Source organism: Pseudomonas sp. GW821-FHT01D09 (genome assembly GCF_059422465.1).
The window spans coordinates 1-57671 of record NZ_JBWKWY010000009.1; the positions used below are offsets into that span (position 1 = coordinate 1).

Annotated in this window: 43 protein-coding genes (1 of these 43 running past the window's edge); 33 read left to right on the plus strand and 10 right to left on the minus strand. The window is 60.5% G+C overall.

Annotated features, from left to right (window positions below; all coding sequences use genetic code 11):
* Positions 1-205 precede the first annotated feature (205 nt).
* Entirely contained in the window at positions 206-1021 is an 816-nt protein-coding gene (suhB, locus tag AC07W7_RS11310; RefSeq protein ID WP_003175971.1) for a type III secretion system regulator SuhB, read from the minus strand.
* Positions 1022-1166: 145 nt separating this feature from the next.
* Here suhB and trmJ point away from each other — a divergent pair, with 145 nt between their 5' ends.
* The 21 genes from trmJ (at position 1167) to AC07W7_RS11415 (ending at position 20080) form a co-directional block, all read left to right on the plus strand.
* A complete protein-coding gene (gene trmJ, locus AC07W7_RS11315) occupies positions 1167-1937 on the plus strand; it encodes a tRNA (cytosine(32)/uridine(32)-2'-O)-methyltransferase TrmJ (RefSeq protein ID WP_076964509.1) in 771 nt (256 codons plus the stop codon).
* A 2-nt stretch (positions 1938-1939) separates the two neighbouring features.
* The gene (gene cysE, locus AC07W7_RS11320; protein ID WP_076964508.1) at positions 1940-2725 is read left to right on the plus strand and encodes a serine O-acetyltransferase; all 786 of its coding nucleotides are present in this window, start codon (positions 1940-1942) and stop codon (positions 2723-2725) included.
* A gap of 299 nt (positions 2726-3024) precedes the next feature.
* Positions 3025-3516 (plus strand): Fe-S cluster assembly transcriptional regulator IscR, encoded by a 492-nt coding sequence (gene iscR, locus AC07W7_RS11325; RefSeq protein ID WP_038446306.1) that lies wholly within the window; start codon positions 3025-3027, stop codon positions 3514-3516.
* Positions 3517-3566: 50 nt separating this feature from the next.
* Positions 3567-4781: an IscS subfamily cysteine desulfurase gene (locus AC07W7_RS11330; protein WP_076964506.1), complete on the plus strand. Its 1215-nt coding sequence runs from the start codon at positions 3567-3569 to the stop codon at positions 4779-4781.
* 99 nt (positions 4782-4880) lie between these two features.
* Positions 4881-5267: a Fe-S cluster assembly scaffold IscU gene (iscU, locus tag AC07W7_RS11335; RefSeq protein WP_034100437.1), complete on the plus strand. Its 387-nt coding sequence runs from the start codon at positions 4881-4883 to the stop codon at positions 5265-5267.
* Positions 5268-5295: 28 nt separating this feature from the next.
* Complete coding sequence (gene iscA / locus AC07W7_RS11340; RefSeq protein ID WP_010565230.1) at positions 5296-5619, plus strand: iron-sulfur cluster assembly protein IscA; 324 nt, start codon at positions 5296-5298, stop codon at positions 5617-5619.
* An 8-nt stretch (positions 5620-5627) separates the two neighbouring features.
* Complete coding sequence (gene hscB, locus AC07W7_RS11345; RefSeq protein WP_076964505.1) at positions 5628-6149, plus strand: co-chaperone HscB; 522 nt, start codon at positions 5628-5630, stop codon at positions 6147-6149.
* A 51-nt stretch (positions 6150-6200) separates the two neighbouring features.
* Positions 6201-8063: a Fe-S protein assembly chaperone HscA gene (hscA, locus tag AC07W7_RS11350; RefSeq protein WP_076964504.1), complete on the plus strand. Its 1863-nt coding sequence runs from the start codon at positions 6201-6203 to the stop codon at positions 8061-8063.
* A gap of 3 nt (positions 8064-8066) precedes the next feature.
* On the plus strand, positions 8067-8408 hold the full coding sequence (gene fdx / locus AC07W7_RS11355) for an ISC system 2Fe-2S type ferredoxin (RefSeq protein WP_076964503.1): 342 nt from the start codon (positions 8067-8069) through the stop codon (positions 8406-8408).
* Between the two features lie 14 nt (positions 8409-8422).
* A complete protein-coding gene (iscX, locus tag AC07W7_RS11360) occupies positions 8423-8623 on the plus strand; it encodes a Fe-S cluster assembly protein IscX (RefSeq protein WP_076964502.1) in 201 nt (66 codons plus the stop codon).
* A 90-nt stretch (positions 8624-8713) separates the two neighbouring features.
* Positions 8714-9139, plus strand: a complete 426-nt coding sequence (gene ndk / locus AC07W7_RS11365) for a nucleoside-diphosphate kinase (protein ID WP_017846179.1) — start codon at positions 8714-8716, stop codon at positions 9137-9139.
* A 29-nt stretch (positions 9140-9168) separates the two neighbouring features.
* Positions 9169-10317 (plus strand): dual-specificity RNA methyltransferase RlmN, encoded by a 1149-nt coding sequence (gene rlmN / locus AC07W7_RS11370; protein WP_057437941.1) that lies wholly within the window; start codon positions 9169-9171, stop codon positions 10315-10317.
* Between the two features lie 12 nt (positions 10318-10329).
* Positions 10330-11088: a type IV pilus biogenesis/stability protein PilW gene (gene pilW / locus AC07W7_RS11375; RefSeq protein ID WP_076964501.1), complete on the plus strand. Its 759-nt coding sequence runs from the start codon at positions 10330-10332 to the stop codon at positions 11086-11088.
* Positions 11088-12077, plus strand: a complete 990-nt coding sequence (locus AC07W7_RS11380) for a RodZ domain-containing protein (protein ID WP_169867000.1) — start codon at positions 11088-11090, stop codon at positions 12075-12077. The genes pilW and AC07W7_RS11380 overlap by 1 nt, the downstream gene beginning before the upstream one ends.
* Before the next feature lie 2 nt (positions 12078-12079).
* A complete protein-coding gene (ispG, locus tag AC07W7_RS11385) occupies positions 12080-13189 on the plus strand; it encodes a flavodoxin-dependent (E)-4-hydroxy-3-methylbut-2-enyl-diphosphate synthase (RefSeq protein WP_057437947.1) in 1110 nt (369 codons plus the stop codon).
* Between the two features lie 23 nt (positions 13190-13212).
* Entirely contained in the window at positions 13213-14502 is a 1290-nt protein-coding gene (hisS, locus tag AC07W7_RS11390; RefSeq protein ID WP_099169878.1) for a histidine--tRNA ligase, read from the plus strand.
* 41 nt (positions 14503-14543) lie between these two features.
* Positions 14544-15185, plus strand: a complete 642-nt coding sequence (locus AC07W7_RS11395) for a YfgM family protein (protein ID WP_057437951.1) — start codon at positions 14544-14546, stop codon at positions 15183-15185.
* Positions 15178-16329 carry an outer membrane protein assembly factor BamB gene (gene bamB, locus AC07W7_RS11400; protein ID WP_038446317.1) on the plus strand — a complete coding sequence of 384 codons (1152 nt, stop codon included), beginning with the start codon at positions 15178-15180 and terminating at the stop codon, positions 16327-16329. The genes AC07W7_RS11395 and bamB overlap by 8 nt, the downstream gene beginning before the upstream one ends.
* Positions 16330-16463: 134 nt before the next feature.
* The gene (der, locus tag AC07W7_RS11405; protein ID WP_057437955.1) at positions 16464-17933 is read left to right on the plus strand and encodes a ribosome biogenesis GTPase Der; all 1470 of its coding nucleotides are present in this window, start codon (positions 16464-16466) and stop codon (positions 17931-17933) included.
* A 219-nt stretch (positions 17934-18152) separates the two neighbouring features.
* Complete coding sequence (locus AC07W7_RS11410) at positions 18153-19301, plus strand: pyridoxal phosphate-dependent aminotransferase (protein ID WP_495039333.1); 1149 nt, start codon at positions 18153-18155, stop codon at positions 19299-19301.
* Positions 19289-20080: an amidohydrolase gene (locus AC07W7_RS11415; RefSeq protein WP_099169887.1), complete on the plus strand. Its 792-nt coding sequence runs from the start codon at positions 19289-19291 to the stop codon at positions 20078-20080. The genes AC07W7_RS11410 and AC07W7_RS11415 overlap by 13 nt, the downstream gene beginning before the upstream one ends.
* Positions 20081-20204: 124 nt before the next feature.
* On the opposite strand, the gene leuA is transcribed toward AC07W7_RS11415, so the two are convergent.
* From leuA to AC07W7_RS11435, 4 genes are all read right to left on the minus strand, one after another.
* Positions 20205-21884 carry a 2-isopropylmalate synthase gene (leuA, locus tag AC07W7_RS11420; RefSeq protein ID WP_495039334.1) on the minus strand — a complete coding sequence of 560 codons (1680 nt, stop codon included), beginning with the start codon at positions 21882-21884 and terminating at the stop codon, positions 20205-20207.
* 380 nt (positions 21885-22264) lie between these two features.
* Positions 22265-23086 carry a peptidoglycan DD-metalloendopeptidase family protein gene (locus AC07W7_RS11425; RefSeq protein WP_495039335.1) on the minus strand — a complete coding sequence of 274 codons (822 nt, stop codon included), beginning with the start codon at positions 23084-23086 and terminating at the stop codon, positions 22265-22267.
* 3 nt (positions 23087-23089) lie between these two features.
* Complete coding sequence (gene xseA, locus AC07W7_RS11430) at positions 23090-24469, minus strand: exodeoxyribonuclease VII large subunit (protein WP_169867002.1); 1380 nt, start codon at positions 24467-24469, stop codon at positions 23090-23092.
* Between the two features lie 30 nt (positions 24470-24499).
* Positions 24500-25390: a LysR family transcriptional regulator gene (locus AC07W7_RS11435; RefSeq protein ID WP_495039336.1), complete on the minus strand. Its 891-nt coding sequence runs from the start codon at positions 25388-25390 to the stop codon at positions 24500-24502.
* Between the two features lie 99 nt (positions 25391-25489).
* Between AC07W7_RS11435 and AC07W7_RS11440 the strand changes: the two genes are divergently transcribed.
* The 4 genes from AC07W7_RS11440 to guaA all read left to right on the plus strand — a co-directional run bounded on the left by AC07W7_RS11440 (position 25490) and on the right by guaA (position 30332).
* Positions 25490-26257 carry a sulfite exporter TauE/SafE family protein gene (locus tag AC07W7_RS11440; RefSeq protein WP_495039337.1) on the plus strand — a complete coding sequence of 256 codons (768 nt, stop codon included), beginning with the start codon at positions 25490-25492 and terminating at the stop codon, positions 26255-26257.
* A gap of 135 nt (positions 26258-26392) precedes the next feature.
* Positions 26393-26941, plus strand: coding sequence for a sugar ABC transporter ATPase (locus AC07W7_RS11445; protein ID WP_076964490.1), 549 nt, complete (start codon positions 26393-26395; stop codon positions 26939-26941).
* Between the two features lie 263 nt (positions 26942-27204).
* Positions 27205-28674 carry an IMP dehydrogenase gene (gene guaB, locus AC07W7_RS11450; RefSeq protein WP_076964489.1) on the plus strand — a complete coding sequence of 490 codons (1470 nt, stop codon included), beginning with the start codon at positions 27205-27207 and terminating at the stop codon, positions 28672-28674.
* 80 nt (positions 28675-28754) lie between these two features.
* Positions 28755-30332 carry a glutamine-hydrolyzing GMP synthase gene (gene guaA, locus AC07W7_RS11455; RefSeq protein WP_076964488.1) on the plus strand — a complete coding sequence of 526 codons (1578 nt, stop codon included), beginning with the start codon at positions 28755-28757 and terminating at the stop codon, positions 30330-30332.
* A gap of 140 nt (positions 30333-30472) precedes the next feature.
* Here guaA and AC07W7_RS11460 read toward each other — a convergent pair whose 3' ends face one another.
* On the minus strand, positions 30473-34042 hold the full coding sequence (locus tag AC07W7_RS11460; RefSeq protein ID WP_495039338.1) for an autotransporter domain-containing protein: 3570 nt from the start codon (positions 34040-34042) through the stop codon (positions 30473-30475).
* Between the two features lie 359 nt (positions 34043-34401).
* Between AC07W7_RS11460 and AC07W7_RS11465 the strand changes: the two genes are divergently transcribed.
* Positions 34402-35691 carry an OprD family outer membrane porin gene (locus AC07W7_RS11465; RefSeq protein WP_197880956.1) on the plus strand — a complete coding sequence of 430 codons (1290 nt, stop codon included), beginning with the start codon at positions 34402-34404 and terminating at the stop codon, positions 35689-35691.
* Between the two features lie 135 nt (positions 35692-35826).
* Here AC07W7_RS11465 and AC07W7_RS11470 read toward each other — a convergent pair whose 3' ends face one another.
* Together AC07W7_RS11470 and treR are read right to left on the minus strand one after the other, a co-directional pair.
* Entirely contained in the window at positions 35827-38859 is a 3033-nt protein-coding gene (locus AC07W7_RS11470) for a membrane-targeted effector domain-containing toxin (RefSeq protein ID WP_495039339.1), read from the minus strand.
* A 65-nt stretch (positions 38860-38924) separates the two neighbouring features.
* The gene (gene treR / locus AC07W7_RS11475) at positions 38925-39629 is read right to left on the minus strand and encodes a trehalose operon repressor (RefSeq protein ID WP_197880960.1); all 705 of its coding nucleotides are present in this window, start codon (positions 39627-39629) and stop codon (positions 38925-38927) included.
* 198 nt (positions 39630-39827) lie between these two features.
* Here treR and treP point away from each other — a divergent pair, with 198 nt between their 5' ends.
* From treP to AC07W7_RS11500, 5 genes are all read left to right on the plus strand, one after another.
* Positions 39828-41270: a PTS system trehalose-specific EIIBC component gene (treP, locus tag AC07W7_RS11480; protein ID WP_099170570.1), complete on the plus strand. Its 1443-nt coding sequence runs from the start codon at positions 39828-39830 to the stop codon at positions 41268-41270.
* Positions 41271-41389: 119 nt separating this feature from the next.
* Complete coding sequence (gene treC / locus AC07W7_RS11485) at positions 41390-43036, plus strand: alpha,alpha-phosphotrehalase (protein WP_495039340.1); 1647 nt, start codon at positions 41390-41392, stop codon at positions 43034-43036.
* Positions 43037-43109: 73 nt separating this feature from the next.
* Positions 43110-44330, plus strand: a complete 1221-nt coding sequence (locus AC07W7_RS11490) for a maltoporin (protein WP_495039341.1) — start codon at positions 43110-43112, stop codon at positions 44328-44330.
* 168 nt (positions 44331-44498) lie between these two features.
* Entirely contained in the window at positions 44499-47027 is a 2529-nt protein-coding gene (gene ptsP, locus AC07W7_RS11495) for a phosphoenolpyruvate--protein phosphotransferase (protein ID WP_495039342.1), read from the plus strand.
* A 2-nt stretch (positions 47028-47029) separates the two neighbouring features.
* Positions 47030-47314: a PTS sugar transporter subunit IIB gene (locus AC07W7_RS11500; protein WP_495039343.1), complete on the plus strand. Its 285-nt coding sequence runs from the start codon at positions 47030-47032 to the stop codon at positions 47312-47314.
* Positions 47315-47420: 106 nt separating this feature from the next.
* Here the strand turns inward: AC07W7_RS11500 and mltF are convergent, their stop codons facing one another.
* Positions 47421-48878, minus strand: coding sequence for a membrane-bound lytic murein transglycosylase MltF (gene mltF / locus AC07W7_RS11505; protein WP_495039344.1), 1458 nt, complete (start codon positions 48876-48878; stop codon positions 47421-47423).
* A gap of 276 nt (positions 48879-49154) precedes the next feature.
* Here mltF and purL point away from each other — a divergent pair, with 276 nt between their 5' ends.
* Both purL and AC07W7_RS11515 read left to right on the plus strand, forming a co-directional pair.
* Complete coding sequence (gene purL, locus AC07W7_RS11510; protein ID WP_495039361.1) at positions 49155-53051, plus strand: phosphoribosylformylglycinamidine synthase; 3897 nt, start codon at positions 49155-49157, stop codon at positions 53049-53051.
* A 4-nt stretch (positions 53052-53055) separates the two neighbouring features.
* Positions 53056-53367: a YqfO family protein gene (locus tag AC07W7_RS11515; protein ID WP_076962095.1), complete on the plus strand. Its 312-nt coding sequence runs from the start codon at positions 53056-53058 to the stop codon at positions 53365-53367.
* Positions 53368-53461: 94 nt separating this feature from the next.
* Here AC07W7_RS11515 and AC07W7_RS11520 read toward each other — a convergent pair whose 3' ends face one another.
* A protein-coding gene (locus AC07W7_RS11520) for a membrane-targeted effector domain-containing toxin (protein WP_495039345.1) crosses the window boundary here: on the minus strand, positions 53462-57671 show its 3' portion. The gene runs 1514 nt beyond the window's last position; 4210 of the gene's 5724 nt are visible here — the last part of the coding sequence; its start codon lies beyond the right edge, outside the window; it ends in the stop codon at positions 53462-53464.

The following is a 57671-nucleotide window of genomic DNA, read 5'->3' on the forward strand; positions in this document are numbered from 1 at the left end:
GATCGTTTTGGAGGGGCATGAAACGAACTCATAAAAACAGAGCCCGTTTCTATTATTGCTTGGCGGAGAAGTCAATTTCTTAACTGACTGGCATTAGGGCAAGCCCGCTCCCACAGTTGATTTGTGTTGTCGCTGGAATCGAGGCATGCCCAAATCCCGGGCATAAAAAAAGCACCCCTCGGGGTGCTTTTTTGTGCTCGCTCGCTTAACGCTTCAGCGAAGCCGGCAGGTGCGGCTGGATCGCCGTCAGGACTGCCTTGAAGCATTTGGTGTTGCCTGCAACCACGTGACCCTTCTCCAGGAAGTCGTGACCGCCGGTGAAGTCGCTCACCAGGCCGCCGGCTTCTTGAATCAGCAGGGCGCCTGCGGCCATGTCCCACTCGGACAGGCCCGACTCCCAGAACGCATCAAAACGACCAGCGGCCACATACGCCAGGTCCAGGCTGGCGGCACCGGCGCGGCGGATGCCGGCGGTCTGGCCAACCAGGGCGCGGAACATGCCCAGGTAGTTTTCCAGGTTATCCATCTGGTCGTCACGGAACGGGAAGCCGGTGCCCAGCAGGGCGCCGTCCAGGCTGGTGCGGCCGCTGACGCGCAGGCGGCGACCGTTCAGCTGGGCGCCACGGCCACGGCTGGCGGTGAATTCTTCCTGGCGAACCGGGTCCAGGACCACGGCGTGTTCCAGGCGACCACGGTATTTGCAGGCAATGCTCACGGCAAAGTGCGGGATGCCGCGCAGGAAGTTGGTGGTGCCATCCAGTGGGTCGATGATCCACAGGTAGTCTTCGCCTTCGCCGCTGCCTTTGTGCAGGCCGGTTTCTTCGCCGAGGATGCCGTGGGTAGGGTAGGCCTTGCGCAGAGCGTCGATGATTTTCTGTTCGGCGGCGCGATCCACCTCGGATACATAATCCTTGGCGTCTTTTTCGTCGACCTTGATGGTATCCAGGCGCTCGATGGAGCGGAAGATCAATTCACTGGCGCTGCGGGCGGCGCGCAGCGCGATATTCAGCATGGGCTGCATGGATGTGTCACCTAAGGTTGTTAAAGAAAGCCGAGCATTCTAGCAGAAACTTTCTTCAGGTGAAGGATGGCGTTCGCTTTCATGGCATAACCTTAGGCTGTTCTGTAAGATTTGCTCCCCTTTCCCGTGTCCGCGAGCGCCTCCCTTGCTGCAAAACATTCGTGTCGTCCTCGTTAATACCAGTCACCCCGGCAATATCGGCGGGGTGGCGCGGGCCATGAAAAACATGGGGCTGACGCGCCTGGTGCTGGTGGAACCGCGGGTGTTCCCGCACCACGAAGCCGATGCGCGCGCCTCTGGCGCCAATGACATCCTGGAAAAAGCCCAGGTCGTCGCCACTCTGGAAGACGCTCTGGTGGGCTGCAACCTGGTGCTCGGCACCAGCGCCCGCGACCGGCGCATCCCCTGGCCGCTGCTCGATCCCCGTGAATGTGGAGCCAAAGTGGTCGAAGAGGCGGCCGGCGGCGCTGAAATCGCCTTGGTATTTGGCCGTGAAGACTCCGGCCTGACCAATGACGAGTTGCAGCGCTGTCATTTTCACGTGCACATCCCATCCGACCCCGAATTCAGCTCGCTGAACCTCGGGGCGGCGGTGCAGGTGCTGAGCTATGAAGTGCGCATGGCCTGGCTGGCAGCGCAAGGCCAGCCGAGCAAGATGGAGAAGGACGAGGTCGCGTCCACCAAAAGTGGCGAGTTGGCCACGATGGATGAGCTGGAGCGGTTCTATGAGCACCTGGAGCAAACCCTGGTCGCCATCGAGTTCCTTGACCCGGAAAAACCACGGCACTTGATGGCGCGCCTGCGAAGGCTTTACGGGCGCAGCTCGGTCAGCCGGGCAGAGATGAATATATTGCGTGGCATCCTCACGGAAACCCAGAAAGCGGCCCGTGGCGAGCTTCTTGAGCGGAAGGATTAAAAATGTTCGAGCGTTTGCGAGAAGATATCCAAAGCGTTTTCCACCGTGACCCGGCGGCGCGCAACGCCTTTGAAGTGCTGACCTGCTACCCGGGCATGCACGCGATCTGGATTCACCGCCTGTCCGGCGCCTTGTGGGGCATGGGCTGGAAATGGCTGGCGCGCCTGGTGTCGAACTTTGGTCGCTGGCTGACCGGGATCGAGATTCATCCGGGGGCCAAGGTCGGTCGTCGCTTCTTTATCGATCACGGCATGGGCATCGTGATTGGCGAAACCGCCGAAATTGGCGATGACGTGACCCTCTATCAGGGGGTGACGCTGGGCGGCACCACCTGGAACAAGGGCAAGCGCCATCCGACCCTTGAAGATGGCGTGGTAGTCGGCGCCGGCGCCAAGGTTTTGGGGCCGTTCACCGTCGGTGCGGGGGCCAAGGTCGGCTCCAATGCTGTAGTCACCAAGGCGGTGCCGCCGGGTGCAACTGTAGTGGGTATTCCTGGGCGCATCATCGTCAAGCCGCAAGTCAGCGATGAGCAGGAGGCCAAGCGCAAGGCCATGGCCGAGAAAATCGGCTTTGATGCCTATGGCGTCAGCGAAGACATGCCGGACCCGGTGGCCCGCGCCATCGGCCAGTTGCTCGACCACCTGCAGGCGGTGGATGGCAAGCTGGATGGCATGTGTGGCGCGCTGAAGGATCTGGGTAGCCCTTATTGTGCGACGGATCTGCCTGAGTTGCGCGAAGAAGACTTTGCCGAGATCAAGGACGAAAGCGCCACCACCAAGGCTGGCTAGATTTTAAGGCCGATAAAATCCCCTGTGGGAGCTGGCTTGCCTGCGATAGCGGTCTGCCAGTCACCCTTTGGGCTGCTGATCCGCCGCCATCGCAGGCAAGCCAGCTCCCACATTTGACCTCCATTGGTCTTGAGGTTGAGCCCCGACCCTGTTCTTGCTGTTCGATCCCACCCCATCCTGCTATGATTCGCGCGCCCTTTTTACGGGTATTCCTGACTAAAGTACTAGGTCTTATAGTTGACTTAAATACTCGGGAATCGCATACTTGCTCCCATTCTGAAACACCTTGGTACTTGTCCATGAGACTGACTACAAAAGGCCGATATGCGGTGACCGCCATGCTCGACCTGGCCTTGCACGCGCAAAACGGGCCGGTGTCCCTGGCCGATATCTCCGAGCGCCAAGGCATTTCCCTGTCTTACCTTGAGCAACTGTTCGCCAAATTACGCCGCAGCAACCTGGTTTCCAGTGTGCGTGGCCCAGGCGGTGGTTATCAGTTGTCCCGTGACATGCAGGGCATCCAGGTCGCCCAGGTGATCGACGCGGTCAATGAATCCGTCGATGCCACCAAGTGCCAGGGCCTGGGTGATTGCCATGCCGGCGACACCTGCCTGACGCACCACTTGTGGTGTGACCTGAGCCTGCAGATCCATGAGTTTTTGAGTGGTATCAGCTTGGCTGATCTTGTGACTCGCCGTGAGGTGCAGGAAGTAGCCCAGCGTCAGGACCAGCGCCGATGCAATACCAAGGTGCCGCGTCTGGACAAGATTGAAGCGTCCGCCGTCGAGTGACAGCCGAAGAGCTAACGGCACGCCAGCCAGCCTGATTTAGGAGAAAGTCCATGAAATTGCCGATTTACCTTGATTACTCAGCGACCACCCCGGTTGATCCGCGTGTCGCGCAAAAGATGAGCGAATGCCTGCTGGTTGACGGAAACTTCGGCAACCCGGCCTCCCGTTCCCACGTTTTCGGCTGGAAAGCCGAGGAGTCGGTGGAGAATGCTCGTCGCCAGGTCGCCGACCTGGTCAATGCCGACCCGCGTGAAATCGTCTGGACCTCCGGTGCCACCGAGTCCGACAACCTGGCAATCAAGGGTGCCGCGCATTTCTACGCGACCAAGGGCAAGCACCTGATCACCACCAAGATCGAGCACAAGGCTGTCCTCGACACCATGCGCCAACTGGAGCGTGAAGGTTTTGAGGTCACTTACCTTGAGCCCACCACCGACGGTATCGTCACCCCGGCCATGATCGAAGCGGCGATGCGTGAAGACACCATCCTGGTTTCCGTGATCCACGTGAACAACGAAATCGGCACCATCAACGACATCGCCGCCATCGGCGAGCTGACCCGCTCCAAAGGCGTGTTGCTGCATGTCGATGCTGCCCAGTCCACCGGCAAGGTCGAGATCGACCTGTCCAAGCTGAAAGTCGACCTGATGTCGTTCTCGGCCCACAAGACCTACGGCCCCAAAGGCATTGGCGCGCTGTACGTCAGCCGCAAGCCGCGCGTGCGCATCGAAGCCACCATGCACGGCGGCGGTCACGAGCGCGGCATGCGTTCGGGCACCCTGGCGACCCACCAGATCGTTGGCATGGGCGAAGCCTTCCGCGTAGCCAAGGAAGACATGGCTGCCGAAAACGTGCGCATCAAGGCCCTCAGCGATCGTTTCTACAAGCAGGTCGAGAACCTTGAAGAGCTGTACATCAACGGCAGCATGACCGCCCGTGTACCGCACAACCTGAATTTGAGCTTCAACTACGTCGAAGGCGAGTCGCTGATCATGGCGCTCAAGGACCTGGCGGTTTCGTCCGGTTCGGCCTGCACCTCGGCCTCCCTTGAGCCGTCCTACGTCCTGCGCGCCCTGGGCCGCAACGACGAGTTGGCGCACAGCTCGATCCGCTTTACGTTCGGCCGTTTCACCACCGAAGAAGAAGTCGACTACGCAGCGCAGAAAGTCTGCGAAGCGGTCACCAAGCTGCGCACCTTGTCGCCGCTGTGGGATATGTACAAAGACGGTGTCGATATTTCCAAGATCGAGTGGGCGGCACACTAACTATAGAAGCCGCCACCCAAGCTCTGTAGGAACGTGGCGGAAAACGCAGGCGTTTCTACAGGGTTCCAGAGCGGCCCTGATGAGTGAGGATTCAGTACCATGGCTTACAGCGAAAAGGTCATCGACCACTACGAAAACCCGCGCAACGTCGGCAAGATGGATGCGCAAGATCCTGATGTGGGCACCGGCATGGTCGGCGCCCCGGCGTGCGGCGACGTTATGCGCCTGCAGATCAAGGTCAACGACGCTGGCGTTATCGAAGATGCCAAGTTCAAGACCTACGGCTGCGGTTCAGCCATCGCCTCCAGTTCCCTGGCGACCGAATGGATGAAAGGCAAGACCCTGGATGAGGCTGTCACTATCAGCAACACCCAGTTGGCCGAAGAACTGGCCCTGCCGCCGGTGAAAATTCACTGCTCGGTACTCGCAGAAGACGCCATCAAGGCGGCCGTTCGCGACTACAAGCAGAAGAAAGGCTTGATCTAAGCATTTGGCGACGAGTAAGGAGTCAACGATGGCTATCAGCATGACAGAAGCGGCTGCGCGGCACGTGCGACGCTCCCTGGATGGGCGCGGTAAAGGTGAGGGGATTCGTCTGGGTGTGCGCACCACGGGCTGTTCCGGCCTTGCCTATGTGCTGGAGTTCGTCGACGAGGTGGTTGCGGAAGATCAGGTGTTTGAAAGTCACGGCGAGAAAGTGATCATCGACCCGAAAAGCCTGACCTACCTGGACGGCACCGAGCTCGATTTCGTCAAGGAAGGGTTGAACGAAGGCTTCAAGTTCAACAACCCCAACGTACGCGGTGAATGTGGCTGCGGCGAAAGCTTCAACATCTGAGGCTATTTGTGGGTACTCCTTGTCATTTCGCTTTATTCGAGCTGCAGCCGAGCTTTCGCCTGGACCTCGATCAGCTTGCCACGCGCTACCGTGAACTGGCGCGTGGGGTGCATCCAGATCGCTTTGCCGACGCTTCCGAGCGTGAGCAACGCCTGGCGCTGGAGCAGTCAGCCAGCCTCAACGAAGCCTATCAGACGCTCAAAAGCCCTCCCAAGCGCGCGCGTTACCTGCTCGCCATGGGCGGTCGCGAGTTGCCGATGGAAGTCACGGTCCATGACCCTGATTTCCTGATGCAGCAGATGCAGTGGCGCGAAGAGCTCGAAGACTTGCAGGACGAGGCCGATCTGGCTGGCGTCGCGGTCTTCAAGCGGCGTCTGAAAGTGGCCCAGGATGAACTCAACGAAAGCTTCGCGGCCTGTTGGGACGATGCAGCGCAACGCGAGCAGGCCGAACGCCTGATGCGGCGCATGCAGTTCCTCGACAAGCTCACTTACGAAGTGCGCCAGTTAGAAGAGCGCCTCGACGATTAACCCAGTGCTGCACAGATTGCACGCCTGATAGACAGATAAGACCTGATTACCATGGCTCTACTGCAGATCGCCGAACCCGGCCAAAGTCCACAACCGCACCAGCGTCGCCTGGCGGTTGGCATCGACTTGGGTACTACCAATTCACTGGTCGCCGCACTGCGCAGCGGTCTCTCCGAGCCGTTGCCTGATGCTGATGGCCAGGTCATCCTGCCGTCCGCCGTGCGTTATCACGCCGATCGTACCGAAGTGGGCGAGTCCGCCCGCCTGGCGGCGTCTGCCGATCCGCTCAATACCGTGCTGTCGGTCAAGCGCTTGATGGGTCGTGGGTTGTCCGACGTCAAGCAATTGGGCGACCAGCTGCCGTACCGCTTTGTCGGCGGCGAATCCCATATGCCGTTCATCGATACCGTGCAGGGGCCGAAAAGCCCGGTGGAGGTGTCGGCCGATATCCTCAAGGTGCTGCGCCAGCGTGCAGAAACCACCTTGGGCGGTGAATTGGTTGGCGCGGTAATCACTGTTCCTGCCTATTTCGACGATGCTCAGCGCCAAGCCACCAAGGATGCAGCGAAACTCGCTGGCCTCAATGTGTTGCGCCTGCTCAACGAGCCGACTGCGGCCGCCGTGGCATACGGCCTGGACCAGCACGCTGAAGGCCTGGTTGCGATTTACGACCTGGGCGGCGGCACCTTTGATATTTCGATCCTGCGCCTGACCGGCGGTGTGTTTGAAGTGCTGGCCACCGGTGGCGACAGTGCCCTGGGCGGTGATGACTTCGACCATGCCATTGCTGGCTGGATGATCACCCGTGCCGGTTTGTCTGCCGACCTCGACCCGGGCGCGCAGCGTAAGCTGCTGCAAACCGCCTGCGCCGCCAAGGAAGCGCTGACTGACGCTGCATCTGTTGAAGTTTCCTACGGCTCCTGGTCGGCCCAACTGACCCGGGAAGCCTTCGATGCCCTGATCGAGCCGATGGTGGCCCGCAGCCTGAAAGCGTGCCGTCGCGCCGTGCGTGATTCCGGCATCGAGCTTGAAGATGTCGGCGCGGTGGTCATGGTTGGCGGTTCGACCCGTGTGCCACGGGTGCGCGAAGCTGTGGCCGAGGCCTTTGGTCGCCAGCCCTTGACCGAAATCGATCCAGATCAAGTGGTGGCCATCGGGGCTGCGATCCAGGCCGATACCCTGGCTGGCAACAAGCGCGACGGCGGCGAGCTGTTGCTGCTCGACGTGATTCCGTTGTCTCTGGGCCTGGAAACCATGGGTGGCCTGATGGAGAAGGTGATTCCGCGCAACACCACCATTCCCGTCGCCCGCGCCCAGGACTTCACCACGTATAAAGATGGCCAGACGGCCATGATGATTCATGTGCTGCAGGGCGAGCGTGAGCTGATCAGCGACTGCCGTTCCCTGGCACGCTTTGAATTGCGCGGTATCCCGGCCATGGTCGCGGGTGCGGCGAAGATCCGCGTGACCTTCCAGGTCGATGCCGACGGCCTGCTCAGCGTGGCAGCACGCGAGCTGGGCTCGGGCGTTGAGGCGAGCATTCAGGTCAAGCCGTCCTACGGCCTGACTGACGGTGAAATCGCCAAGATGCTCAAGGATTCGTTCCAGTATGCCAGTGACGACAAGGTCGCCCGCGTGTTGCGTGAGCAGCAAGTCGATGCCCAGCGCCTGCTTGAGGCGGTGCAGGGCGCCCTTGAGGCCGACGGCGAGCGCCTGCTGGACGCTGAAGAACGCCTGGTCATCGACCTGCAGATGCAGGAGCTGGCCCAATTGATGAAAGGCACCGATGGCTATGCCATCGAACAACAGACCAAGCGCCTTTCACACGTAACCGATGCCTTTGCCGCCCGTCGTATGAACCAGACGGTAAAAGCCGCCCTGGCGGGACGCAACCTGAATGAAATTGAGGAATAACTGATGCCACGGGTCATTTTTCTGCCACACGCCGAGCATTGCCCGGACGGTATGGTCGTGGAGGCTGAGACCGGCAAGTCCCTTCTCGACGTCGCCCATGACAACCACATCGAGATCGAAAGTGCCTGTGGTGGCGTCAATGCCTGTACCACCTGTCACTGCATTATCCGCGAAGGTTTCAACAGTCTCAAAGAGGCCGATGAACTGGAAGAGGACTATCTTGATCGGGCGTGGGGCCTGGAGCCCACATCGCGCCTGAGCTGTCAGGCCAAAGTTGGAACCGAAGACCTCACCGTCGAAATTCCGAAGTATTCGCTCAACCATGCGGCCGAAGCGCCGCACTGATTCAAGGAAGTGTCATGAGTCTTAAATGGGTTGATGTGTTGGAAATTGCGATCCAATTGGCTGAAACCAAGCCAGATGTGGATCCGCGCTATGTGCGCTTTGTCGATCTCCATAACTGGGTTGTAGCGTTGCCGGAATTTGATGACGATCATAGTCGTGGTGGCGAGAAGGTGCTTGAGGCCATTCAGGCCGCCTGGATCGAAGAAGCAGACTGAGTCCTTTTTACGCAGTTAGGCAATACCCAAGAACCCGCGTATAATTCGCGGGTTTAATTTTTCGCAAATTACCGTTTCTGGAGTTACACCATGGCTGTTCAACGTACTTTCTCCATCATCAAGCCTGACGCTGTTGCAAAAAACGTCATCGGCGAGATCACCACTCGTTTCGAAAAAGCCGGCCTGAAGGTTGTAGCTTCGAAACTCAAGCAACTGTCCAAGGCTGAAGCTGAAGGCTTCTACGCTGAGCACAGCGCTCGTGGCTTCTTCGGCGACCTGGTTGCCTTCATGATCTCCGGTCCTGTTGTTGTACAGGTTCTGGAAGGCGAAAACGCTATCGCTCTGAACCGTGAGCTGATGGGCGCTACCAACCCTAAAGAAGCAGCTGCCGGCACCATCCGTGCTGACTTCGCTGACTCCATCGACGCCAACGCTGTACACGGTTCGGACTCCGAAGCCGCTGCTGCTCGCGAAATCTCGTACTTCTTCGCAGCTACTGAAGTAACCACTCGCTAAGCATTGGCTTAAAGAGTGAAGGTGAATCCATGACTACATCGACTGTAAAAACCAACCTGCTGGGTCTGACTCAACAGGAAATGGAAAAATTCTTCGACTCAATCGGGGAGAAGCGTTTCCGTGCCGGTCAGGTAATGAAGTGGATTCACCACTTTGGCGTCGACGATTTCGACGCCATGACGAACGTCAGCAAGGCCCTGCGCGACAAGCTCAAGGCGATTGCCGAGGTTCGTGGTCCCGAGGTTGTCAGCGAGGACATCTCCAGCGACGGCACCCGTAAGTGGGTGGTGCGCGTGGCGTCCGGCAGTTGCGTCGAGACCGTCTACATTCCCCAGGGCAAACGCGGCACCTTGTGCGTTTCGTCCCAGGCAGGCTGTGCCCTGGACTGCAGTTTCTGCTCCACCGGCAAGCAAGGCTTCAATAGCAACCTCACCGCCGCCGAAGTCATCGGCCAGGTGTGGATTGCCAACAAATCCTTTGGCAGCGTACCGGCGACCGTCGACCGTGCCATCACCAACGTGGTGATGATGGGCATGGGTGAGCCGCTGCTGAACTTCGACAACGTGGTTGCGGCCATGCACCTGATGATGGACGACCTGGGCTACGGCATCTCCAAGCGCCGTGTGACCCTGTCGACCTCCGGCGTGGTGCCGATGATCGACGAGCTGTCCAAGCACATCGATGTCTCCCTGGCGTTGTCGCTGCACGCACCCAATGACGCATTGCGTAACCAATTGGTGCCGATCAACAAGAAGTATCCGCTTAAGATGCTCCTCGAATCTTGCCAGCGCTATATGTCGTCCCTGGGCGAAAAACGCGTGCTGACCATCGAGTACACCTTGCTCAAAGACATCAACGACAAGGTTGAGCACGCAGTCGAGATGATCGAGTTGCTCAAGAACACCCCGTGCAAGATCAACCTGATTCCGTTCAACCCGTTTCCCCATTCTGGCTACGAGCGGCCGAGCAACAACGCCATCCGTCGTTTCCAGGATCAACTGCACCAGGCAGGTTTCAATGTCACGGTCCGCACCACCCGTGGTGAAGACATCGACGCCGCTTGTGGCCAATTGGTAGGACAGGTGCTGGATCGCACCCGTCGTAGCGAGCGTTATATCGCCGTGCGCGAATTGAGCGCCGACAGCGATCTGGCGCAGAACGCCGCGACACGAACCTGAGAGAGGAACTCTATGCCCCTGCGCCTTGCGCTGCTGTTGCTTGTTGCCAGCCTGTCGGTTGGCTGTGTTTCATCGGGCTCTGATAGCCCGTTGCAAACCGGCAAGGGCCGTGACGAAGCGCGTGCTGCCTATGTGCAGCTGGGGCTGGGTTATCTGCGCCAGGGCTTGAGCGAGCAGGCCAAGGTGCCGCTGCAAAAGGCCCTGGCCCTCGACGGCCAGGATGCCGACGCCAATGCGGGGCTGGCCCTGGTGTTCCAGGCCCAGGCCGAGCCCGAGCTGGCCGACCAGTATTACCAGAAGGCCCTGGCGGTTCGCCCCCATGACCCGCGCCTGCTCAACAACTACGGCAGCTTCTTGTTCCAGCAGGAGCGTTATAAGCAAGCGTCCGCTTATTTCCAGCAAGCAGCCACTGATACCCTATATCCTGAACGTTCGCGGGTTTTCGAGAACCTGGGAGTGACGTCCGTGCGCCTCGGCCAGCGTGAAGACGCCCGTCGGCAGCTGGAAAAGGCCCTGCACCTGAACCAGCGCCAGCCACGGGCCTTGCTCGAAATGGCCCAGTTGTCGTTTGAAGACAGGCATTATGTGCCGGCACGTGACTATTACGAGCGTTTTAGCCTGCTCAGTGGGCAAAATGCACGTAGTCTATTGCTGGGTGTGCGCCTGGCCACGGTTCATGAAGAACGCGACAAGGCCGCACGTTTTGGCCAGCAATTAGAACGACTCTATCCCGGTACGCCGGAATATCAGCAATACCTGTCGGAGCAATGATGAAAGCCGCGCACCCGGAAGTTGTAGCCGCTAATCGCGTAAACCCAGGCGAGACCTTGCGTCAGGCCCGCGAAAGCAATGGTTGGTCGCTGGAAGACGTGGCCCTCAAGCTCAATTTGACCACCTCTTCCCTGGGCAACCTGGAAAACGGCGCGTTCGACAAACTGCCAGGGCATACCTTCGCCCGTGGCTATATCCGTGCCTATGCCAAGCTGCTGGGCATCGACCAGGCCATCCTGGTCCAGCAATTCGACCAGTTCACCGGCACCGACTCCCAGGGCAGCAACGTACACGGTCTTGGCCGTATTGAAGAACCTGTGCGGGTTTCCCACACTATTTTGCGAATTGTCAGCCTGCTGCTGCTGATTGCAGTGATCGGTGGTGGTTTTATCTGGTGGCAGGACCAGACCTCGCTGCGCAGCAAGGACCTGATCAGCAACGCCCTGGAGCACGTCGAAGTCGAAAGCGCCGACGGCACCACCCAGATTCATCCCCTGGACGAGCCGGAAGACCAGGCCGTCGCCCAGGGCCAGGCCGCTCCCGAAACCCCTCTTGACCTGCAGGCGGGCCAGCCACCGGCCGAGGCCGGCAGTGAAGCGGCGCCTGCCGCCGTAGCGCCGGCGCCAGCCGCACCCGTAACCCAGGCGCCGGTCACTGCGGCCCAGGTGCCTGTCATACCGGCTCCGGTCGCGCCAGCCGCGCCAACGGTTGCCGCCCCTGCCGCCCAGGCGCCTGCTGGTGTGGCGGGCGATGGCCGCCTCCTGATTACCTATGTCGCTGACTGCTGGACACAAGTCACCGACGGCAATGGCAAGGTCCTGTTCAGTGCTTTGAAGCGTAAGGGAGATACGCTTGAGCAGGTCGGCAAGCCTCCTTTGACGCTGCGTCTGGGCTTTGCCCGTGGCGCGCAAGTGGCCTACAACGGCCAGCCTGTAGACGTGGCGCCCTTCACCAGTGGCGAGACTGCTCGCCTGAAATTGGGACAATAGTCATGCACGGCGAATCTCCAATCAAACGTCGCGTATCGCGCAAAATCTGGGTCGGCTCCGTACCGGTGGGTGGCGATGCCCCCATCGCAGTGCAGAGCATGACCAACAGCGACACCAATGACGTAGCGGCCACCGTGGCCCAGATCAACCGCCTGGAAGCCGCAGGCGTCGATATCGTGCGGGTTTCCGTGCCGGATATGGACGCTGCCGAGGCCTTCGGTCGCATCAAGCAACTGGTCAAGGTGCCACTGGTCGCCGATATTCACTTCGACTACAAGATCGCGTTGCGCGTGGCCGAACTGGGTGTCGACTGCCTGCGGATCAACCCGGGCAACATCGGTCGCGAAGACCGGGTGCGTGCCGTGGTCGACGCTGCCCGTGATCGCGGGATCCCGATCCGCATCGGGGTCAACGCCGGTTCCCTGGAAAAAGACCTGCAAAAGAAATACGGCGAGCCCACCCCGGCCGCCCTGGTCGAGTCGGCACTGCGCCATGTCGAGCACCTTGAACGCCTGAATTTCCAGGACTTCAAGGTCAGCGTAAAGGCCTCCGACGTGTTCATGGCGGTAGAAGCCTACCGCCTGCTGGCCAAGGAAATCGTGCAGCCGTTGCACCTGGGCATCACCGAAGCCGGTGGTTTGCGCTCAGGCACAGTGAAATCTGCGGTGGGTCTCGGTATGCTGCTGGCCGACGGGATTGGCGATACCATTCGCATCTCCCTGGCGGCGGACCCGGTAGAGGAAGTGAAAGTCGGCTACGACATTCTCAAATCCCTGCATCTACGTTCCCGTGGTATCAATTTTATTGCCTGCCCGAGTTGCTCGCGGCAGAACTTCGACGTGGTGAAAACCATGAACGAGTTGGAAGTACGCCTGGAAGACCTGCTGGTGCCGCTGGATGTCGCGGTGATCGGTTGCGTGGTCAACGGGCCGGGTGAGGCCAAGGAGGCCCATGTGGGCCTGACCGGCGGTACCCCGAACCTGATTTACATCGACGGCAAGCCGTCGCAAAAATTGACGAATGATAATCTGGTGGATCAGTTGGAACGGCTGATCCGCGAGAAAGCGGCCGAGAAGGTCGCCTCTGACGCAGCGCTGATCGCTCGCGGCTGATCGAATGAATTTAAGGATTTGATGTGAGCAAGTCTCTGCAAGCCATTCGTGGCATGAACGACATCCTGCCCGAACAGACGCCCCTGTGGCGCTATTTCGAGAGCACGGTCGCGCGCCTGTTGGATAACTACGGTTACAAGCAGATCCGCATGCCAATCGTCGAGTTCACCGAGCTGTTCAAGCGCTCCATTGGTGAAGTGACCGACATCGTCGAAAAAGAGATGTACACCTTTGAAGACCGCAACGGCGACTCCCTGACCCTGCGCCCCGAAGGTACCGCTGCGTGCGTGCGCGCCGTGCTCGAACATGGCATCACCGGTGGTGGCCAGACCCAGAAGCTGTGGTACATCGGCCCGATGTTCCGCCACGAGCGTCCGCAAAAAGGCCGTTATCGCCAGTTCCACCAGATCGGTTGCGAAGTCTTCAACCTCGATGGCCCGGACATCGATGCCGAGCTGATCGTGCTGACCTGGCGCCTGTGGGGCCAATTGGGCATCCGCGACGCGGTCAAGCTCGAGCTCAACAGCCTGGGCACCAGTGAATCCCGTGGTCGCTACCGTGAAGCGCTGGTCGAGTACCTGTCCGCCCACCTGGACAAGCTTGATGAAGACAGCCAGCGTCGCCTGAAGACCAACCCGTTGCGCGTCCTCGATACCAAGAACGCCGACACCCAGGCGGTGCTGGTCGATGCGCCGAAAATGGCCGACTACCTGGACGACGAATCCCGCACGCACTTCGAGGGTCTCAAGGCTCGCCTGGATGCGGCCGGGATTCCCTATGTGATCAACCCCAAGTTGGTGCGCGGCCTCGATTACTACAGCAAGACCGTGTTCGAGTGGGTCACCGACAAGCTCGGCGCCCAGGGCACCGTGTGTGCCGGTGGCCGTTACGACGGCCTGGTCGAGCAGATGGGCGGCAAGCCGACCACCGGCGTGGGTTTTGCCATGGGCATCGAGCGCCTGATCCTGCTGCTGGAAACCCTGGAGCAGATCCCTGAAGAAATTTCCCGTCAGGTGGATGTGTACCTGTGCGCCTTTGGCGAGGCGGCCGAACTGGCAGGCCTGGCCTTGAGCGAACAGTTGCGCGACCAACTGCCGAGCCTGCGCCTGCTGGTCAATGCCGGCGCGGGCAGCTTCAAGAGCCAATTCAAGAAAGCCGACAAGAGCGGTGCGTTGTACGCGCTGATCCTGGGCGACGATGAACTGGCCCAGCAAGTGGTAAGTGTCAAACCCCTGCGTGGCCAGGGCGAACAACAAAGCATTGCCTTTGATGCGCTTGCTGCGCACTTGGCCACCTGCATCGTGCAGGGTTGAAGCTGTCAAACAGCCGAATTTAGCGATTAAGGAGTATTGGGGTGTCGAGTACTGAAGATGATCAACTGGCCGAGTTCAAAGACTGGTGGCAGCGTAACGGCAAACCCCTGGTAACTGGCGGCCTGCTGGCGCTGGTGGTGGTGTTCGGTTGGCAGGCGTTCCAGAAGTATCAGGGCAATCAGTCGCAAGGCGCCTCGATGCTCTATCAGCAACTGCTGGAAACCACGCTGACGCCCACTGGCAAGCCTGACCCTGCCCAAGTGGCGGACCTGGCCGGCAAGCTGAAAAACGAATTTGGCGGTAGCACCTACGCCCAATACGGCAGCCTGTTCGTCGCGAAAGTCGCGGTCGATACCGGCAAGCTGGATGACGCAGCCTCCGAGCTCAAAGCCATCGCCGACAAGCCGAGCAACCCGACCCTGGGTGAAATCGCGCGTCAGCGCCTGGCCCAGGTCCTGGCCGCACAGAACAAGGCCGACGAAGCACTGAAACTGCTCGACGGCGATGCTGACAAGGCATTTGTAGCCACTCGCGAAGAGCTCAAGGGTGACCTGCTGGTCCAATTGGGTCGTACCGACGAAGCCAATGCTGCGTACCAAAAAGCCAAGGCTGCGCTGTCTGATGAAGCAGCGGTCGGTGGCTTACAAATCAAGCTGGACGACTTGGCCAAAGGGGATGCGTGACGTGATCCGTTGGAAACATGCAGCATTGCTGGCTCTGGCCGTTTTGGCCGCGGGTTGCAGCAGCAACAGCAAAAAAGAACTGCCTCCGGCCGAGCTGACCAGCTTCAAGGAAGAAGTGGTCCTGCAAAAGCAGTGGAGCCGCTCCATCGGTGACGGCCAGGGCGACACCTACAACATGTTGGTACCGGCAATCGACGGTGACAACATTGTGGCCGCTGACGTGACGGGCGTGGTGATCTCCATGGATCGCATGAACGGCGACGTCAAGTGGAAGAAAGACCTCGAACTCCCGGTTTCCGGCGCCGTCGGCGTGGGTTACGGCATGGTGATGATCGGCACGCTCAAAGGCGAAGTCGTGGCCCTGGATTCGAGCAGCGGTGAAGAGAAATGGCGCGCTCGCGTGACCAGTGAAGTTCTCGCACCGCCTGCCACCAACGGCGATATCGTCGTGGTACAGACCCAGGATGACCGTGTCATCGGCCTCGACGCCAGCACCGGTGAGCAGCGCTGGCTGTACGACAGCACCCCTGCGGTGCTGACGTTGCGCGGTACCAGTGGTCCGGTTGTGACCAATAACCTGGCACTGGCAGGTCTGTCGACCGGTAAAGTGGTCGCCCTGGATACCCAGAACGGCGTGCCGGCCTGGGAATCGCGGGTCGCCATTCCACAAGGTCGTTCCGAGCTGGACCGGGTCGTGGACATCGATGGCGGCTTGCTGCTGTCGGGTGAAACCCTGTACGTCGCTACTTACCAGGGCCGTGTCGCGGCGCTGGACCTGCAAAGCGGTCGCGTCCTCTGGCAGCGTGATGCTTCCAGCTACGCCGGTGTTGCCCAGGGTTTTGGCAGCGTCTACGTGAGCCTGGCATCCGGCACCGTTGAAAGTGTCGACGAGCGTTCCACCACCGCCCTGTGGAGCAACGACTCGCTGGCTCGCCGTCAACTGTCGGCGCCGGAAGTGTTCTCCAGCTATGTAGCGGTAGGCGACCTGGAAGGTTACCTGCACCTGCTGAGCCAGGTGGATGGTCGCTTTGTCGGCCGTGAGCGTATCGACAGCGACGGCCTGCGCGCGCGTCCGCTGGTAGTAGGCAACATGCTTTATGTGTTTGGTAACAGCGGCAAGCTGGAAGCCCTGACCATCAAGTAAGAACTATGCTTGGGGTAACCCCCAGGCGGCCCTGCTTCGGCAGGGCATGCGGCACCTTCGGGTGTTGCCCCGAGCACCAGCCGCTGCCTTGCAGCGGCTTTTGTATTTTCTGAAATAACGCAGTGGAGAGCCGCATGGTTCCCGTAATCGCCCTGGTGGGCCGACCTAACGTCGGCAAGTCCACCTTGTTCAACCGCCTGACCAGGACTCGCGACGCCATCGTCGGCGACTTGTCCGGTCTGACCCGTGATCGCCAATACGGTGAGGCAAAGTGGCAAGGGCGCTCCTACATTATTGTCGACACCGGTGGTATCTCCGGTGACGAGCATGGCATGGACGAAAAGATGGCCGAGCAGTCGCTGCTGGCCATCGAAGAAGCCGATGTCGTGTTGTTCCTGGTGGATGCCCGTGCGGGCTACACCGCTGCCGACCAGATGATCGGCGAGCACCTGCGCAAGCGTAACAAGCGCTCCTATCTGATCGCCAACAAGATCGACAACATCGATCCTGAGGCGGCCCGAGCCGAATTCAGCCCGATGGGCCTGGGTGACGCGATTCCGGTCGCCGGTGCCCACGGTCGCGGCATCACCCAGATGTTGGAAATCGCCCTGCGCGACTTCCCCAAGGATGACGCCGAAGAAGTCGAAGGTGAGGAAGAGATCGTCGCCGAAGGCGAGGAAGCCAAGCGCATTCCTGGCCCAAGCGAAAAAGACGGTATCAAGATCGCCATCATCGGCCGCCCGAACGTGGGCAAGTCGACCCTGGTCAACCGCATGCTCGGTGAAGACCGGGTAATCGTCTATGACCAGCCCGGCACCACCCGCGATAGCATCTACATCCCGTTCGAGCGTAACGACGAGAAGTACACGCTGATCGACACCGCCGGTGTGCGCAAGCGCGGCAAGATCCACGAGGAAGTCGAAAAGTTCTCGGTGGTCAAGACCCTGCAGGCGATCAAAGACGCCAACGTCGTGATCTTCGTCATGGACGCCCGCGAAGGCGTGGTCGACCACGACCTCAACCTGCTGGGCTTTGCCCTGGAGGCCGGTCGGGCACTGGTGATCGCGATCAACAAGTGGGACGGCATGACCCCGAGCGAGCGTGACTTCGTCAAGGTCGAGCTGCAACGTCGGTTGTTCTTCGTCGACTTCGCCGATATCCACTTTATCTCGGCGTTGCACGGCACTGGCGTGGGCAACCTCTACGCCTCGGTGCAGAACTCGTTCAAGTCCGCGGTTACCCGCTGGCCGACCAACCGCCTGACCCAGATCCTCGAAGACGCCGTGGGCGAACACGCGCCACCGATGGTCAATAACCGCCGGATCAAGCTGCGTTACGCCCACTTGGGGGGTGCCAACCCGCCGATTATCGTGATCCACGGTAACCAGATCGAGAAGGTGCCCAAGTCCTACGTGCGTTACCTGGAAAACACCTACCGCCGCGTCTTGAAGCTGGTCGGCACGCCGATCCGCATCGAGTTCAAAGGTGGCGAGAACCCGTACGAAGGTAACAAGAACAGCCTGACTGACCGCCAAGTGAACAAGAAGCGTCGCTTGATGAGCCACAACAAGAAGGCTGACAAAAAGCGTAAAGACCGCCGCTGATAGTGGAGCGCGCTTGTGTGGGAGCGGGCTTGCCCGCGATAGCGACAGGTCAGACACCGATGTGCTGACTGACCCACCGTCATCCCAGGCAAGCCAGCTCTTATGTAAGTTAGGCGTTACCCAAGAAGGGGCTCTGAACGAGCCCTTTTTTGTGCCTCACGATTGACCCTTCGGCGCTTGCAGCTTACAACTTGTAACTCACCGCCAGGGGCCCACCGAATGATCACCAGCAAGTTGCCAAATGTCGGCACCACCATTTTCACCACCATGTCGCAACTCGCTGCCGAAACCGGCGCGCTGAACCTGTCCCAGGGCTTCCCCGACTTCAACGGCCCCCAGGCCTTGCTCGACGCGGTGGGTAAACACGTTGCCAGTGGCCATAACCAATACGCACCGATGACCGGCCTGCCGGCCCTGCGCCAGCAAGTGGCGGCCAAGATCGCCCGCAGCTATGGCGTGCAGGTTTGTCCCGACAGCGAAGTCACCATCACCCCCGGCGCCACCCAGGCGATCTTCTGTGCGATCCAGGCGGTGATCCGCAGCGGTGATGAAGTGATGGTCTTCGACCCGTGCTACGACAGCTACGAGCCGGCGGTGGAGCTGGCCGGTGGGCGGTGCGTGCATGTGCCATTGGCGCCGGGGGACTTCAGCCTGGATTTCGAGCAGATCAGGGCCGCGCTGTCCCCGCGTACGCGCATGATCATCCTCAACACCCCGCACAACCCCAGCGGTGCCCTGATCAGCCGTGCCGAGCTGGACCAACTGGCCGAACTGATCCGTGACCGTGATCTCTACCTGGTCAGCGATGAGGTCTACGAGCACCTGGTATTCGATGGCGTGCCCCATGTCAGCGTCCTGGCCCACGAAGAGCTGTATCCGCGCGCGTTCGTGGTCAGCTCCTTTGGCAAGACCTATCACGTCACCGGCTGGAAAACCGGCTACGTGGTGGCGCCCGCGGCCTTGAGTGCCGAGCTGCGCAAGGTACATCAATACGTCAGCTTCTGCGGTGTAACGCCGTTGCAGTACGCCCTGGCCGACTTTATGGCCGAGCACCCGGAACATGTCGAAGAACTGCCGGCCTTCTACCAGGCCAAGCGCGACCTGTTCTGCGATCTGCTGACTCCCTCGCGTTTTAGTTTTGCGCGGGTGCCCGGTACTTACTTTCAACTGGTGGATTACTCACAGATTCGCCCGGACCTGGATGACGTGGCCATGTCGCTGTGGATGACCCGCGAGCATGGGGTGGCGACGATTCCGGTCTCGGTGTTCTACCAGAACCCACCCCAAGGCCAGCGCCTGGTGCGCCTGTGCTTTGCCAAACGCGAGGAGACGCTGCGCCAAGCAGCTGAGAAACTATGCGTGATCTAAGTGCTTTACCCGACCTGAACATCGCCCTGGTACAGACCACCCTGGCCTGGCATGACCGCCAGGCCAACCTGGAGCATTTTGAACTGTTGCTGGAGCAGGCCAGGGGCGCCGACCTGATCGTGCTGCCGGAAATGTTCACCACCGGCTTCTCCATGGCGTCCGAAGCGCTGGCCGAAGCGGAGCAGGGGCCGACCCATAAGTGGCTCAAGGCCCAGGCGCAGAAGTACAACGCGGTGATTACCGGCAGCGTGATCATCCAGGCGGCCGATGGCAGCCACCGCAACCGCCTGTTGTGGGCGCGGCCCGATGGTGAGGTGCTGCACTACGACAAGCGCCATCTGTTTCGCATGGCCGGCGAGCATAATCACTACACCCCCGGCGAGCGCCAGGTGCAGTTCGAGCTCAAGGGCTGGCGGATTCGCCCGCTGATCTGCTACGACCTGCGCTTCCCGGTGTGGAGTCGCGACGCCCAGGATACCGACCTGCTGCTGTACACCGCCAACTGGCCGGGTGCGCGGCGCCAGCACTGGAACCGCCTGTTGCCGGCCCGGGCCATCGAAAACCTGTGTTATGTGGCGGCGGTGAACCGGGTGGGCACGGACGGCAAGGGCTTTGCCTACACCGGGGACAGCCAGGTCCTGGACTTCCAGGGCGAAAGCCTGCTGAGCGCGGGGGAGGCGGACGGGGTGTTCCAGGTGTGCCTGGAGGCGGCGCAGTTGGCGGAGTATCGTCAAAAATTCCCAGCAAACCTGGATGCCGATGCCTTCACATTCCTGTGACTGATCGTTCCCACGCTCCGCGTGGGAACGCCTCCAGTGACGCTCCGCGTCGTGCCTTTAAGAGCGGACGCAGAGCGTCCTGAGGTGCATTCCCACGCGGAGCGTGGGAACGATCAGGGCAGCGTTACGCCGCTTTCGCTTCCAGCTGGCTCAACGAACGGTTCAGCGCGCTGAACACTGCCTTGAAGCTGGCCGTGGTGATGTTTTCATCGATACCCACGCCATGCACCGGACGCTCGCCGTTCACGCGCAATTCGATGTAGGCCGCCGCCTTGGCGTTAGTGCCCGCGCCAATCGCGTGCTCGTTGTAGTCCATGATCTCGACCCCAATCGGCAGGCCGGCCACCAGCGCTTCCAGCGCACCATTGCCCTTGCCGTGCCAGCGCAGGTTGGTTTCGCCCTGGCCCTTGCCGGAGACTTCAACTTCTACCGAGCTGTTGCCGTTTTCTTCCTGCAGGCGATGGCTGACCAAGGCGTACGGGGTGTTGGCTTGCAGGTATTCGCGCTGCAATAACGCGTGGATCTGCGCGGCGGTCATTTCCAGGCCCACGCGGTCGGTCTCGGCCTGTACCACCTGGCTGAACTCGATCTGCATGCGGCGTGGCAAGCTGATGCCGTATTCCTGCTCCAGCAGGTAGGCGATGCCGCCCTTGCCCGACTGGCTGTTGACGCGGATCACCGCTTCGTAGCTGCGGCCAATATCGGCCGGGTCGATCGGCAAGTACGGCACTTCCCACAAGGCATCCGGTTTCTGCTGGGCGAAGCCCTTGCGGATCGCATCCTGGTGCGAGCCGGAGAACGCGGTGTGGACCAGGTCGCCGACATACGGGTGACGTGGGTGCACCGGGATCTGGTTGCACTCTTCGACCACTTTGCGTACGCCGTCGATGTCGGAAAAGTCCAGCTCAGGGTTCACGCCCTGGGTGTAGAGGTTCAATGCCACGGTGACCAGGTCGACGTTACCGGTACGCTCGCCATTGCCGAACAGGCAGCCTTCGACACGGTCGGCGCCGGCCATCAGGCCCAGCTCGGTGGCCGCGACGCCAGTGCCACGGTCGTTGTGGGTGTGCAGGCTGATGATCACGCTGTCACGACGGTTGATATGGCGACCGAACCACTCGATCTGGTCGGCATAGATATTGGGCGTGGCGCATTCCACGGTGGCCGGCAGGTTGAGGATCATCTTGTGCTCGGGTGTCGGGTTCCACACCTCGATCACCGCGTCGCACACTTCCTTGGCGAATTCCAGTTCAGTAGCGCTGAAGGTCTCCGGGGAATACTCGAAGGTCCACTGGGTTTCCGGCTGCTGGGCGGCGTATTTGACGAACAGCTTGGCGGCATCGACCGCGATGGCCTTGATCCCGTCCTTGTCCTGGTTGAACACAATACGGCGGAAGGACGGCGAGGTGGCGTTGTACAAGTGCACGATGGCTTTCTTGGCGCCGCGCAGGGATTCAAAAGTCCGTGCGATCAAGTCTTCACGGCCCTGGGTCAGCACCTGGATGGTGGTGTCCTCGGGGATATGGTTGTCTTCGATCAGGGTGCGTACAAAGTCGAAGTCGGTCTGCGACGCGGCCGGGAACGATGCCTCGATTTCTTTCACGCCCACGGCGACCAGGGTTTTCCAGAAGCGCAGTTTCTTCACCGCATCCATCGGCTCGATCAGCGACTGGTTGCCGTCGCGCAAGTCGGAGCTGCACCAGATCGGCGCGCTGGTGATGGTTTTCGATGGCCAGGTGCGGTCCGGGATATCAATGGTCGGGAACGCGCGGTATTTAGACGACGGGTCTTTGAGCATGCTCATCAGAAGAATCCTTGTTGTAGGGCCGAGAAGAGGCGGCCTGCCAGAAAGCGTTTATTGGATAAAACCGGGGGGCGAGGCAGATCGATTCAGCCTGGCAGTCGTGCGCTGACGAGGCACAGGCTGCGGTGCTGGCGGAGCTGAATGAGGGTGTGAGAGGTTTTCATAAGCTCAACCCTAACCGCCGGGGTGAAAGATGGCAAGCAGTCGAAAAAAATTGAGAGAAGTTCTGCTATTGCTGTAGGAAACGAGATTTTATTGTGCTGAAGTTCTAGAGGCTTTGTTTTGTTTGCGTAAGGCTTTCAAGATGCGCAATCAGCGGCGACAGGGCTGGCGCCGTCGCATGCAAGCCCGCGATGGCGCCAGTGTGCCCAGCGATCACATCAAGGCTGGAACGCGCCAATAAAGATCGCCGGGTCCACCCGTGCATCATTCAAGCTGACATTCCAATGCATATGCGGCCCGGTCGCCCGGCCCGTCGAACCGACCTTGCCGACCACCGCCCCACGCACCAATTGCTGGCCTACCTTCACGTCAATTTTCGACATATGGCAGAACATGCTGATAAAGCCCTGGCCATGGTCGACAAACACGGTGTTGCCATTGAAGAAGTAATTACCCACCAGGATCACCTTGCCATTGGCCGGCGTCTTGATCGGCGTGCCGGCGGGTACCGCGAAGTCCAGGCCCGAATGCGGGTTGCGCTCTTCACCGTTGAAGAAGCGGCGCACGCCGAACTTGCTCGACAGCGGACCGTTCACCGGCTTGTCCAGCACCAGGTTGCTCGGCAGGTTCGGGCTGAAGCTGCGGTAAGCCTTGAGCTGTACGGCCAACTCGCCTTCGATGCGCTTGAGTTGCGCCGGGGCGGGGTTGACCTGGCTTTTGTTCTTCAGGGTGATGCGCTGTTCCGGGTACTTTTTGTAGCCGACGATAAACGGCAGGGTGCGCCCGCCACTGCTGATGCGCTCGTTACCGGGCTTGACCGTCAACGGGATGCCGACAATCGCCAGCCAGTTGTCCTGTTCCTTGACCACCAGCACCGGCTTGCCCTGATAGGTGGCTTTTGGCGCGATGGCCCCAGGGCCCAGGTCGACCACGGCCACGCCACCGGGCACCGGCTTGTTCAGGGTGCGGGTGATGTAGCTGTCGGCATGGGCATTGAAGGCGAGGCACAGCAACATCAACAGGCTAAATAGACGAGGCATCAATCAATCCAGTAATGAAAGGGTGACGGGGGTCAGGTGGTTATCTTCGACCCGCACTTGCAATTGGCCTTCACCGAGGCGCGCGGTCAGGCGCTGGCCGGTGTGGGTTTGCGCGGCAGTGCGAATGGCCTGGCCGCGCTCGTCCAGCAGGATGCTGTAGCCACGGCCCAGGGTCGCCAGCGGGCTGACCACCTGCAACGTCTGCACCTGGCTTTGCAGTTGCAGGCGCCGCGCCTTGAGGCCTTCGCGCATGGCCCGGGGCAGGCGTTCGGCGAGGCTGTCCAGGCGTTGGCGCAGCAGGGCCAGTTGCCGCCCCGGATGCTGGCCGGCCAGGCGCGTTTCCAGGCGGATCAGGCGCTCGCGCCGGGTATTGAGGCTGCGCTCGAACGCACGGCGCAGGCGCATGTCCAGGTCATCCAGGCGCTGGGCCTGCTGGCGCAGGCGCTCACCGGGGTGGCGCAGGCGCCGGGCCATGCCTTCCAGGCGCAGGCGGTCGTGGGTCAGGCGGTTGCGCATCAGCATCACCAGGCGCCGGTGCAGGCTTTCGACCTGGCGCACCAGGTTGCTGGCGTCCGGCGCCAGCAACTCCGCAGCCGCCGACGGCGTGGGCGCGCGTACGTCGGCCACGAAGTCGCTGATGGACACATCGGTCTCATGGCCGACCGCACTGACGATAGGCGTGACACAGGCATCGATGGCCCGCGCCACGGCTTCTTCGTTGAAGCACCAGAGGTCTTCCAGGGAGCCACCACCCCGGGCCAGGATCAGCGCATCGAAACCACGGGCATCCGCCAGCTTGAGGGCGCGGACAATCTGCGCCACGGCTTCGCGGCCCTGCACGGCGGTGGGGATCAGGGTCAGTTGCACGTTCGGTGCGCGGCGGCCGAACACACTGATGATGTCGCGGATCACCGCGCCCGTGGGCGAGCTGATAATCCCGATGCGCCGCGGGTGGGCCGGCAGTGGCACCTTGCGCTCGGCACTGAACAGCCCTTCGGCGCTGAGTTTTTCCTTCAGGGCATCGAAGGCCAGGCGCAACGCACCATCACCGGCGGGCTCCACGGTGTCGAGGATCAACTGATAGTCGCCACGCCCCTCGAACAGCGAGACCTTGCCGCGCACCTTGACCGCCAGGCCATCCTTCAGCGCCTGGCGCACCCGCGCAGCGTTATTGCGAAACAGCGCACAACGCACCTGCGCGCCGCTGTCCTTGAGGGTGAAATACACATGGCCGGAGGCCGGGCGGGCGAGGTTGGAGATCTCGCCCTCGACCCAGATATTGCTGAACACGTCCTCCAGCAACACCCGCGCGCGGCCGTTGAGCTGGCTGACCGTCAGGACTTCGCGGTCCAGGCCCAGGCGGGCAAACGGGTCTTTAATCATGGCAAGAGATCTTTAGTCATGGGCGGCAGTTTATAGGCATTCGCCCAAGGTTTGACAGAACTGCGCCACCAACGCGCTCGGCGCCTGCGCGCAGGCCAGGGCCACGGTGCTATGAGCATCGGGGTCGGCCAGGGGCAGGAAGTGAATATTGGCCGGGGCAATGTCGCGCATCGACTCGGGTAGCAGGGCAATGCCAAACCCGGCCTGGATCAACTGCAATTGGGTGGTCTTGCGCGACATCACCCGGGCGGCCTTGGGGAAAAATCCGGCACGCATGCACAACTCGGCTGACAGGTAACTCAGGCCGCCGCGTTGCGGGTGGGGGATCGAGATAAAGGCTTCGTCTTTCAATTGCGCCAGTTCAATGGCCGATGTGTGCCCGGCCAAACGGTGGGCCGGCGGGACGGCCAGCAACAGTGGCTCCTTATATAGAGGCGCGATGCGCACCCCTTCGCGCTGACGCAGCACCGGCAGGCGGAGGAGGCCGACCTCCAGGCGACCCTCGGCAATCTCCTCCAACTGCGCTTCGGAGGACAGTTTGGCGATATCCAGCGACACCCCGGGGCACTGCTCCAGCCAGGTGCTGATCCCGCGCAGCATCCGCCCACTCATCGGCACCGTACTGGAATGGCTCAGGCGCAGGGTGCCGAGCTGGCCGTGGCCGACCTGGGTCGCCAGTTCACTGGCCTTGTGCAACTCGCCCAGCAGGTTGCGTGCCCGTGGATAAAACGCTTCGCCGGCTGCTGTGAGTCTGGGTTGGCGGGCGGTGCGCTCGAACAGCGGCGTTTGCAGGAAGTTTTCCAGCTCCTTGATCTGCCGGCTAAGGGCCGATTGCGCGACAAACAGGCGCTCGGCGGCGGCGCTGAAGCTGCCGCTCTCGGCGATTTCAACGAAGTAACGCAGTTGCCGGGTGGAAATCACGAGTTATGCCTTTTCGAGATGGGTAGAGGGCCTGGAAGATATTAGTCGCAACTCATCCGCTTGGCTAAAGTGAGGGCCATCACTGACAAGGAATATTGCATGAGCCTGGTTGAATTGATGGGGCAGTGGTCGCTCGGGACGGTGGACTGGCTGGTGATCGGCCTGGGGATTGCCCTGGCCTATATCGTGTTTGGCATCGCCGGCTTTGGCACGGCACTGGTGGCTGGGCCGATCCTGATTATGTTTATGCCGTTGTCGAAGATTATCCCGCTATTGGTGCTGCTGGATTTTGTTGCAGCGTTTGGCAACCTGCTGCAATCGCGGCGGGATGTGGTTAGGCCGGAGCTGCTGCGATTACTGCCGTGCATGGCCATTGGCTGCACCCTCGGCGTGGTCTTCTTGCTCAACCTGCAGTCGGACCTGCTTGTGCTGTTGATGGGCCTGTTTATCAGCGCCTATGCCATCTACAGCCTGGCGGTCAGGGCCAAGCCCACGGCCCTGGCTGCCGGCTGGGCGGTGCCGATGGGCGTGGTGGGTGGGTTGTTTGGTGCGTTGTTTGGCAGTGGCGGCTTTTTATATGCGATTTATCTGAACAGCCGCCTGCCCAAGGACGGGGCGCGGGCGACCCAAAGTGCGCTGATCAGTGCGAGCACGGTGGTGCGCCTGAGTCTGTTTTTGATCGCCGGGGTGTATGCCGAGTTGCCACTGCTGCTGTTGGCGGTGTGCCTGCTACCGGCGATGGCCCTGGGGCTATGGGCGGGGCGGCGGTTGACCTTGCGCATGTCCCGTGAGGCGTTTGTGCGGTTGGTGACGTGGTTGGTACTGGCCAGTGGCATTGCCTTGATTGGGCGGTATTTGAGTACTTGACCTGTGTGTATCAGGGATTAAGCTGCCGGGCTCTAGGGCCTCATCGCGGGCAAGCCCGCTCCCACATTGAAATGCAATCGAATGGGGGAGCGGGCTTGCCCGCGATGGCGTCAGACGCCACACCGCAGGACTCCCATGAATTCCCAAAGCATCCTTGTCCCGAAAATCTCCACCTTGCCTGTCCACGAACCCCGCGCCCGGGCCATCGTGCGTTGGCTGGTGCGCAAGAACATCATCAAGGAAGAACTGACCACCTGTGGCCGCACCGGCAACCGCATGGGCTACGCCCTGGCCGACGGCGCCCGCGCCGTGGTGCTGCACCCCGAGGCGCTGCCGTTCAACGAGCCGGTCAACGGCCTGGAAATCATCTACAAACGCTGCATCTATACCCCGGCCAAGGGCTTTCTCGAAGAAGCCGGCTGCCCGGAATGCCGCAAGGAAGTCGGCGAGGCGCTGTTCGATAGCCTGGAAGACTGGATGCCCGGCCACACCGACAACTTCACTTGCCCGCTGTGTGGGCATGAAGATGACATCAATGGCTTCCTGTTCCTGCAGGAATGCGGGTTTTCCAACCTGGGCTTTATCTTCAACAACTGGGCGGAAGCGGGGTTCAAGCAGAGCTTTATCGACGAGTTTGCCGATTGGCTGGACCAGAAAATCAGCTGGGTCAAAGTCGAACTCTAGCAGCACCCTGATCGTTCCCTCGCAGAGTGTCCTGATCGTTCCCACGCTCTGCGTGGGAATGCATCCCCAGACGCTCCGCGTCGCCCTTGGCCCCGGACGCGGAGCGTCCAAGGAGGCATTCCCACGCGGAGCATGGGAACGATCGGGGTCTGGAAATTCCCCATCTATCAGTATTACCAAGTTTGTCAGAGTTTTACGTTGAGGCCCGAGGGGTGTCTGAGTATAATGACGCGCTTCCATTTTCCCGCTCGGGAGCCCCCGCGATGCTGCGTATCAGCCAAGAAGCTCTGACATTCGACGACATTCTCCTAGTGCCCGGTTATTCCGAGGTGCTTCCTAACGAAGTCAGTCTCAAGACCCGCCTAACCCGTGGCATCGAGCTGAATATTCCCCTGGTTTCCGCTGCCATGGACACCGTCACCGAAGCCCGTCTGGCCATTGCCATGGCCCAGGAAGGCGGCATCGGTATCATCCACAAGAACATGACCATCGAGCAGCAAGCTGCCGAAGTGCGCAAGGTCAAGCGTTACGAAGCCGGCGTGGTGAAAGATCCGATCACCATCGAAGCCGACGCCACCGTGCGCGACCTGTTCGACCTGACCCGCCTGCACAACATCTCCGGTGTTCCCGTGCTGCACAATGGCGACCTGGTCGGCATTGTCACTTCCCGTGACGTGCGCTTTGAAAACCGTCTTGAAGTCACCGTCCGCGAAGTGATGACGCCTAAAGAGCGCCTCGTCACCGTCAAGGAAGGCGCCGACAAGAACGATGTGCGTGAACTGCTGCACAAGCACCGCATCGAGCGCGTGCTGATCGTCGACGACAAATTCGCCCTCAAAGGCATGATGACCGTCAACGACATCGAAAAAGCCAAGGCTTACCCGCTGGCCAGCAAGGATGACCAAGGTCGTCTGCGCGTTGGCGCCGCCGTTGGTACCGGTAAAGACACCGGCGACCGCGTTGCGGCCCTGGTCGCTGCCGGGGTTGACGTGGTGGTGGTCGACACCGCCCACGGTCACTCCAAAGGCGTGATCGACCGCGTACGCTGGGTCAAGCAGAACTTCCCCGATGTACAGGTGATCGGCGGCAACATCGCCACCGGCGCTGCCGCCAAGGCCCTGGCCGAAGCCGGCGCTGATGCGGTCAAGGTCGGTATCGGCCCTGGCTCGATCTGCACCACGCGGATCGTCGCCGGTGTGGGCGTGCCGCAAATCAGCGCCATCGCCAATGTTGCCGCTGCCCTCGAAGGCACTGGCGTACCGTTGATCGCCGACGGCGGCATCCGTTTCTCCGGTGACCTGTCCAAGGCCATCGTGGCCGGTGCTTCCTGCGTGATGATGGGCTCGATGTTCGCCGGTACTGAAGAAGCGCCGGGCGAGATCGAACTGTTCCAGGGCCGTTCGTACAAGGCTTACCGCGGCATGGGTTCGCTGGGCGCCATGTCCCAGGCGCAAGGCTCTTCGGACCGTTACTTCCAGGACTCCTCGGCAGGCGCCGAGAAGCTCGTCCCGGAAGGCATCGAAGGCCGTGTGCCGTACAAGGGCACCCTGAGCGCCATCATCCATCAACTGATGGGCGGCCTGCGTTCCTCGATGGGCTACACCGGCAGCGCCGACATCGAAGAAATGCGCACCAAGCCAGAGTTCGTACGGATCACCGGCGCCGGCATGGCTGAATCCCATGTCCACGACGTACAGATCACCAAGGAAGCGCCAAACTACCGCGTAGGTTGAGGCTTCCAGCAAAACGTTAAGTAACCGGGGCTGTTCTTCAGCCCCGAGTTGTTTCTGATTCATTAGACGAGACTGACTTCATGGCCCTCGACATTCACGCCCACCGCATCCTGATCCTCGACTTCGGTTCCCAGTACACCCAGCTGATCGCCCGCCGCGTGCGTGAAATCGGCGTGTACTGCGAACTGCACCCGTTCGACATGGATGACGAAGCGATCCGCGAATTCGCCCCTAAAGGCGTCATCCTGGCCGGTGGCCCCGAGTCTGTGCACGAAGCCAACAGCCCGCGTTGCCCGCAAGCGGTGTTCGACCTGGGCGTGCCGGTCTTCGGTATCTGCTACGGCATGCAGACCATGGCCGAGCAACTGGGCGGCAAGGTTGAAGGTTCCGAACTGCGTGAATTCGGTTATGCCCGTGTCGATGTGGTCGGCAAGAGCCGTCTGCTGGACGGTATCGAAGACCACATCGACGCCGACGGCCTGTTCGGCCTCGACGTCTGGATGAGCCACGGTGACAAAGTCACCCGGATGCCGGAAGACTTCCACATCCTGGCCAGCACCCCAAGCTGCCCGATCGCCGGCATGTTCAGCGACGAGCGTCGTTACTACGGTGTGCAGTTCCACCCGGAAGTGACCCACACCAAGCAAGGCGGGCGCATCCTGTCGCGCTTCATCCTCGACATCTGCGAGTGTGAAGCCCTGTGGACCCCGTCGAAAATCGCGGAAGACGCCATTGCCAACGTGCGTGCCCAGGTCGGCACCGACAACGTGCTGCTCGGCCTGTCCGGCGGCGTTGACTCCTCCGTGGTTGCCGCGCTGCTGCACAAGGCCATCGGCGACCAGTTGACCTGCGTGTTCGTCGACAACGGCCTGCTGCGCCTGCACGAAGGCGAGCAAGTGATGGCCATGTTCGCCGAAAACATGGGCGTCAAGGTGATCCGCGCCAACGCCGAAGATCAGTTCCTGAACAACCTGGCCGGCGAGTCCGACCCGGAGAAGAAGCGCAAGATCATCGGCCGTACCTTCATCGACGTGTTCGATGCCCAGTCCAACAAACTGGACAACATCAAGTACCTGGCCCAGGGCACCATCTACCCCGACGTGATCGAGTCGGCCGGCGCCAAGAGCGGCAAGGCCCACGTGATCAAGTCCCACCACAACGTGGGTGGCCTGCCTGAGGAAATGAACCTCAAGCTGGTAGAACCGCTGCGCGAGCTGTTCAAGGACGAAGTCCGCCGCCTGGGCCTGGAACTGGGCCTGCCGTACGACATGGTCTACCGCCACCCCTTCCCGGGCCCGGGCCTGGGCGTGCGCATCCTCGGTGAAGTGAAAAAGGAATACGCCGACCTGCTGCGTCGTGCCGATCACATCTTCATCGAAGAACTGCGCAAGGCCGACTGGTACCACAAAGTCAGCCAGGCCTTCGTCGTGTTCCAGCCGGTGAAATCGGTTGGCGTGGTTGGCGATGGCCGTCGCTACGCCTGGGTCGTGGCCCTGCGTGCCGTCGAAACCATCGACTTCATGACCGCCCGCTGGGCACACCTGCCGTACGAACTGCTGGAGACGGTCAGCGGCCGTATCATCAATGAAATCGAAGGTATTTCGCGGGTGACTTACGACGTGTCGAGCAAGCCGCCGGCGACGATTGAGTGGGAATGATGGGGCGTGGGGCCTTGCCCGGCACCCACTAGCAAGAAATGTCCTGGAGCCCGCGTAATTGCGGGCTTTTGGCTTTTTGGGGTTGGCGTGCTCTGACCGCTTTGTGCCTTGTCAAAGGGTGTCCCGTTGAGGGGCTCTCTCTAAAATCTGAAAGCAACGCCTGCGTTCATACCATGGCTGTTCTCGCTGCCAGACACGATCCCGCTGTAGTTGAGAGAAATCGAAGTGTCTTTGGATAACGCAATTTCGGCGCTGGCCTTCAGCAGGGCTCCATCGCGGGACACAGGTACACTGTTGATCGTAAAGGCTGTATCACTGCCGGCAAACTTCAACGAAGTATCACGATCCCGATTGCCGAATTGATGCTGCCAGCCTAATTCACCACGCAAGGTCACCGCTCTGACCGACTCGATGGGCACATGCATTTGCCCGCGAACCCCCAACGTGGAGAATGTCGCGCTCTGGGTCTGTGTGCTGGAATGCAGGGAGGTTTTCCCCCCATGTTCGTTAAAACTGTCACTCTTGAAGTTGACTTGATTCAAGTTGACAAACGGCTCCACATTTTCCCATCGGTTGTAATTGGCCTCGGCGAATACTTGGTCGGTGCGGGAGGTATATTGCGCCTTCTGACGCTCTGATATTTGAGCGTACACAACGCTGCGCGATGTCGCCTGATCATGCCAGGTAGACGCCGCCCCTATACGCAATGACAGGCTATCGAAGCGTTTGCCGCCATATAACGACAGATGATAATTGTCACTTTCACCAGAAGCAGAAGACGCGCCATTCAACGTTGTGCGGGTATAGCCGGTTGCGCCTCCTAAACGCCAGCCATCCATTACTTCAGTATCCAGGCCGAGCAGTACACCGTTGGTGGAGGCGCTATAGCCTCTGGCAATGTTGCTCCCTTCTATCTGGCTGCGTCCGCCCAGTAGCTGAACCCAACCACCTTCACCGGCATCCGCTATGTGCGCGTCAGTACGCTGTTGCTGGACGTGTTGCAAACGACTGTTCAAGGCTTCGCGAAGGTAGCGACTGTCCGCCATCTGTGCCGCAGCAAGATCAGCGTGAATTTGCCCGGTAAGTTGGCTGAAGGCCTGTTGAGCCTCGGTATTCGAGCGGGATAGCAAAAGACTTTCGTAAACCGGGTTATTGGCTTTTAACGTGTCGGCTGCTGTCGCTACCGAGCGTTCGTTTGGGTTTTGTGTAACATCCGCAAAACGAGTGGTGTTTCGATCAATACTCAGTATCACCTGTTGGGGCTGGTAATTCAGGCTTGCCCCTAGAAAGAGATAATCAGGAGTCACCGAGGCAAACTTGCCACTGATACCGGCACTGGCACTCAGGATATTGAACTGTTGCCCGAGCAAACTGCGGGTCTCGTCCGAGCTCAATGGGGCAGTAGCATTTTCCAGGGAGACCACCACATCGCCGCCAGCGATAACGGCCTGGCCTGTTGCTTGGATACGATCGCTACGCCCGTCAGGCGCCACCTCTACGGCATAAAGTGAACCAGGGTTAAACGTGATGTCACCGGCGTTTAACGTTCCAATAGAGTTACCTGGAGCGGCTTGCCCACCGTTATTGAACGTCAGTTGCTGGACAATGCCTCTGCCAGACAGGCGGGCTACTGCCCCTTGAGCAGTACTGCCCAGCGTGGCCTGACCAACCTGGGCCCCATCGTTAACTTGCAACAGGCCGCCGTTATTGACAGTAACACCCGCCACCACACCGTTGACTGTCAGCATGGCGTTGCGATCAACAATAGCTTGCGAGGCAATAGAGCCGTTGACAGTTAGTTGCCCCTCATCGATGAAGGTTCTGCCGGTGTATGTATTGGCGGCGTTAAGCGTTACCTGGCCAGCGCCCAGCTTTATCAGATCACCTGTGCCGCTGATCACCCCATCGACTTTGACATTGTTGCGTGCATCATCAACTTGAAGAGCCCCGCCTGCGCCATTCAAATGCACGGTTCCTGCCAGGCTGTTCATCTGGGTCCCGACAATCTTCAACAGGCCATCGTTCAACACCAGTCGCTTGGCGTCTGCCCCCAGGGCTTGATCCTCTTCCACGATCAGGGTTTTACCGTCCTGGATCACCGACTCGCTAAAACGCGAATGATCATCCATGCAATAACTACTGATGGCTTTGCTTAAACCTGCGTCTTTACTTGAGCAATCAAGCCGCGATTTTTTCTGCGCCAGGGTTAAGCCCTGCAAGGTTGGAATACCGTTCTCGTCAGCGACCTGTCCAAGGTATACATCGGTACGCTGATTGTTACGTGTGAGGAAAAACGTCTTGGCGTTGCCAGCGTAGGCCGCAGCATCCGCTCCCCAAATCAAGCGTAGCTTTTCCGTCTCCTTGCCCATTTCCATGGCTCGATACGTCTCCAGCTGTGGCCCAGCCCAATGCACCGTAACCGCAGCGGGCTCGTGGTCCGAAAGCGATTGAAGCTTGCCACCCGACTGAAACTGGGATTGTTGAGTCAGTACCCCGGTATTTTCTGCCGCCTCATCCACCACCATCCATTTGGCAAAAGGCCGCGAAGCAAAAACATGATCAATTTTGACCTTCCCCCAGCTTGGCCAGACACTTTGGCTTGCCACCTCATTCAGGCTGGGCCACGTGGTTCTTCCATCCCCTGCCTGCAGTGGCTCAAACAACTCTTTACTGTTTGCATTCTCCAACATCTGATTCTGTTGTTTCAGAATGTTCAGTGAAACCGGCAAATTGTTTTTCACGGGATACTTTTCGTCGGCAAACCAACTATCAAGTATTTTTTGGGTGCTGTCTCCGGCCTGGATATAGCGTTGAACCGCCTCGGCTGCTTCTGGGTCAAGGGGGTATTCCTTGAGTAAGTTCAGATAAAGTTCCGATCGATTCTTCGGGTTTGATGCAGTCAGTTTCTGGAGTAAATATTTTTGCTCTTCGACACTCAAAAGCCCGCGTTCAGAAACATCTCCAGCATTAAAGTCTCCCATGGTGATCATGGGCAACAACGCCTGCTTTACACGTTGGTTATATTTCTGGTTATCGGCCACCCGACGTGTGGATTCATCGTAATAGTTAGAGTGTTCATTATGAACAATAACGCTTGGAAACCCGTTGCCCGGACGGAGCACCACGTCTCCATCAGGCAGGACTTCGGTGGCGTTGGCCCGAACGGTTGTGGCTACACCTTCGGCGTTGGCCGTCCCCAGAAAAGCAGGCGCAAAATAGCTGTTATTGTTTTTATTGGCGATCTCCAACTGCTTTTTCATGCTTTCTATAAAAAGCGCTTTTTGCGGGCGGTTATTGTCCAGCTCAGGAAACACCGCCACATCAGGCTTGACTGTATTGATCAGATTTTTCATCGGGTCAGAGAACCCGGTCAGCTTACCCTGCGCATCTTTGCTCCAAATACTTGAATTCGTCTGCTTGTTCCAGATGTTGAACACCATGAACTTCAGCGCATAATCTTCTTTCTGAAGAGGTTGCTCATCGGCATGTGCAAGGCTCGAAAAAAATGATGCGACGGCCAAGCCTCGAAGCAGATGCTTCTTGGTTTGCAAATGCCATTCAGGCAGGAGGATCAAACGTGAGGGGGATAAAAAATTATTTAATCTGTGAGTGTAATTGTTCTCAGGCCCTAAAGAGCGATACCTATCATCGTACGATGGTTTTTTAGATGATCTGCCCACGCTGGAATTACCTGGTTTCCTTTGGCTCATGCCTACTCCTTATTCGCATCGAACCAGCTGCTTTCCATACGAGACACTCAGGAGGCTGTGCAGATGGCTGAAAATTTAATGGGTGTGTGGGTGGATTTATATTCAGAAATCAATATGGAAAAACGTTATCCAGATTAAAGATCTGGTGCACTGTACGCTCTAAAAACGACAGTAATATTTCAATCGTGAACAGCGAGTGGACCATAGGGCTCCACCTGCTTCGGCGAGTTACTCGAATATCAAAAAAATTGCAAGGTTATTACAATTTTGCAATCTGTGAGTTTGGTCGTGTTTTTTTAATACAGTGCCCTTGGCCTATGCGCTGGCTTTTATAACGTTAAAAACCAAGGGGCAAAATAATGAAGAAGGTGTATGTCTTTGTATCATTTGGATTTTTGCTCGGTTTTGCGGGCTCGGGAAGTGCAGAAGAGAACTCAGAAAAAACTGAAGGGTTTCTAGAACAAAGCACGCTCGATTTGCTCTTGAGAAATATGTATTTCAATCGTGATGTCAAAAATGGTGGTCTTGATCCCAGGGGCTGGGGGCAATCATTTCGCCTGGACTACACATCGGGATTTACTCAGGGCTTGGTGGGTTTAGGTATTGATGCTTCTGCTTACTCCGTATTGAAGCTCGATGGTGGGCCGAGGGGCTCGGGGCTGTTTCCTCTGGACGGAGATAAACCCAGGGATGAATCCAGTTCTGCAGGCGCGGCAGTAAAAGTGCGTGTGTCTAAAACAGTCCTCAAATATGGCGACCTTCGCCCTGATGCTCCCATATTTGCCATGCCCGACTCCAGGCTGGTTCCTATAACCACCAGGGGCTGGCATATAGCCAGTGATGAGATAGACAATGTTTCATTGGATGCCGGGTATTTCACGTCAAGCAAGGGCTATGTCAGCACTCGCCATGATGGCGGGTTCAGCGCTGGTTATGCTGGGGTTGAAGGTGGAAATGTCAGTTATGTAGGGTTGAAGTACCGCTATGATAAAAATACCAAGCTCATGGTGTATGCCTCCCGTGTGGAAGATATATGGCGACAGTATTACGCAAACGCCAATCATAACGTTCAAATAAACTCGAAAGAGCAATTGAATTTTGATTTTAATATCTATAGGACATTGAACGAAGGTGCGTCGCTTGCGGGACCTATAAATGTTACGGCTTGGTCGCTGGCCTCTACCTATACATATGACACCCATAAAATCACCTTGGCTTATCAGAAGATCAGTGGCGATCAGCCATTTGATTATCTTAAAACCTCGGACGGTGGCTATACCAACGGGATATATTTGGCGAACTCATCCCAGTACGGTGATTTCAACTCGCCAAATGAGCAATCTTGGGGGCTTACCTATAATTACGATATGAGAGGGCTTGGTATCCCGGGGCTTTCTGTCGGCGCGCGTTATGTTTATGGCTACGATATTGACGGCAAACACCTGGATGCCAATGGCCGTTATGGGTATCTGGCCAATGCCTCCACTCAGAGCGAGAAGGATTTTCGGGCTAAATATGTAGTTCAGGCGGGCCAGTTCAAGGACCTTTCAATGCAGGTCCGTTATGCGATGCATCGCTTCAGTGGCGATGGTGCACCTAACCTCAATGAGGTCAGGGTTATTACAGAGTATCCCATCAATATATTTTGATGGAGCATTGCGCCACGCTGCTCTTCCTGTCTTCGCCGCAGCTTTTGTCAACCGTCGATTAAACAACGTTAGGCCTGGGCCTGTCATGGTTAGCCAGTGAGCGGCAGGCGTTTTATGGCCTGCCGCGCCGTGGCGTCAAACGGGCAGCCGGCACTGCAGGCTCAAGCCCATGTTGGTGAGCGCGCTGGACAGCTTTTCCAGGGTGGCGAAGTGCACGTTATGCACGGCAGTCCAGGCCGGCCGCTCGATATAAAAGCTGCCATCGGCCAGTCGGTTGATGGGAGTGCTGAGGATCCCCATGGCCCGGCTGTGATGCAGCAGGGTGTAGCGGCCCTGGCTTTCATCGATCAGGTACATGCCCTTGCGAAACAGCAGTCGCCGGTTTTGCTCCAGCGTCCTGTGCAGCAGCGGGGCCTCCACTTGCACCCGCAGGTCAGCATGCAAGGTGTCGAAGCTGTCGCCCACGTCTGCATGGGCCGGTGCGCTGTCGCGATCAATGTCGATGCCGGGGTCGATGCGTATATCGTTGCCTTGCCCGGCAAGCACTTCCTCGACGCGCAGCCCGATACCGCCTTCCAGTTCACTGATGCCGGCAAAACCATTGAAGGTATTGATGTTTCTCGCGCCAGTCAGCAGCAACCATTTGCCGCCGCCATTCAAGGCCTGGTCGGCCTGGATAACGGTATGGGCGAGGTAGTTGCTTATCGCTTGCTCTGCAAGGTCGGGGGTGGGGGTGGGGGACTTGTAATGGGCGGCGCAGTCGATGGCCTGCACGCGTATGCCGTTGGCCCTGGCGGTCTTGACCAGTTCCAGTTCGTTGTACTGGCCGGCCGGGTCGGTGCCCAGCCGGCCCAGGTAGCTTTCCAGGTCTTCGGACATCTCACCGGTGCGCCAATAGAGGTTCAAGTCATCCTGGGCAAAGTCGTTGAGCAGGCGGCTCGAATACAGGGTTTTCACGCCCTTGCGTGCGAAGTGGGGCATGTTTTCGAGTACCAGGCGGGTGCTGGTGACGCGGTCCAGGGTTTCCCCGATGACGTATCCCGGTATGTCGTCGGGCAGGCGTTCGAGCACTTTATCCAAGGGCGTAGCGGGCTCGAAGGCGGGGATGTCCGGGCGCGCCGGAAGCCGGGTCCAGGGCAGTTCGTTGAAGAAGTCTTTTGCCGATTGCAGCAGTTTTTCGTGGCTGACGCCAAAGTAGAAAGTGAAGCGGTCAATGCGCCCGAAGCGGCTGTGAACGTGGGTTTCAGGCAGGCCCATTGCCCACCGTTTTATTTCCGGGCGAGTCGAGGGCGGGGTATCGAACGGCGTGGTGACCCTGCGCAGTGGGTTGGACGCTGGAGTCATCGGTTCCGCGCTATGGGAAGGCACGGTTCTGCGTGACGCCTTGCTGGAATTGCCGCCACCGCCCTTCAGGCCTTTGCTGGCAGACACCCGTTCCCATTCGCCGAGTTCGTTCAGGCGCACCGGCAGCGAGCCGGAAAAACCATGGGGGTGGTTGGGGTCGACGATCGCCCAGTAACCACGGCCGTTGGGATCGGCTTCGTAGCGCACGTAATACGCCTCATCGTTGAGCAGGATAGCGTGCTGCGGCAGACCGCCGGAGGTTCTGAGGGTATAGACCTGGTGATACTTACCGGGCGCGGTGTTGAGGGTTTCGCCTTCCAGGAGCAGGTTGGTCTGGTAGGTGGCGGGTACGCTGGGTTCTGGCCGCGCGGATGTCACGGTGGGCCGAGTGGGTTCAATCACCAGGGTCTGGGGTGTTTCGGCGATTTCCGGTACGACGCCATCGGCTTTGAGCAACGCCAGGTTGAACAGGGTGTCGATGGCGCTGAGTATCGCCCCCAGCGCCCCGGCGCGGCGTTCGGCCGGGGTTTTGCCATTGAGCGCCTGGTCGATATTCAGGCCCAGATTGGCCACGCTGGCGCCCACCACTACCAGGGCTACCGGCCAGCCCGCCACGGCCATGGGGCCAAAGGTTCGGCCAAAGGCATTCAGGTAGCCGATCCACAGTTTCTTGCGCAGGTCGCCATTGCTGTGCAGGGAGAAATCCGCATCGTTGCGCATGCGCGCCTGGCTCGATTGCGCCAGCCAGGTGAACGCATCACCTTCAATCGTCTGGTCGGCCTGATTGATCAAGTGGTGATCCCAGGTGCCCCAGTCGATAAACAACTGGTCGAGCTGGTGGGACAGGCCCTTGTCCAGCCAGTCTGGCGGCAGGGTGCCAGCCAGGGCCTGGACGGTGCGATAGATCAGCACGGGGGTCAGTAGCATCTGCTTCCAGGTCACGGCGTCGGTGTCGTCCTGCTGGACCTGGGCCGACAGTGGGAAGTGAGTCATGAAGCGTGCGCGGTTGTCCGGCTGGTTGGTTTGGTTCAGCAGCCAGAAATGCAGGTCGGCGGGTGTCTCGAAACAGTGGAAGGCCTGGGCCTCGCCCGGCACATAGAGGATTTGCCGGCCATCGCCGTCGACAATGCGCAGGAGATCCGTGGCGATATGCCCGCCGATATCCAGCGCCGCCACGCGCAGCCCGTGGGCAGCGGGGGCCGTGGACTGCAGGTCGGTTAGGGTTGGCGGCCAGGGCAGGTTGCTGGCGAGGGCCTGGATCACCGTCTGCAACTGTGCCGCGCTGAGGTGTCCGGCCTGTCGCGCTTGCAGGGCCTGGGCCAGGCAGTTGACCTTGGCCAGGGTGCGGAAGTCGTCGAAGTGGGCGCTCCAGAATGTGTCCAGGCGGCGGGTGTAGCGATCGCTGAAATTGATTGCCCAAAAATCCTTGAGCACCGCACTGGCGGACAGCCGCACTTCGTTGTGCTGGTCGAATAACCGCGCCTGGGGCCCCTCGCGGTAGAAGCCGCCATCGCCGTCGAGCAGGTCGGCATTATCCTGGTCATGCACCTCGAAGCGGTGAATCACCAACTGCGTCAGGGTCATCGATTGCTGGGGTTTTTCAGTGTGGCTCCAGCCGGTAAAGGTCGCGGGGTCGCTGACGCTGCCGTTGAAGCGATGCCAGTACACATGGTCGGGATCCAGGTCCGCCAGGCCATGCCTGGCGAGAATCTCACGGGCGGCCTCGATGGCCATCGCCTGCATGTTCGGGCAGGCATCCAGCACCAAGGGGGCCAGGGCCTGGAGTTGTTGCTGGGCGGCGGGGGAGGTGTCGGTAAGTGGCATGTTGCTCTCCTTGAGGGGGGAGAGGCGAGCATGCCAAGCGCTTCAGCGTGGGGGTGGGTAGATAATTAACGCCGGGCGATATCGGAGAAGTAGAACTTATCCAGGGTATGGCGCGACTCGGTGTACTCGAACTGCCGCCCGTCCTGCAAAAACGTCTGGTTGCTCACCACGATCACATGGCTCTGGCCGTCGAGGTCCAGGTGCGTCTGGTCGTCCTTGCTGCGGGGCAGGGCTTCGATGGTGCGCTGGGCGTAGCTGATTTGCAGCTGCAATGTCTGCTCGATAAACGCGTAGATCGATTGCTCGGCAATCGCCTGGTCCAGGCCCGGGATCAGGTCGGCGACGAAGTGGTTGATATCGAGGATCACCCGTTTGCCATCAATGCGCCGCACCCGTTTGATACGGGTAATCAGGGTGCCGGGCTCGGCCTCGATATGTTGCAGCAGCGAGCCTTCCAGCGGCAGTTGGGTGAATTCGACCACTTCGGTGCGGACGTCATCGCCCAGGTCGGCGTGGGTTTCGTGGAAGCTGACGATGCCGCCCAGTTGAAATTCGATCGGGTTGGGCGACAGCACGAAGGTGCCCTTGCCATGGATCTTTTGCGCGAACCCACGCTCCTGCAATTGCTCGATGGCCCGGCGCACGGTGCCGCGGCTGGCCTGGTAGGTGTCCATCAATTCGGTTTCGGAAGGCAGGCGCGTGCCGCGTTGCAGGCGTTCGGTGGTGATGCTGGCAAGCAGATCGGTGTAGATCTGGTTGTATTTACTCATGGAGAAGGCTCTGTGCCGCGTTTGCGTTCAAGGCAGGAACCTTAGTGGCAGCGGCGGGCTTTGTCCATTGGCCTTGGAAAGCGCTGGGCGACTATTTTTGCAACTCGTACAGACGAGTTATTGCTTTAACTCGTCTGTACGAGTACTTTTGCCCTCGGCATGCTGCCAATAACAAGAATCTAAAGTGGAAGACCAAGCATGAGCCACGATTACCCCAACATCGCCCGCGAGATTCTCCAAAGCCTCGGCGGCAGCGACAACCTTGAACAAGCGGCCCACTGCGTGACCCGCCTGCGCCTGGCCCTCAAGGACCCGAGCCTGGTCAACAGTGCGGTGCTCAACCAGGTCGATCTGGTCAAGGGCTCGTTCTTTACCGGCGGTCTGTTCCAGATCGTCATCGGCCCCGGCGAGGTAGAAAAGGTCTACGCCGCCCTACGCGAACAGACCGGCCTTGCCGCCTCGACCATTGCCGACGTGAAGAAAGCCGGTGGCGACAAGACCAACCCCATGCAACGCCTGGTCCGCGTGTTTTCCGACGTGTTCATGCCGATCCTGCCGGCGCTGATCATTGCCGGCCTGCTGATGGGCATCAACAACCTGATGGGCGCCAAGGGCATGTTCATCGAGGGCCAGACGCTGCTGGAGGCCTATCCGAAGCTGGATGGCCTGTGGAGCCTGATCAACCTGATGGCCAACACCTCGTTTGTGTTCCTGCCGGCGCTGGTGGGCTGGTCGGCGGCCAAGCGCTTTGGCGGCAGTGAAATCCTCGGCATTGTGCTCGGCCTGATGCTGGTGCACCCGGACCTGCTCAATGCCTGGAACTACGGCAAGGCGGTGGCTGGGCTCGACGGTCAGAGCCTGCCGTACTTCGATATTCTGGGCTGGTTCCAGATCGAGAAGGTCGGCTACCAGGGCCAGATCCTGCCGATCCTGATGGCCGCCTACGTCATGAGCGTGATTGAAAAATGGCTGCGGGCGCGGGTGCCGAACGCCATTCAATTGCTGGTTGTGCCGATCACCACCATTGTCGTCACCGGCGTGCTGGCCCTGGCGATCATCGGCCCGGTGACCCGGCACCTCGGCATCCTGATCACCGAAGGCGTGGTCACCCTGTTTGACCTGGCGCCAATGGTGGGCGGGGCGATTTTCGGCCTGCTGTATGCGCCGCTGGTGATCACCGGCATGCACCACATGTTCCTGGCCGTGGACCTGCAACTGATCTCGACCCAGGGCGGCACGTTTATCTGGCCGATGATTGTCATGTCCAACCTGGCCCAGGGCAGCGCGGCCCTCGGCGTGTTCTACATGAGCCGCAATGCGCGAGACAAAAGCATGGCCTCGACTTCGGCGATTTCTGCTTACTTCGGCATCACGGAACCGGCCATGTTTGGCGTCAATCTGCGCTTCAAGTTTCCGTTCTATGCCGCGTTGCTGGGTTCGGCTCTGGGCAGCATTTTCCTCTCGCTGAACAAGGTCCAGGCCTCGGCCATCGGGGTTGGCGGCTTGCCTGGTTTTATCTCGATCATCCCGCAGTACATCCCAAGCTTTGTGATCGGCATGGCCGTCGCGATTGTGGTGCCGTTTGTTCTGACCTGTGGGTTGAGCATGAAAATTGTGCGGCCGGGTTATCGCGTCGCCTGATAGATCGCTATCGCAGGCAAGCCAGCTCCCACAGAGGAATGCATTTCAACTGTGGGAGCCGGGCTTGCCCGCGATGAGGCCCGCAAGGCCGCTACAACACTCAATTGAAGGAACCCATCATGCAAAACTGGCAACACTCGGTGATCTACCAGATCTACCCCAAAAGCTTCCACAGCCATGCGGGTAACGCCACCGGTGACCTGCTGGGCATCGTGGACAAACTCGACTACCTCCAGTGGCTGGGCGTCGATTGCCTGTGGATCACCCCGTTCCTGCGCTCGCCCCAGCGCGACAATGGCTATGACATCAGCGACTACTACGCCATCGATCCCAGCTACGGGACCATGGCCGACTGCGACCTGCTGATCAGCGAAGCGGCCAAGCGCGGCATCAAGCTGATGCTCGATATCGTGGTCAACCACACCTCCATCGAACACCCCTGGTTCCAGCAGGCGCGCAGCAGCCTCGACAACCCGTACCGCGACTTCTATATCTGGCGCGACCAGCCGAATAACTGGCAATCCAAGTTCGGCGGTTCGGCCTGGGAATACGAGGCGCAGACCGGCCAGTACTTCCTGCACCTGTTCGACCACACCCAGGCCGACCTCAACTGGGACAACCCCAAGGTGCGCGCCGAGGTCTACACACTCATGCGCTTCTGGCGTGACAAGGGCGTGGGGGGCTTTCGCCTGGACGTGATCAACCTGATCTCCAAACCGGCGGATTTTCCCGAAGACAACAGCGACGGCCGGCGTTTCTACACCGACGGCCCGAACGTGCACGAGTACCTGCAGGAAATGCACCGCGAAGTGTTCGAGGGCCACGCGCTGATCAACGTCGGCGAGATGTCCTCCACCAGCCTGGAGCATTGCATTCGCTACTCGCGGCCAGAGTCGAAAGAGCTGTCGATGACCTTCAATTTTCATCACCTGAAAGTCGATTACCCCAACCTGCAAAAGTGGGTGCGCGCCGACTTCGATTTCCAGCAACTCAAGCAGATTCTGTCCGACTGGCAACTGGGCATGCAGGCCGGTGGCGGCTGGAACGCGCTGTTCTGGTGCAACCACGACCAGCCACGGGTGGTCTCGCGGTTTGGCGATGACGGCGAGTACCGCGTGGTCTCGGCCAAGATGCTCGCCACGGCCTTGCACTTGCTCCAGGGCACGCCGTTTGTGTACCAGGGCGAAGAGCTGGGCATGACCAATCCGGGCTTCGACACCATCTCGCAGTACCGCGATGTGGAGACCCTGAATATCTACCGCCTCAAGCGCGATGCCGGTGAATCCGAGGCCTCGAGCATGGCCGCGATCATGCAGAAATCCCGCGACAACGGCCGCACGCCGATGCAGTGGAACAGCCAGGCCCATGCCGGTTTCAGCCGCGCAGAACCGTGGATCGGCATCCCGGCCAATGCGGCGCAGATCAATGTCCAGAGCCAGCTGGATGACCCGGATTCGGTGCTGCATCACTACCGTGCGCTGATCGCCTTGCGGCGCGTTGAGCCGCTGATTCAAGAAGGTGTCTACCGCCAACTGCTGCAAGACCACGACAAGGTCTGGGCGTACCTGCGTGAAGGCCATGGTGAGCGCCTGTTGGTGCTGAACAACTTCTACGGCCAGCCCTGCGAAATCCAGCTGCCTCATAACGTGATTAGCTCGGCGAGCGCGCAACGCCTGCTGATCAGCAACTACCCCGACTGCCCGGTGCGCACCGACACGGTCATCTTGCGTCCTTACGAGTCTTTTGTGCTGCACCTGACCGACTGAAACACCCCCCTGTTCAGGCGCCGGCTTACCGGCTCCGACAGGGAAAAAATAAGAAAAAATAATGGAGCGCTGTATGAAAACAACAATAAAGCTGGGCCTCGTTGCATCCTGCCTGACCCTGCCCCTGGCGGCCCATGCCCTGGAATTTGCCGGCTACCTGCGCAGCGGCGCCGGCACCTCAACCGGCAGCGGCCCGCAGCAATGTTTCCAACTGCCGGGCGCGCCATCCAAATACCGCCTGGGCAACGAATGCGAACAATATGCCGAGCTGGAATTGCGCCAGGACCTGTTCACCCTCGACGACGGCTCGGTGCTGAGCGTGGATGCCATGGCCTCGCTGTACAACCAGTACGACCGCGAGCTGAAGTTCCAGGGCGAGAACAACGGCTCGGCGCGCATGCCGCAGATGTATGCGCAGTGGTCGAACATGCCCAGCCTCAACGGCGGCTCGTTGTGGGCCGGTCGGCGCTACTACAAACGTAATGACATCCATATTTCCGACTTCTACTACTGGAACCAGAGCGCCACCGGCGGCGGTATCGAGGACGTGCTGATCGGCGATCTGAAATACAGCTACGCCCTGTCGCGCAAGGACAACCTGTACCAGAAGGAATATGCCACCCGTCACGACTTCAACGTCGCTGGCTTCAAGACCAACCCCGGCGGCGAGCTGGAGCTGGGCCTGAGCTACATTGAACCGGCGGGCGGGCGCGACACCCACAGTGGCTGGGCCCTGACCGCCCAGCATGTGCAAAAGCCGTTTCTGGGGGGCAGGAACAAGTTCGCCCTGCAGTACGGCGAAGGACCGGGCACCGGCCTGGGTTACACCGGCAATACCGCCCTGGAGCGCAGCAGCAAAAGCTACCGCGCGGTGGAGTTTTTCGACTGGCAGGTGACCCCGCGTTTTGGCGGCCAGGTCGAGGCGGTGTACCAGAAAGACGTGCGCCCCGGCAGCCAGGACCAGACCTGGATGTCCCTCGGTGTACGCCCGGCCTATGCCATCAGCGAGCAGTTCAAGCTGGTCGCCGAACTGGGCCATGATCAGGTCGACGCCAGCGGTGGCACGCGCAAACTCAGCAAATTCACCTTCGCCCCGACCTGGTCGCCCAAGGGCCCGGATTTCTGGGCGCGGCCGGAGGTGCGTTTGTACTACACCTATGCCACCTGGAACGAAGCGGCCAAGCGCGCGGCCAATGAACTGGCGGCGGGCTCGACGTTGTCCGACAGCGGCTCCTACGGCACCGCGCGGCACGGCTCCAATTTCGGTGTGCAGGTCGAATACTGGTGGAAATAGGCCCTTGGCTATAGGTGAGCTAAATGTGGGAGCGGGCTTGCTCGCGATAGCGGTGTATCAGCCACCGAATGCATCAGCTGGCATGCCGCCATCGCGAGCAAGCCCGCTCCCACATTTGGAACTAAGTCAGCCCCATGTTTTTTACAGAACCCAACAGCAGGTGATGTCATGACCACAACTCAACCCCTGGAACTGCTGGCGCCCCTGGCGGGTGTGCTGTTGCCCCTGGACCAGGTGCCGGATCCGGTGTTCTCCAGCCGCCTGATTGGCGACGGCGTGTGTATCGATCCCACTTCGCAGACTCTCTGCGCGCCGCTGGCCGGGGTGATCAGCACTATCCAGGACAGTGGGCATGCGGTCAGCGTCACCGACGACCATGGCGTGCAGGTACTGATGCATATCGGCCTGGATACCGTGAACCTGGCGGGCAAGGGCTTCACCCGGCTGGTCGAGGAAGGCCAGCGGGTCGAGGCGGGGCAGCCGTTGATCGAATTTGATGGCGACTTTATCGCGCTCAATGCCCGCAGCCTGTTGACCCTGATGCTGGTGGTCAGCGGCGAGCCATTTGTGCTGCTGGCGACGGACGCCGGCCTGGTGGAAACCGGGCAACCGTTGCTGCGTGTGGCACCGCTAGTCCGCGCCGCCAATGACGAGGAGGAGGGCGATGCCCTGTTCTCCAAGCCCCTGACGCTGCCCAATGCCAACGGTTTGCATGCGCGTCCGGCGGCGGTGCTGGCCCAGGCGGCCAAGGGGTTTAAGGCGAGCATCTGCCTGCACAAGCAAACCCAGAGCGCCAACGCCAAGTCCCTGGTGGCGATCATGGGCTTGCAAACGGTGCGAGGCGATACCTTGCAAGTCAGTGCGGCGGGGCCGGATGCGGCGGCGGCGATCCAGGCGTTGGTCGCGTTGTTGGTGGCGGGCTGTGGCGAAACCGTTGCGGGGATGGCCGAGGGGGTTGCAGCGGTCGCGCCGCTGTCGTCGGCGACGGTATTGCGTGGCGTATGTGCATCGCCCGGTTCGGCATTTGGCCAGGTGGTGCAGGTGGCGGAGCCCGCGTTGACTATTCCCGAAACCGGCGGCGCAGAGGCGCTCGAGCGTGCCGCCCTGGACCGCGGCCTGCTGGCGGCCACCCAGGCGCTGCAAACCCTGCAAGCCAAAGCGCAGGGCAGTGCCCAGGCCGAGATCTTCCGCGCCCATCAAGAGTTGCTCGAAGACCCGACCCTGCTGGAGCACGCCCATGACCTGCTCGCCACAGGCAAGAGTGCCGCCTTTGCCTGGAACCGCGCCACACTGGCCACTGCCGCAATGCTCCAGGGCCTGGGCAATGCCTTGCTCGCCGAGCGTGCGGCGGACCTGGCCGATGTCGGCCAGCGCGTACTCAAACTGATCCTGGGGATCCCGGAGCACGCTTGGGACCTGCCCGAACGCGCGATCCTGATTGCCGAACAATTGACCCCTTCGCAAACCGCCAGCCTGGATCCCCAAAAGGTGCTGGGGTTTGTCACCGTCGGCGGCGGTGCCACCAGCCATGTGGCGATCCTCGCCCGTGCCCTGGGCCTGCCGGCCCTGTGTGGGGCGCCGGCGCAGGTGCTGACGCTGGTCAACGGCAAGCAGGTGCTGCTCGATGCCGACAAAGGCGAGCTGCACCTGGCGCCGAACCTGGCCGCGATCGAACAGTTGGAGGCGGCGCGTCAACAGCAGATGCTGCGACGTCAGCGTGAAGTGGCCCAGGCTGCCTTGCCAGCGGTCACCCGTGACGGTCATCACGTTGAAGTCACCGCCAACGTCGCCTCATTGCAGGAGGTCGAGCAATCCCTAAGCCTTGGCGGCGAAGGCGTTGGCCTGCTGCGTTCAGAGTTCCTCTATCTGGACCGCAACCGCGCGCCCAGCCCCGAGGAGCAGGCCGGCACTTACAGTGCCATTGCCCGTGCCCTGGGCCCTGAGCGCAATCTGGTGGTGCGCACCCTCGACGTCGGTGGCGACAAACCCCTGGCCTATGTGCCGATGGCGGCCGAGACCAACCCATTCCTTGGCCTGCGTGGGATTCGCCTGTGCCTGGAGCGTCCTGAACTGTTGCGCGAGCAGTTGCGCGCAATCCTTGCCAGCGCGGGCTTGGCGCGGCTGCATATCATGTTGCCGATGGTCAGCCTGTTGTCGGAGCTGCGCCAGGCGCGCCAGATCCTGGAAGAGGAAGCGACGGCCCTGGGGCTTGCCAAGCTGCCGAAGCTGGGGATCATGATCGAGGTGCCGTCGGCGGCCTTGATGGCGGATGTGTTTGCGCCCCATGTGGATTTTTTCTCGATCGGCACCAATGACCTGACCCAATACACCCTGGCCATGGACCGTGACCACCCGCGCCTGGCCAGCCAGGCCGACAGCTTTCACCCGGCGGTGTTGCGCCTGATCGCCACCACGGTCAAGGCCGCCCATGCCCATGGCAAGTGGGTGGGGGTGTGTGGCGCGCTGGCGTCCGAAACGCTGGCGGTGCCGATGCTGATCGGGCTGGGGGTGGATGAGCTGTCCGTCAGCGTGCCGTTGATCCCGAGCATCAAGGCCACGGTGCGTGACCTGAACCTGGCGGATTGCCAACTGATCGCTCGCCAGGTGTTGAACCTGGAAGAGGCCGCCCAGGTGCGCGAAGCCTTGAACCAATACCACGCGGCGACTGTGGAAACCTCATGGGTTGTGGAGAACTGAATATGTTGGAGAAATTGCAGCGGGCATTCTGGAAAGCCCTGACCCCGGACCTGGTGGCGGAAACGGCGATTGTCGAGCCGCCGGCTGACGCGATGCTGGCGCCGGCGGTGCTGAGTGCGTTGGGTGGGGCGAGTAATCTCAAGTCACAGCAGCGGGTGGCCTTGACCCGCATCCGCGTGCAACTACAGGACCCGACACGGGTGGATGAGGTGGCGTTGAAGGCGGCGGGGATTGCGGCGGTGATGGTGCTGGCGGGCGGGGTGGTGCATCTGCTGACCGGCCTCTGATCGTACCCACGCTCTGCGTGGGTACGCCGCCGTGGACGCTCTGCGTCCGCTCCGGTGACGCGGAGCGTCACTGGATGCATTCCCACGCGGAGCGTGGGAACGATCATCACAACTGCGGGGCTTCCGGCGGCTTGGTCTTGTCCACCCCCGGCACATGCAGGTTGCCTTCCACCACCTGGTTGCCTTCCAACTGCGGCTGGGTTACCCAGGTCAGGATGTCGTAGTAACGGCGGATGTTGGCCACGAAGTGCACCGGCTCGCCGCCCCGGGCGTAACCGTAGCGGGTCTTGCTGTACCACTGCTTCTGCGACAGGCGCGGCAGCATTTTCTTCACATCCAGCCATTTGTTCGGGTTCAGGCCTTCCTTTTGCGCCAGCTTGCGTGCGTCATCCAGGTGGCCCCCGCCGACGTTGTAGGCCGCCAGGGCAAACCAGGTGCGATCAGGTTCGAGAATCTTGTCGTCCAATTCGCTCTTGATCATCGCCAGGTACTTGGCGCCCCCCTTGATACTCTGCCGCGCGTCCAGGCGATTGGACACGCCCATGGCCTGGGCGGTGTTCTGGGTCAGCATCATCAGGCCGCGCACGCCGGTCTTGGAGGTGACCGCCGGTTGCCACAGCGACTCCTGGTAACCAATGGCTGCCAAGAGCCGCCAATCGACCTTTTCTTCCTTGGCCGAGGTCTTGAAGAACTTCTCGTACTTGGGCAGGCGCTGCTGCAAGTGCTGGGCAAAGGTGTAGGCGCCGACATAGCCCAGTACATCGACATGCCCGTAATAACGATCCTTGAGGCGCTGCAGGGTGCCGTTCTTCTCGACCTTGTCGAGGTAGCTGTTGACCTCGTTGAGCAGGCTGTTGTCTTCGCCCGCGGCCACGGCCCAGCTCTGGTTGCTGGCGTCGCCCAGGTCGAAGGCCACCCGCACGTTGGGGAAGTACACCTGGTTCATCGCCACTTCATTGGAGTCGACCAGGGTCAGGTCGATCTGCCCTTCGTCGACCATGCGCAGCAGGTCGACCACTTCAACGGCGTCGGACTCTTCGTATTCAATCGCAGGATTCTGCTTTTTCAGCGCGGCCAATTGTTCGGCATGGGTGCTGCCCTTGAGCACCATGATCTTCTTGCCCACCAGGTCGGCCGCGTTGGTGGGGCGAGACTGGCCGTTGCGGTAGATGATCTGCGGGGTGACTTCCAGGTACGGATGGGAAAACCGCACCTGCTGTTTGCGCTGTTCGCTGCTGACCAGGCCGGCGGCCGCCAGTACCGGGCCGTTGGGTTTGCCCAACTGGCCGAACAGGTCGTCGAGGTTGTCGGCGGTCTCGATTTCAAGCTTGACCCCCAGGTCGTCGGCAAAGCGCTTGACCAGTTCGTATTCAAAACCGGTTTCGCCGTTGCGGTCCTGGAAATAGGTGGCCGGGCTGTTTCGGGTAATCACCCGCAATACGCCATCCTCCTTGATTCGCTCGAGCGTGCTGGGCTTATCAACACAGGCGCTGAGCAGCAGGAAGAGTCCGGTGGCGATGAGCCATTTGGCGCATCGCGGGCGCAAAGCAGTTGGGGAGAACATCTGCGCAGTATACGCAAACGGCCCACGGCGCCATATCTCGACAGCATGGGCGTTGTCTGCTAGCGCTGGCGAAACTGTGCTGTAGCCCGCAGAAACGTGGCCTGGGGCGCGATTGTGCGGGCTAAAATAACTGCGCCGGATCGTCCTGCTACCGAGCAATCTGTGCCAACTGACGTTCGGCAGCGGCCAGTGGCACCGTTTCGGGTGCCGTTGGCGCAGGTTTACGCTAGAATGCACGGCCTCAAAGCACACCCCCTTCCCGAGGCTGTCCCGAAGATGTTGATCCTGCGCGGCGCTCCTGCCCTTTCTGCCTTTCGCCACAGCAAACTCCTTGAGCAACTGAGCCAGAAGGTTCCAGCTGTCACTGGCCTGTATGCTGAATTTGCTCACTTCGCCGACATTAACGGCGTTTTGACCGCCGACGAACAGCAAGTGCTGGCACGCCTTCTGAAGTACGGCCCCAGCGTTCCCGTTCAAGAGCCGAGCGGCCGCTTGTTCCTGGTCCTGCCACGGTTCGGCACCATCTCGCCCTGGTCGAGCAAGGCCAGCGATATCGCCCGTAACTGTGGCCTGGAAAAAATCCAGCGCCTGGAACGCGGGATTGCCTTCTACGTGGCTGGCCAGTTCAGCGACGCCGAGGCCGAGCTGATCGCCAGCAGCCTGCACGACCGCATGACCCAGATCATCGTCGGCCAGCTGGAACAGGCCGCCGGTCTGTTCAGCCACGCCGAACCCAAGCCGTTGACCGCGATTGACGTGCTTGGCGGTGGCCGCGCCGCCCTCGAGAAGGCCAACACCGAACTGGGCCTGGCCCTGGCCGAAGACGAGATTGACTACCTGGTCAACGCCTTCAACGGCTTGCAGCGCAACCCCCACGACATCGAACTGATGATGTTCGCCCAGGCCAACTCCGAGCACTGCCGCCACAAGATCTTCAACGCCAGTTGGGATATCGACGGCCAGAGCCAGGAAAAAAGCCTGTTCGGCATGATCAAGAACACCTACGTGATGCACAGCGAAGGCGTTCTGTCGGCTTATAAGGACAACGCCTCGGTCATCGTCGGCAGCGTCGCCGGCCGTTTCTTCCCGGACCCGGAAACCCGCCAGTACGGCGCGGTGCAGGAGCCGGTGCATATCCTGATGAAGGTCGAGACCCACAACCACCCGACCGCGATTGCCCCGTTCCCGGGCGCCGCCACCGGCTCGGGCGGCGAGATCCGCGACGAAGGTGCAACCGGCCGTGGCGCCAAGCCCAAGGCGGGCCTGACCGGCTTCACCGTGTCCAACCTGCAGATCCCGGGCTTTGAACAGCCGTGGGAAGTGCCATACGGCAAGCCTGAGCGCATCGTGACTGCGCTGGACATCATGATCGAAGGCCCGCTGGGCGGCGCCGCGTTCAACAACGAATTCGGGCGTCCGGCGCTGACCGGCTACTTCCGTACGTTCGAGCAGTCCATCACCACCCCCCATGGCGATGAAGTGCGCGGTTACCACAAGCCGATCATGTTGGCCGGCGGCATGGGCAACATCCGTGAAGAGCATGTGCAGAAGGGCGAGATCCTGGTCGGCTCCAAGCTGATCGTGCTCGGCGGCCCGGCGATGTTGATCGGCCTGGGCGGCGGCGCAGCTTCCTCCATGGCCACCGGCACCAGCTCGGCCGACCTGGACTTTGCTTCGGTACAGCGTGAAAACCCGGAAATGGAACGCCGTTGCCAGGAAGTCATCGACCGTTGCTGGCAGTTGGGTGACAAGAACCCCATCAGCTTTATCCACGACGTCGGCGCCGGCGGCCTGTCCAACGCCTTCCCGGAACTGGTCAACGACGGCGACCGTGGTGGCCGTTTTGAACTGCGCAACATTCCAAACGACGAGCCAGGCATGGCCCCGCACGAAATCTGGAGCAACGAATCCCAGGAACGTTACGTACTGGCGGTCGGCCCTGAAGACTTCGCGCGCTTCCAGGCCATCTGCGAGCGCGAGCGTTGCCCGTTTGCCGTGGTCGGCGAAGCCACGGCCGAGCCGCAACTGACCGTGACCGACAGCCACTTCGGCAACAGCCCGGTGGACATGCCCCTCGAAGTGCTGCTGGGCAAGGCCCCGCGCATGCACCGTTCGGCGGTACGTGAAGCCGAATTGGGCGATGATTTCGACCCAAGCACTCTGGATCTGGCCGACAGCATCGAGCGCGTGCTGCACCACCCGGCCGTGGCGAGCAAAAGCTTTTTGATCACCATCGGCGACCGCACCATCACTGGCCTGGTGGCCCGTGACCAGATGGTCGGCCCATGGCAGGTGCCGGTGGCTGACGTTGCCGTGACCGCCACCAGCTTTGACGTGTACACCGGTGAAGCCATGGCCATGGGCGAGCGCACCCCGCTGGCCCTGCTGGACGCCCCGGCGTCGGGCCGCATGGCCATTGGCGAAACCATCACCAACATCGCCGCGTCGCGCATTGGCAAGCTGTCCGATATCAAGCTGTCGGCCAACTGGATGTCCGCTGCCGGCCACCCCGGTGAAGATGCGCGCCTGTACGACACCGTCAAGGCGGTCGGCATGGAGCTGTGCCCGGAACTGGGGATCACCATTCCGGTTGGCAAGGACTCCATGTCCATGGCCACCCGTTGGAACGATGCAGGCACCGACAAGAGCGTCACCTCGCCGCTGTCGCTGATCGTCACCGGCTTTGCGCCGGTCACCGATATCCGCCAGACCCTGACCCCGCAACTGCGCATGGACAAGGGCACCACCGACCTGATCCTGGTCGACCTGGGCCGTGGCCAGAACCGCATGGGCGCCTCGATCCTCGCCCAGACCCACGGCAAGCTCGGCAAGCAGGCCCCGGACGTCGACGACGCCGAAGACCTGAAAGCCTTCTTCGCCGTGATCCAGGGCCTGAATGCCGACGGCCACCTGTTGGCCTACCACGACCGTTCCGACGGTGGTTTGCTGACCAGCGTCGTGGAAATGGCCTTTGCCGGTCACTGCGGCCTGAGCCTGAACCTCGACGGCCTGGCGGAAACGTCTGCCGATATCGCCGCCATCCTGTTCAACGAAGAGTTGGGCGCGGTGATCCAGGTACGCCAGGACGCCACCCCAGACGTGCTTGCACAGTTCAGCGCCGCTGGCCTGGGCGACTGCGTGGCCGTGGTCGGCCAGCCGATCAACAACGGCGTGATCAACATCGTGTTCAACGGCGACACGGTGTTTGAAGGCCAGCGCCGCCTGCTGCAACGCCAGTGGGCCGAGACCAGCTACCAGATCCAGCGCCTGCGCGATAACGTCGACTGTGCCGAGCAGGAATTCGACGTGATCCTGGAAGAAGACAACCCGGGCCTGAGCACCAAGCTCAGCTTCGACGTCAACCAGGACATCGCCGCGCCGTACATCAAGAAAGGCATCCGCCCACAGGTTGCCGTGCTGCGTGAGCAGGGCGTCAATGGCCAGGTGGAAATGGCGGCGGCGTTCGACCGTGCCGGCTTCAATGCGATCGACGTGCATATGAGCGATATCCTCGCCGGCCGCGTCGACCTCAACGAGTTCAAGGGGCTGGTGGCCTGCGGTGGTTTCTCCTACGGCGACGTGCTGGGGGCCGGCGAAGGCTGGGCCAAGTCGGCCCTGTTCAACAGCCGTGCCCGCGATGCGTTCCAGGGCTTCTTCGAGCGCAACGACAGCTTCACCCTGGGTGTGTGCAACGGTTGCCAGATGATGTCCAACCTCAGCGAACTGATCCCGGGCAGCGAGTTCTGGCCGCACTTTGTGCGTAACCGTTCCGAGCAATTTGAAGCCCGTGTGGCCATGGTGCAGGTGCAGGAGTCGAACTCGATCTTCCTGCAAGGCATGGCCGGTTCGCGCATGCCAATCGCCATCGCCCACGGTGAAGGCCATGCCGAGTTCGAGAGCGAGGAAGCCCTGCTGGAAGCCGATCTGTCCGGCACCGTGGCCCTGCGTTTTGTCGACAACCACGGCAAGGTCACCGAAAGCTACCCGGCCAACCCGAATGGCTCGCCGCGCGGGATCACCGGGCTGACCAGCCGCGACGGTCGCGTGACCATCATGATGCCGCACCCGGAGCGTGTATTCCGTGCCGTGCAGAACTCGTGGCGCCCCGAAGAGTGGAACGAAGACGGCGCGTGGATGCGCATGTTCCGTAACGCTCGCGTGTGGGTGAACTAAGGCCGTGTACAAGCTTGCCTTCTTTGTGCCCGACAGCCATGTGGAGGCGGTGAAAACCGCCGTCCTCAACGCTGGCGGCGGGCGCATCGGCAACTACGACCGCTGCGCCTGGCAAGTGCTGGGCCAGGGTCAGTTCCGCGCGCTGGACGGCAGCCAGCCGTTTATCGGGCAGGTGGGCCAGGTTGAAGTGGTCGAGGAATGGAAGGTTGAGCTGGTGGTGGCCGATGAGTTGATTGTGGCCGTTGTGGCCGCGTTGAAGCGCAGCCACCCGTATGAAACACCAGCTTATGAAGTGTGGCAGTTGGCGGATTTCTGATCCGCAGGCGGTCAAGACAAGAAACCCGCTGGGCCAGTTTGGCCAGCGGGTTTTTTGTTGGCGCTCATGGCTTCGATATCAAAGCCTCAATGGTTCAAGGGGCGGGCATCAACCCCACTTCAGCCTTCAACGCATTGATCAACATGTTTTCGTAGCTGAACCGCTTGCCCTGCATCGGCTCCCAGCGCTCGACATAAAACAGGCCGTTGTTGTCGACCTTGATCGGTGTCGACACGATCTCCCCGCTGCGCGAGCGATGCAGCAAGTGGTTCTGCGAGGGCGACGGGCGTTCGATCAGGAACAGGCCGGGCCGGTTCAGACGTGCCCTGTCCACCGCGACGAAGGGCGCCGGGGCTTGGATCCCGGCAACGCCGGCGTCCAGGATGAAGTCGCTGCGCAAGGCCCTGGTGTAAGGGCTGATCCCTTCGGAAACCGTCTCCCAGGCACCCGCTCGAATATTCTGCGCCAGCGCCGGGGCGGTGTCCCGGACATGCAGGCTGACCGCCCCCTGCAGTTGCGCGAGGCCAGGCACGCTCAGGTGGGTGTTGGTGTGCGCGCTGCCCACGAAGGCAACCCACTTGTGCGGTCCGTGTGCGGCCTGGTCGGCCTCGATTACCTTGGAGGCGAAGTAACTGAACAGCTGGTTGCGTGAGACGTCCGCGTCCCCCAACCCCTTGATGTGGTAACTGGCGGTGCAGTCCAGGGCGCGGATGCGCATGCCGTGCCGTGCCGCGATCTGGATCACTTCGGTGTAGGTATCGCTGCCTTTGTAGCCCGGCATATGGCCTCGATCCAGTTGCGCGAGGTGACGTTTGAGGTTATCCGGCAGCCGTTGTGTCTGCACAAATAGATCCAGCTCTTGCTGGTGCATATCGGTCAGCAAGTGCTCCACATACAACGTCTTGAACTCCAGCTCCTTGAGTGTCCCCATGTAGTCGCGCAGCAAGCGTTTGCTCGATTGCGCACTGTGCCCTTCACCGATCACCAGTCCTGAAAACTCACTGTGACGGATTTTCTCCAGCAGCGCCTCCGGGGTTTTTGGCAGGCCGAGGACGGCTGGCTCGGGCCTGGCCGGTGGCACGTGGCTGTCCAGGTAAGTGCTGGCATCCGCACTCAGGCGGGCCCGGGTGCTCAGAAACGCTCTGAAGGCTTCCTGATGCTCCGGGTTCTGCGGGAAGTAGCGCGTGTCCAGGCCATGCCGTGCTCCGGTCTGACGAGCGATGCTGTCCCTGAGAGGAGGGGCGATGTCGTATTCGTCGTAATGTGTCACCACCGCAGCTGCTGCGCTGGACGATGCTGGCGGCTCGGGCGCTTTGTATGGGGTCTGCATTGCCCACTGGTAATCGCCCCTGGGCAGCGCATCCCCCGCCAGGGCGCTGGGGGTGTCGACCCACACGCCCACGGGTTGGTCCGCGCCCACATCCACCACGCGCAACGCGACTGCGTCCTCTAAGTCCGCCAGGCCAGGCGTCTGCTCGAAAGTACGCAGCCGGGAATGATCCACCAGGGCAACCCAGCGTTCATCCTGCTCGCCGAGGGCATCGGCCTGAATGGCCTTGTGGGAGTAATAGTTTCTGATGCTGTTGCCGCGTGGTGTCGTCGGTGGGGTGTCGCCCATTTGCAGGGCGTCGTCCAGCCAATAGGAGGTTGAGGCATCCAGGGCCTTGATCTTAAAGCCCTTTTCCTGAGCCTTGCGTACCAGGGCGACGTAGGAGTACTCGGCGTCCTCGGCCAAGCCAAAGGCTTTGTCGACGGTCTTCAGGTGCCGCTCGATGTGCTGCCAGGATTTTCCGCTGTTGAGCTTCTCCAGTTTTGGACGAAATACATCACCGGGCAGGTACTCGATATAAAGGTGCTTGAAACCTTTGCTGATCAACGCGTCCATTTGTGTGACCAGCAGCTGTTTGCTGGCGATGGAGCCGGGTACCGCGCCAATGACCAGGTTCTTGTTACCGCTGAAGGCATCGCTGGCGAGCAGTTGTGCAAACGGCGTGCTGACGTCCAGGGCCGCAAGCTCGGCGCGGGCCGGCAACGGGTCAAGAGCCTTGAAAAAGTCCTGGGCGTCGCTGGCCAGGCGTTCGACCTGTTGCAGGTAGGCGGTGCGCAGGGATTTGAGTTCAATGGCGGCGCTTCCCAGGATCACGTTTTGCGAGCCGAAATCCCACTCCGAGCGCCGAAGTAACTCGGTGCGCACATCCGGGTCGAGTACCAGTTCCAGTTTGTTGGCGTACTTTGCCGGCATCTCATAAGGCTTGAGCGGCTCCGGTGTGTCGGGCAATTTTTCATACTTGGGCGCGCCACCGGTGACGCCGGTGCGGCGCCACACCCCTTGCGCATCAGGTGCCGCCACGCGAGTGGTGGAGATCAGTTTGCCGGTAGGCGGATCGAGTCGGTACAGCAAATACCGTCCGATCGGGTCCGGGGAGTTTTTCGCCCAAAGCAACTCGCCATCGAACAGCACTGCCTGCATGTCTGCCGGCGCAAGTGTCTGGGGTTGCAGGGGATGCACCAGCTTCAGGACCTCGCTCGTCGCAGCGGCGCTCTTGGCGACCTCGCGCAGGGCTGGTCTTGCAAGCTGTCTAAGGGAAACCAATGCCGGACGCAGGTCGGTGAACGCCGCGCCGGCGCTGTTCAGCACATAACCGATCAGGTGTTCCACGGCGGCACTCGTATCGCCTTGTTGATAGGCGTTCAGGGCCAGCATGCCGTCCTTGAACGCCAGCAGCATGCCCAGGCTCAGGCTGAGGATGGGAAACGGCGCAGTAGCAATGGCGGTGACCCACTCCACGCAGTTCCACAGGATCCCGGTAATCATCTGAGTGCGATTGAGCGTGGTGCCTTCAACGTCATCGATCTTGCGCTGCAGCTTCATGTCATACAGTGCCCGACGCAGATCCAGCAGGGGCGGCTGTGCACGGGTTGTGTCATAGCGGGCCGGGCTGGCGTCGGTTTTGTTCAGGTCCTCGGGCAGTTGTGCCTTGGCCTCCTCAAGGAAGGCACGGACCCGGACCTGGGACGGCGCGCCGACCCGCAAGGTGAAGTAGGCCACCATGCCGGGGATTTTTTTCAGCAGGTAATTGAACAACCGTGCTTCACGGAAGTTGATGCCGTCCGGGGCGTTGGGGGTATAGAGCAAGGTAGGGAACCCGGAGTGACTGAAAAGGAAATTGCCCATCACCCACTCGCCGTCCACCAGCAGGCGATGGATGGCGTAGGTGGCGCGTGTTTCTGTGGCGGTACTGTCCATGCTGGCGATACTGCGCTGCAGCCATTCCCAGTCGGGCGTGGCGATATCCCCTTGCAGCCGGCACTCCAGCGCGGCGTTCTGCATCTGGCGCTGGGTGATGCTCAGGGTCGCATTGCGTCGCAGGTCATAGTCCGCGCTGCCGGTGTTCAGCAACCGGGCCCTGACCTCATTGATGTAGTGCTGGCCGACCCAGGTGCCGGTGACCGAACGGGCGACCTTTTCGGCGGTGAGTGGGCTCAGATCAACGCCTGGCGGGCCTTTGAAACGGGCGGCGCGTGAGAACTTCTCGTCGATAAAACCCACGCCGTCGGCGTAGCCGTCGCGGTACAGCTGGGTGTAGGTCAGGGGCTGTGCCGCCTGGCCGATCAGTGCCGGCGGCGAGAAGGCCCACACGGTGTCGGGATCGATATCGTTCTGGCTACGCCCCAGCAGCTGGTTCAGGCGTTTTTTGGCCTGTTCATGCAGGTAGTGGGTGAAGCTGGGGAATTGTGCATCAGACAATGGGAAGTCGTTATAGGTGTACAAGGCCCCTTCGCTGTCTTCGGTCAGTTTCATCAGGTTCTGACGGTTGTCGGCGCTGGTGGAGCGATACCAACTGGGGGTGCTGAACTCATAGTCGTCGATACGGGTCGCCAGCACATGGGCTGACATGGCCTTGAGGCAGTCGGCGTGGCTGCCGATATTGCCAAAGCGGATTTCTTTGTATTCCTCGTCGTGAAACTTGAAGCTCAGGCCGCTCAGGACCCGCTTCATGGCCTCGCGAAACCGCAAGGCGACCCGCTTGATCAGGTAGTCGGTGAGGGTGCCCGGAGGCTGTCGGGTGCCGTTGTCCAGGCTCCAGCCAAGGATGTGGCGTTGGCAGGCGATTTCACTGTCGAACACCTGGAATTGCTGCTCCCGTGGTGCCTCGGGTGTACACAGCAGCAAGCGGATGACCGCGCCGTGGGCATTGCTTTGGCGCAGTACCCACAGGTCTTGCAACTGGGCTTCATGCAGCGACAGGGTCGCGGCGCTCAGGCGGCTGTCGGTGCCTTGGCGCAGATGCTGCACCAATTGA

Coding starts and splice junctions, on each gene's coding strand:
- suhB (WP_003175971.1), bottom strand. CDS start 1,021: ATGCAGCCCATGCTGAATATCGCGCTGCGCGCCGCCCGCAGCGCCAGT.
- cysE (WP_076964508.1), top strand. CDS start 1,940: ATGTTCGAGCGTTTGCGAGAAGATATCCAAAGCGTTTTCCACCGTGAC.
- iscR (WP_038446306.1), top strand. CDS start 3,025: ATGAGACTGACTACAAAAGGCCGATATGCGGTGACCGCCATGCTCGAC.
- AC07W7_RS11330 (WP_076964506.1), top strand. CDS start 3,567: ATGAAATTGCCGATTTACCTTGATTACTCAGCGACCACCCCGGTTGAT.
- iscU (WP_034100437.1), top strand. CDS start 4,881: ATGGCTTACAGCGAAAAGGTCATCGACCACTACGAAAACCCGCGCAAC.
- iscA (WP_010565230.1), top strand. CDS start 5,296: ATGGCTATCAGCATGACAGAAGCGGCTGCGCGGCACGTGCGACGCTCC.
- hscA (WP_076964504.1), top strand. CDS start 6,201: ATGGCTCTACTGCAGATCGCCGAACCCGGCCAAAGTCCACAACCGCAC.
- fdx (WP_076964503.1), top strand. CDS start 8,067: ATGCCACGGGTCATTTTTCTGCCACACGCCGAGCATTGCCCGGACGGT.
- iscX (WP_076964502.1), top strand. CDS start 8,423: ATGAGTCTTAAATGGGTTGATGTGTTGGAAATTGCGATCCAATTGGCT.
- ndk (WP_017846179.1), top strand. CDS start 8,714: ATGGCTGTTCAACGTACTTTCTCCATCATCAAGCCTGACGCTGTTGCA.
- rlmN (WP_057437941.1), top strand. CDS start 9,169: ATGACTACATCGACTGTAAAAACCAACCTGCTGGGTCTGACTCAACAG.
- pilW (WP_076964501.1), top strand. CDS start 10,330: ATGCCCCTGCGCCTTGCGCTGCTGTTGCTTGTTGCCAGCCTGTCGGTT.
- AC07W7_RS11380 (WP_169867000.1), top strand. CDS start 11,088: ATGAAAGCCGCGCACCCGGAAGTTGTAGCCGCTAATCGCGTAAACCCA.
- ispG (WP_057437947.1), top strand. CDS start 12,080: ATGCACGGCGAATCTCCAATCAAACGTCGCGTATCGCGCAAAATCTGG.
- bamB (WP_038446317.1), top strand. CDS start 15,178: ATGCGTGACGTGATCCGTTGGAAACATGCAGCATTGCTGGCTCTGGCC.
- der (WP_057437955.1), top strand. CDS start 16,464: ATGGTTCCCGTAATCGCCCTGGTGGGCCGACCTAACGTCGGCAAGTCC.
- AC07W7_RS11410 (WP_495039333.1), top strand. CDS start 18,153: ATGATCACCAGCAAGTTGCCAAATGTCGGCACCACCATTTTCACCACC.
- AC07W7_RS11415 (WP_099169887.1), top strand. CDS start 19,289: ATGCGTGATCTAAGTGCTTTACCCGACCTGAACATCGCCCTGGTACAG.
- leuA (WP_495039334.1), bottom strand. CDS start 21,884: ATGAGCATGCTCAAAGACCCGTCGTCTAAATACCGCGCGTTCCCGACC.
- AC07W7_RS11425 (WP_495039335.1), bottom strand. CDS start 23,086: ATGCCTCGTCTATTTAGCCTGTTGATGTTGCTGTGCCTCGCCTTCAAT.
- xseA (WP_169867002.1), bottom strand. CDS start 24,469: ATGATTAAAGACCCGTTTGCCCGCCTGGGCCTGGACCGCGAAGTCCTG.
- AC07W7_RS11440 (WP_495039337.1), top strand. CDS start 25,490: ATGAGCCTGGTTGAATTGATGGGGCAGTGGTCGCTCGGGACGGTGGAC.
- AC07W7_RS11445 (WP_076964490.1), top strand. CDS start 26,393: ATGAATTCCCAAAGCATCCTTGTCCCGAAAATCTCCACCTTGCCTGTC.
- guaB (WP_076964489.1), top strand. CDS start 27,205: ATGCTGCGTATCAGCCAAGAAGCTCTGACATTCGACGACATTCTCCTA.
- guaA (WP_076964488.1), top strand. CDS start 28,755: ATGGCCCTCGACATTCACGCCCACCGCATCCTGATCCTCGACTTCGGT.
- AC07W7_RS11460 (WP_495039338.1), bottom strand. CDS start 34,042: ATGAGCCAAAGGAAACCAGGTAATTCCAGCGTGGGCAGATCATCTAAA.
- AC07W7_RS11465 (WP_197880956.1), top strand. CDS start 34,402: ATGAAGAAGGTGTATGTCTTTGTATCATTTGGATTTTTGCTCGGTTTT.
- AC07W7_RS11470 (WP_495039339.1), bottom strand. CDS start 38,859: ATGCCACTTACCGACACCTCCCCCGCCGCCCAGCAACAACTCCAGGCC.
- treR (WP_197880960.1), bottom strand. CDS start 39,629: ATGAGTAAATACAACCAGATCTACACCGATCTGCTTGCCAGCATCACC.
- treP (WP_099170570.1), top strand. CDS start 39,828: ATGAGCCACGATTACCCCAACATCGCCCGCGAGATTCTCCAAAGCCTC.
- treC (WP_495039340.1), top strand. CDS start 41,390: ATGCAAAACTGGCAACACTCGGTGATCTACCAGATCTACCCCAAAAGC.
- AC07W7_RS11490 (WP_495039341.1), top strand. CDS start 43,110: ATGAAAACAACAATAAAGCTGGGCCTCGTTGCATCCTGCCTGACCCTG.
- ptsP (WP_495039342.1), top strand. CDS start 44,499: ATGACCACAACTCAACCCCTGGAACTGCTGGCGCCCCTGGCGGGTGTG.
- AC07W7_RS11500 (WP_495039343.1), top strand. CDS start 47,030: ATGTTGGAGAAATTGCAGCGGGCATTCTGGAAAGCCCTGACCCCGGAC.
- mltF (WP_495039344.1), bottom strand. CDS start 48,878: ATGTTCTCCCCAACTGCTTTGCGCCCGCGATGCGCCAAATGGCTCATC.
- purL (WP_495039361.1), top strand. CDS start 49,155: ATGTTGATCCTGCGCGGCGCTCCTGCCCTTTCTGCCTTTCGCCACAGC.